This is a genomic window from Porphyromonas levii, assembly GCF_018206105.1.
In the GTDB taxonomy this organism is placed as follows: Bacteria; Bacteroidota; Bacteroidia; order Bacteroidales; family Porphyromonadaceae; genus Porphyromonas_A; species Porphyromonas_A levii.
The window spans coordinates 1-57,671 of record NZ_JADRGN010000006.1; the positions used below are offsets into that span (position 1 = coordinate 1).

Genomic DNA, 57,671 nt, shown 5'->3' on the forward strand with positions numbered 1-57,671 from the left:
TAAAAATATATCATTTTTTTTAGTAAACTCAAAATAAAAAGAGCTGGATTGCAATATAAGCAACCCAACTCTTTTTTCATTTTGAAGTCTCAGAGGCGTCTATCACTCTTCCGATGCCTCTTCGTAGAGGTCGTACAGGAAGTCGTTGTAGGGGAAGCGTGTGACATGGATGTTTCGCACACGCTGGTAGAGGAGTTGCTTCAGCTCTTCGATACCCTGACCGGTACGAGCCGATATAAATGCGACATCTAGATCGGCTTGCTTGCCCATCCAGGTCTGCTTCAGCTCGTCCAGAGAGATATTCTCCTTGGTGCGTGGAGTGAGGTCGTCCTCTTCCTTTTCCTCGAAAGTAAATGCATCCACCTTATTAAATACCAAAATTCGAGGCTTCTTCTCATCACCCAGAATCTCACTGAGTGTCTGGTCGACTACTCGAATCTGATCCTCAAAGTTATGGTGAGAGATGTCCACGACATGCACTAGTAGATCAGACTCCTTTACCTCGTCAAGTGTAGACTTGAAGGACTCTATCAGCTCGGTAGGTAGCTTGCGAATAAAGCCAACGGTATCGGAAAGGAGGAAGGGGAGGTTCTCTACTACGACCTTGCGGACAGTAGTATCAAGTGTAGCGAATAGCTTATTCTCGGCAAATACATCGCTCTTGGCGAGTAGATTGAGTAGCGTACTTTTGCCAACATTGGTATAACCAACGAGGGCGACACGCACCATCTTGCCACGGTTCTTACGCTGTACTTCCTTTTGCTTCGCTATGCTTTTGAGCTCCTCTTTCAGTTTGGAGATCTTATCGAGTACAATGCGTCGGTCGGTCTCCAGCTGAGTCTCACCAGGTCCACGCATAAGCCCGCCTCCACGCTGTCTATCCAAGTGACTCCAAAGACGGGTGAGGCGGGGCAGTAGATAGTTGTACTGCGCTAGCTCTACCTGCGTCTTGGCATGCGCGGTGCGCGCTCTAGAAGCGAAGATATCAAGGATGAGCGAGGTACGGTCTAGTATCCTCACCTTGAGTTCCTTCTCTATATTGCGAAGCTGATTGGGTGAGAGCACGTCGTCGAATATGACGGTGCCGATCTCGTCCTTCTCTATTTTCTCGGCTATCTCTTTGAGTTTGCCACTACCCACAAAGGTGGAGACATTGGGGTGGTCTAGCCTCTGGGTAAAGCTCTCCACGGCTTGTATCTGCGCTGTATGTGCTAAGAATGCCAGCTCGTCGAGGTACTCATTTACCTCTTGCTCGTTGGTATCAGGTGTGATAAGCCCAACAAGGTATGCGCGATCCGTAGCGGCATCTGTCTTTATAAACTCTCTCATATATGAGTACAAACTTACAAAATTGTGAGGAATGGGCGTAGAAGCCGACTGTACTCCTCGGTATAATCGTGACGACTATCGCTCTGAAGGATGGTGAGTTGGCTCTGCTTGGTCGAGACAACGGGGTCGGGGGCAAATCGTAGAATATGTCTTTGTGGTGCCTTCCCCCTTTTGGTGATGATGGCAACCTGTTCCACCAAGTGTAAACCTGCCTCCTCTGCTGCGTGCTGATATAGACTGGAGGCTGATTGTGCCACAATGATGACTACATTAGTGCCTTGGCAGTTACTGAAGAAGTGCTGAGGTGATAGCTCTACAGCGTGTTTGGCAATGGTCTCGCGGCGGTCACTATTGCTATGAGTTGGGGTGAAGTAGGGCAGATTACTCACGATAAGGTCGTAGGTCTGTGGAAAGTGGTATGCCCTGAAGTCGCCTTGGATGATCTCTACTCTACTAGCGAAGGGAGAGTGTTGCGCATTGTACTGCGCCTCTTGAGCAGAAAGGGGGTCTACCTCTATGCCCACTATCTTTGACCGCTGTAGCTCTTGCGCTAGCATGAGAGCGATGATGCCCGTGCCGGTACCGACATCGAGGATGCTGCTGGGTGGTGTCTCGTGGAACCGATCTGCTACCCAAGCTCCAAGGAGCATGCCATCGGTGCCTACTTTGAGTGCCGAGAGCTCTTGTTGGATAGTAAACTGCTTTAGTCTGAATAGACTCATCTGCCGAGGAGCTCCTTGAGTTTGTACCAACCCTTCATTACCTTGTTATTGGTGCGCATGTAGTAGTGCTGGAGGATGCTCAGAGCCTCTCGGCTTTCGCTAGTCGGCATATCATCGCCCGCATACAGCGGAAATGGACTTACAGGGGTCCAATACCTGCCACCACCACCAGAGTGAGTGCCACTCCCGTCGAAGCCCCCATTGGCAGACAGAGGAGGTGTACTATTGATGCTTAGTTTGCCTCGAAGCAATAGGGAGGCGTGCCAGCGGACAGCCCAAGAGTCGTTTGCGCCCTCAGTCTGTCGGCGCAGCATACGGGTGAACTTCATGAAGCCTCGGTAGTCGAAGCGCTTCCGCTCTTTTGGGCGCGCCTCTAGCTCCAGTAGGAGTTTCGTGCCGTCTGGTTCCCAGTACTGTTCCCAACGGTCGCGCCAAGTAGCCCAGCCCCAACTACCTACATAGCGGAGCGCATGATTGTGCTGCAGATGGGGGTGGGTGTAGAAGGTGCCAGCGTGTAGATGCGCTACCTCTTTGCTCTCTGCATAGCGCTCAAGGGCGTCATTCATCCAGCGAAGGAAGTAGGGCGAGAGGTACAGATCATCCTCCAGCACAATCACTCTATCGTATTGCTGAAGGAGTGTCGAAACGCCCTGAATCACATTTTTGGCGAGTCCTACATTGGTGGGTTGCTCTACAAGCGTTATTCCCTCATAGCTTTGGCATAGCGCTCTCACTGCTTGTACGTTGGCGCTATCGGCTGAGCTCTTTGCCCCATCGCTATAGACATAAATAGGCGTCTGCTCCACCTCGGGCTGTGACAGGATCTGCTCTAGTATCCTCTTCGTGTGATTAGGTCGGTTGTACACGAAAAGCAGTACTGGGGAAAACTCCTGTCTCTGTACCGCTCTTTTGAGTCCCTCAAGGTCGAAAGGCGGACGGTTATTCCACAACTGGACGACCTTTCTTTGGGCATAAAGCGAACGCACCATACGGAATAGTTCAGGGCGAGTGATGCTCTCACCAAGTGGAGCGACTATCCCTCGGAAAATCCGCTTCCATCGAGGCAGTAATGGATTGACCAACTGAGCTAGGTGGTAGGTTTGCTTGAGCCAAAGCTCTTTTTCATGGCTCGGTTTGTCTATTCTCCGAAAGTGGTAGGCGGTGACATGAGGCAGATACCCCACTTGTAGCCCTACCGCAAGCACCCGATGAGTGAAGTCTAGATCCTCCCCATAGTGATAAAAGAGGGGAGAGAAGCCTCCAGTACTCAGTAAGGTACGATAAGGAAGGTACCAGTGTGCCGCATTGATGAATGGTACTTGGGTAAAGCCAGTCGCCTCAATAGTTGGCAGGTAATGGGCAAATCCCTGCTCCACTTCTCCTGATTCATTGAGATGCTTGGGCGAGAGTATGCCAATCTCTTTATGGTAATCAGCGTAGTCGGCAAGCTCTCGTATCGCACTTGCCTCTATCGAGGCGTCCTGATTGAGGAGGTAGATACCACGGTATTCTTTGGTTAAGACTTTATCTATAAGTAGGTTATTGGCTGCGCCAAACCCTAGATTAGTACGTCTCCTGACTACCCGGACAAAAGGGTAGCGCTCGCTGATCGCATCGGGAGTGCCATCGGTAGAGGCATTGTCTACCACTACTATCTCTAGTCCGTCGTTATCAAGCACAAAGGGCTGGAGCAGACGATCTATCCACTCCAGCCCATTGTACGTAACTATGGCTACCAGCACCATATATTTATGATTTCCTATTTTCCCGCTTACGAGCTGTCTCGTCTAGGATTATCTTACGCATACGCATAGACTTAGGGGTTACCTCCACCAGCTCGTCCTCCTTGATATACTCGAGAGCGTCCTCAAGGGAGAAGCGGATAGGTGGCGCAAGCTGTACCTTATCGTCTGACCCAGAAGCACGCATATTGGTGAGCTTCTTGGATTTGCAGACATTCACCCCAAGGTCTTCGTCACGGGTATTCTCACCTACTACCTGCCCAGCATATACCTCCTCCTGTGGCTCAATGAAGAATCTACCACGGCTCTGGAGGTTATTGAGCGCATAGGCGTAGGCCGTACCGCTCTCTAGCGCAATGATTGAACCATTATTGCGGGTCTCTATCTCGCCTTTCCAAGGCTCGAAGTCGAGGAAACGGTGCGCCATAATCGCCTCACCGCTCGATGCTGTGAGCACCTGATTATTCAGCCCAATGATACCGCGAGAAGGTATGCGGAACTTAAGGAAGGTACGGTCGTTTTTCTGCTCCATCTCGATCATCTCGCCCCTCCTGCGGGTAACGAGGTCGATAATCTTACTAGCCGACTCCTCGGGAAGATTCACTGATAGCTCCTCTATAGGCTCATGCTTCACCCCATCGATCTCCTTGATGATAACCTGTGGTTGTCCTACCTGTAGCTCGTAGCCTTCACGGCGCATCGTCTCTATCAATATGGATAGGTGTAGCACACCGCGCCCGAAGACAATCCAGCTATCGGCGCTATCGGTCTCCTCTACACGCAGCGCAAGGTTCTTGTCTAGCTCTCTCTGTAGGCGGTCATAGATATGGCGAGAGGTGACAAACTTACCCTCCTTGCCGAAGAAAGGAGAGTTGTTGATCATAAATCTCATACTCATCGTAGGCTCATCTATAGCGATAGTAGGCAGAGCTTCCGGAGTATTGACGTCGCAGATCGTCTCCCCAATCTCGAAGTTCTCCAGCCCTACCACTGCGCAGATATCTCCACACTCTACCTGCTCTACCTTGCGGCGACCTAGTCCTTCGAATATATTAAGCTCCTTGATTTTGGAAGTCTGCTGTGAACCATCCCGCTTCATCAGCACGATATTCTGCCCCTCTCTTAGAGCCCCACGGTGAATACGCCCCACAGCGATACGCCCTAGGTAACTAGAGAAGTCTAGCGAGGTGATGAGCATCTGGCTATCACCCTCAAGCATAGGAGGTGCAGGGATGTACTCTATGATAGCATCAAGTAGGGCATGGATATCCTCGGTAGGTTTCTTCCAGTCGTCCGACATCCAGCCTTGTTTGGCTGAGCCGTAGAACGTAGGGAAGTCGAGCTGATCCTCTGAAGCATCGAGATTGTACATTAGGTCGAACACCATCTCTTGCACCTCATCGGGACGGCAGTTCTCCTTATCTACTTTATTGATAACGACTATTGGCTTTAGCCCCATCTCGATTGCCTTAGAGAGCACAAAACGAGTCTGAGGCATTGGCCCCTCAAAAGCATCTACGATGAGGAGACAACCATCTGCCATGTTGAGCACGCGCTCTACTTCGCCTCCGAAGTCGGCGTGCCCAGGGGTATCGATTATATTTATCTTGTAGTCCTTGTACTGAATGGAGACATTCTTGGAAAGGATCGTGATACCTCGCTCTCGCTCCAAGTCATTATTATCCAGTACTTGCGTGAGTGCTGCACTCTCCTCTCTAAATAGCTTCCCAGCCTGTAGCATACGATCCACGAGCGATGTCTTGCCGTGATCCACGTGCGCTATAATTGCGACATTCCTAATGTTTTGCATCTAATCTCCTTTGTTATCTTTTGTTCGGCAAAGATACCAAAAATGAATGGTGATTGGTGAACAAAGGGTTAGTAACGATATGTCCAACGCAAAAGCAACTGCCGAGGTCGTAGTAGGGTATTTGTTTCGTAATAATCCAGCCCTCTGTAGCTCGTATCGATATACTCCTTTTGGTTGGCAAGATTTGATAGGAGTAGCTCTAGTTCCCAGCCAGTACCTTGGTACTCTGCACCTATTGAGCTGTGATGGTAAGGCTTGTAGTTGTCTTGAGTGATACCTTTTTCCCACACTCCGTTGTATACTCCAAAGATGGAGAAGACCTTGGAAAAATATACTCTGACCTTGGCCGAGAGCTTACAGAGGTCTATTGAGGAGGTGCTGCTTAAGCCAGTATTTATCTGTTGGCTTGATGTCTGTCGGAAGTAAACAGCTTCAATATCTGAGGCCAATACATCCCTAAATAGGCTGGTTGAAATATTTGCTTTGGCGCTTATCAGGTGGTTTTTGATGTCGATAGGTTTGCCTGTCCTGTAGATTCGATTGTCCATATAAGTGTAATCTATATTTAGGCTGAAAGAAGTCCTAATCTGGAAAAACACCTTTCCTAGCTGTAGTGATTGATTGAGTCGATTAGTTTCTCTTTGGTGCGTGACCACCTCTGTCGTAGAGTGTTGTACCCCTATGTCTGTGTTATTCGAGGAGTTGTACCAGTGTTTCATGTAGTTGGTTAGGCTCGTAATGTAGTACCCATTGATAGGGTCATTGAACTTCGTAGAAAAGCTAGTACTATTAGTTTGGTTATGCCTGAATAATCCACTCCCTACAATAATAATTTCTCTGAAATCTCTTTGTATGGGGTGTAAAAGGTAGTCTCCTGCATTGCCAAAGCTATGCCCATGTCGGTTTTGTAGCGTAAAGGTCCAGTAAGCATTGGGTGTAAATCGAGCATATAGGGCGTATTCTGGGATGAATAGTTTTATGAACTTAGAGGAAGAGTCCTCTAAATCTCTCATATGAAATAGCTGCATGCTTAGTGGAAGTGTGGCTGATAGTATCCAGCTCTCTTTTTGGTACTTAATTCCTGGGTTTATTGATGCTTTCAGGTGGGTAGAGCGTATGGTATTTCGATGAGTACTCGTAGTGTTTGCTGTCCTTATACTATTGCTTTCTGCCGAAACTGCTACTCCAAGAGAGCTGTCGAGAAACCCAAATAGTTGCTTGTCTATATTGTAAGAAAGCCCTCCGAATAGCTGACTCCCCTCCGCTATTTGCCTTGTTGTCCCTTGCGATCTGTCGATGAGTGTCAAGTGGTGTGTAGGAGCATGATGCCAAGAAAGTAGTGCCTCCACGCGCCGAATGAGCGTGCTACGATGCATATAGCTAAAGTTATTTAGTAGCTGATACTCCCTAAGGCTATTTCTTTGCTCCGAAATATTCCCTCCCTTTAGCCCTATTTGAGATTGCCCCAACGTGGCAAAACCAATCGCAGTGTTATTGATATAGACGTTGTCTTTGTTGAGTTCATAATCAATAGATGATTGGAGCGTATGCTTGCTATTGGTTTGATTGCTTCCCTCCTCAATGGTAATAGGAGTGGCACCCAATCCAGATGTGATTGTCTTGCGCTGTATCGTATAGTTATCTGTGTCATAACTGTAGCTTAATTGTGGCGCTAGTCGACTGTCATCAGTGAGTTTGAAGAGAGAGTGAGCTGTCGCTCCCGCAGAGTAATTGTCCCGATAGTGCCCCATCGGGATGCTTGGAATGCCTACTGGCTGACTCTCAAGTAATCCAGATGGTATAAAGCTATTGGCTATAAATTGAGTATTACTTCGTACTTGTATGTTTTGCCTTGATGGATTGAGCTTCCCTATGGCATTGCTCTCTAAAGTAACGAGGTGTTGACGGCTTTGCCGTACGAGCAAGGTGAATAGGAGGGCATCATAAATTGGGCGACGATCATAACCCCCAGCTAAATATCCTTTACCCACAGGGCGTAACTTGCTTTTTTCTTTTAGTTTGATATTGATGGCGGAAGCATCAGATAACTCTATATCCTTCAGTAGTTTTATTGGCTGATGATCGGAGAGGATTTGGACAGACGCTATATCTTTGGGATGTACGTTTCGGGTGACCAGGTTATAATCACTTCCCAGCATGTCTAAGCCCTCAATATAGAACTTATTGATAGGCTTACCATGCACAGATATTTCCCCCATTGGTCCTACAGATACGCCTGGCAAGCGCCTAAGTACTTCTTCAAGAGTCTTGTCGCTTTGACGTTTCAGGAGATCTACGACATAAGTAATCGTGTCGTTGGATCTCCTTACAGGCTCTCCCATGACAGTTACCTCTTTGAGGAGGATAACATCCTCCTCAAGGGTTATAGCTATTTCTTGTCCCAGATGTACCCTTCTCTTTTGCGGACGAAATCCCATTAGACGTGCCTCTAGCCAGAACGTCTTATGTTTGGAGACAGTCTCGGTGGGTGCTGTGTAGTCGATCCTAAACGAGCCATCGCCTTTACTTATGGAGTAGCCTATCAGAAGTAACGAATCAGGGACTACTTCATGACTAAGTGTCAAGACTGCACCTTGTATGGGAGCACCTTTTTTGTCCGAAATCCTTCCATTTACTTGTCCATAGGAGAATAGAGGGATTGACAAGAACAATACAAACACAAATAGCACTTTCATCCGAGATAGATAGGGGCTAATTACTTTTTGAATTGCTTATTGTATTCGTCTATCCAATCAAGTTCCCTAGGGTTATAAAATAATCTCGCTCTGCTACTTCCTGAAGAGGTCACCGGTAACCCGCGAGCCACTATCGTCTCAGAGAATTGCCAAGCCCCACGAGCCATCTGGATATTGAATTGTTGTCTATTGGTTTTGAATGTGTTCTTGCTTTGTGGACTGACATACATGGGAACCCCCTTGGAGGTCCTAATGGTGACTGCTTCGTATTTATACTCTCCATCACTTGTTTCGGCCGCTAGGATAAATCCAGGAAGTCCTCTTAGTTTCCATGGACCACCGCTCCTATCCATGTCGCTTGCAAACCATACTTGCCACTCACGACCTCTAAAATCAGCAATGGCCTTGGTACACTTGTGCCCAAGTATTTCCTTCGTCTCTGTCGGGATCAGTCGCCAAGCAATCCTCGGAATCTTTTCTTCGTAATAGCACGAAGTACCTGCCCTAGAATCTCTCTCAGTGAGTTCCTCCTGCTCTTTGTCTATTATCAGCCAATAGACTCTTGACTGAATACCATATTCATCGTACATCTGGTTCCACTCCAATTTCGTTACCTTCCAGTCTTGCTTGGAGAGCTGGTGTTGTTCTTGATAGCACCCATAATCATAGTATAAATCTATTTTCGCACCTACTTGTACGATATCATGACCCTCTCGAGATTTTTCTAATACAGGGTCGTAAATAGTATACCGATACACTACCTCGAGTGTCGCGTCTCCGATTTTTTCGGACTTCAGGGTAAGCACTTTGGACAAATCTTGTGCATAGGAAGAGGTAAAAGTGGTAGCTATAAGGAGTGCAACCAATAAGCAAATACTTGATGATGCTTTCATGTGAAAATAATTAGTTAAAGTAACATGCTGGTATATAGTGAATAAATCCATTACAGACCAGCACAATTTAATAGCGAGGTTTAGTAAACATTCGGGCGATTCCGGTTACCACACTGCCACTCGTTTATATCCCTTAAATACTGGTCGTATTCTTTTTCGGACATATCCGAGTCCTCTTCGGAGACTGTCATTATAACTTTGCCACAAGAGGTAACTACATTGGCATCTTGTTTAGCGTGAGCTAGAGCATAAGCACTGAAGAACAGTACAACAGTAAGAAGAGGAGCGAGGAACCCCAGTTTAGCTTTTCTCTTTTCCATAATCTTCCATACTAATAAGTTAAAATGAGTAGTAATACCCTTGTTGCAAATGTATGTATATTTTTTTTATATGACAAAACTTTCTCTATCTAAATATCGTAACTAGTATAGGGCTATTATAACACTATTTCCTCTTTCTGAATGTTCCCGATTCGCCACAAAGGTGGGTAAGTGCGCTTCTTTTCTCATATTCACTTTACTTGTATGCGAGCTCCTGTGTGAGTTCAGCACCCTCCTCTCTAAATAACTTCCCAGCTTGTAGCATACGATCCACGAGCGAAGTCTTACCGTGGTCTACGTACGCTGTAATTGCGACATTCCTAATGTTTTGCATCTAATCTCTTTGTTATCTTTTGGTGTGCAAAGATCCCAAAAATGTAAGGAGTAGAGGGGAAATGTAAATTGTCATGTATAACTCAGGGACTATGAATAGGGGATAGGTAACGATTATTCTCCTTTTAGCTATCAAGCGTGATCCGTAACGGTATATCCCTTGACCGCTTTCTGTAGAAGGAATGATTGTTTAATATATACTAATTGTGGTGATTAGTATATATTAAATCGGGTGATTAGTATATATTAAATTGCTCAATTAGTATATATTAAATGGTCATGCCTGATAAGATTTGGGTGCAGGGTCTCTAGGTCTATCGTTTGACGCCTATACAGCAATGGGGTATGCAATCTATGTCTTAGCAGATTACGATAGGTCACCATTGTTAGTTTTTTATTGTATGTGCTAAACTATTGTTATATAGCATGGTTTTCTACATTTAGTACCAATATTGAACTAAAATGGCTACATTTGTGCGGTCGGAGCATTTTGCCATGCTTCAGCATAAAAATGGATATACAAACGGATTAATAATCTATAAATTACTATTTTATGAAGACAGCTGAGATTATCAAGAACTTGGAAGCTAAGCACCCAGGTGAATCAGAGTTCATTCAGGCAGTGCAGGAAGTGCTCGAGTCTATCGAGGAACTATACAACCAGCATCCTGAGTACGAGAAGAACAAGATCGTGGAGCGCATGGTAGAGCCTGATCGTATCTTTACTTTTCGTGTGAACTGGGTAGATGATAAGGGTGATGTACAGACCAACATTGGCTATCGCGTGCAGTTTAACTCTGCCATTGGCCCATACAAGGGTGGTTTGCGCTTCCACAAAGCAGTGACTCCTTCAATGCTTAAGTTCCTAGGTTTCGAGCAGACTTTCAAGAATGCACTTACTACATTGCCAATGGGTGGTGGTAAGGGAGGTTCAGACTTCGACCCAGTAGGTAAGTCTGAGGCCGAGATTATGCGTTTCTGCCAAGCGTTTATGCTTGAGCTTGTAAACTGTATTGGTCCAGATCAGGATATCCCTGCAGGTGACGTAGGTGTAGGTTCACGTGAGATTGGTTTTATGAATGGTATGTACCAGAAGCTTACTCGTCAGTATCACACTGGTGTCCTCACGGGTAAAGGTATGACTTGGGGTGGTTCTGAGTTCCGTCCAGAGGCTACTGGTTTCGGTGCACTTTACTTCACTGAGCACCTACTAGCTAAGGCTGGCAAGGATATCAAGGGTAAGAAGGTAGCTGTTTCAGGTTTCGGTAATGTAGCTTGGGGTGCTGCTATGAAGGCTACTGAGCTAGGTGGTAAGGTAGTTGCTATCTCTGGTCCTGATGGCGTGTGCGAAATTCCTAACGGTATCACCAAGGAGATGATCGACTATATGCCTGTAATGCGTAGCTCAAACCGCAATAAGGTACAGGATATGGCAGATAAGTTCCCAGAGGCTACTAAGTTTACTCCTGGTAAGAAGGCTTGGAGCGTACCTTGCGATATCGCTCTTCCATGTGCTTTCCAAAATGAGCTTAATGGCGATGATGCTAAGGAGCTAAAGGCTAATGGTTGCTGGTGCTGCTGCGAGGTATCTAACATGGGTTGTACTCCTGAGGCTATCCACTTCTTCCAGAATAGTGGTATGCTCTTCGCTCCTGGTAAGGCTGTGAATGCTGGTGGTGTAGCTACTTCTGGTCTCGAGATGACTCAGAATGCTGCTCACCTCAACTGGCCAGCTGAGGAGGTCAATGAGAAGCTCCACTGGATTATGGAGAAGATCCACGAGCAGTGCGTGAAGTATGGTACACAGCCTGATGGTAGTGTAGACTACGTAAAGGGTGCAAACATTGCAGGCTTCATGAAGGTAGCTCAGGCAATGCTAGAGCAAGGCGTGATCTAATTCACTTCATCGAATAAATTAAAATAGCCACGGTATCAGATGGATGCCGTGGCTATTTCTTTGGTGTATGTTGTAGAGCCTTAGTGTGATACTGGCATATAGTAGAAGAAGTCGAAGGTGATAGGTTTGCCCTTGTGTAGGGTGAAGCTCTCTATGCTCTTATTTGAAGGATCCATAAGTTGAATAGTGGTCTCTTCAAGAGGTGTATAAAGGGTTACCTGAGCAGGCATCCCTTCCTTCCAAGTGAGATCTACACAAGCTCCGCCACGCACCTTTAGTCCACGGAAGCTACCATTTTTCCAGGCCTTAGGTAGGGCAGGGAGTAGCTCTACATATCCATCTTGGCTCTGGATTAGCATTTCGGCTATTGCAGCTGTACCACCAAAGTTACCATCAATCTGGAACGGAGGGTGGGCACAGAAGAGATTGTCGTAGGTACCACCACCCTTTATGGCTGGTTCGAGTAGACTCTTGAGAAGCTTGAGCGAACGCTCGCCATCCTTTAGTCTTGCCCAAAAGTTGATTTTCCATGCTCTTGACCATCCAGTGCCAGCATCGCCACGTCGATTGAGGGTAGCCTTTGCCGCCTCCGCTAGTTCGGGAGTGGTGTGGGTAGAAATCTGATTGCCAGGATATAGCCCATAAAGATGCGACACATGTCGGTGCTGTGGCTCTATCTCTTCGTAATCCTCCAGCCATTCCTGCAAATAACCTTTAGGACTTACTTGATGTGGTGCTAACCGAGGAAGTACGGCACGCGCTTTGGAAGTCCATTCGTTTTCGATGTCAAGCACCTTTGCAGCAGAGAGGAGGTTCGTGAGCAATTCGCGCACGAGCTGATTGGCCATTGTTGGCCCCATACAGATATAAAGTGGTGTGTTATCCCCTTTCATCCTAAAGCCATTCTCTGGACTGGAGCTTGGTGCAGTGACCAGCCAGCCGTGCTTAGGCTCCTCAATAAGTGAACTGAGGAAAAACTTTGCTGACCCCTCGAGCATAGGATAACAGCTTTGGAGGAACGCAGTGTCTTGGGTAAAGGCGTAATGGTCCCACACATGTTGCATGAGCCAAGCACCACCAGTATTAGTTGCCCCCCATGATGCCTGTTCGCCTGGTGCGGTGAAGCCCCAAGGATTAGTCATCATGTGTGCTACCCAGCCCTCCGCACCATAGTAGGTCTTGGCTGTCTTAGTGCCACTATCTACGAGTGAGAGTGCAAGCTGAACTAAGGGGTCTACATATTCGTGTAGACCAGCTACTTCGGTAGCCCAATAGTTCATCTGAAGGTTGATATTGAGATGGTAGTCGCCATTCCAAGGAGCTTGTGTACTATTCGCCCAAAGACCTTGGAGATTGAGGGGTAAACTTCCTGGGCGAGAGCCTGCTATCATCAAGTAGCGTCCGAAGTTGTAGTATAGAGCAGCAAAGGAAGGATCATCTTCTTTCTGAAACTTCCTCAGACGCTCATCTGTTGGCATTACTGGGTCTTCTCCCAAATCGAGAGATACTCGGTCGAATTTCTCTTTATAAGCTTTCAAATGGTTTTCGAGAAGTTGATCCCAAGGCTTGAATGCTAACTTACTGGAGCCAGGGAGAAGTGTCGTTGAATTGCCAATCAGTATCAATACTTCATCAGCTCCTGAGATAACCATTCGACCATTTTGGTGGTACATGGAGCCACCGATAGGATAAAATCGGACATCGGTAGAGTATTTTACCCCCTTGTCTGTACCCCATCCGTCGGGGAGCTGGCCATTCATCACCATTCGATTGCCTCCGATGCCTACCTCATTGGTACCAGTCCTCCAAATCCTTGCGCTTAGCGAAATCATTCTTGGCTGACTGGATGACAAGCGTATCATCAGGACATCTTCCTCGCCATGGCTTGCGATATATTCGCGCTTCATCTCTACTCCACCTATTTTGAAAGTGGTAGTAGCAATGGCGGTGCTTAGATCCAGCTCTCGTCGGTAATCCTTTATCTCCATATTGGGCATATTGTAGAGTAGCTCAAGCCATCCCAGCATCTGGAAACTACCATAGGGTGCGCTATTGCCATTGCCAAGGGCACTTCCCTGTCCGCCACTTATAAAGTGCTCGTATACGAGTTCTTGAGCTCTTTTGTTATTGCCTTTGAGGAGCTCTTGGCGAATCTCGGGTAGATAGGTAGCTGCACCATCTCTCCATTGTGTAGAGTCGGGACTCCCGCTCCACATACTGATGTCGTTGAGAATAAGTCTTTCGCCCTTAATATCTCCGCCAGGCATCATCCCCAAACGACCATTTCCCAAGGGTAAGGTCTCCTCCCACTGCTCAGCTGGCTCATCGTACCAAAGCTTATTTTTCTGCGCCAAAGCTGGCAGAGTGCAAAGCAATACTGCGACGAGTATGAAGGTCTTTCGTATGGATAAATTCATATTATTATAGGTAAAAATAAAAAGGGAACATGGGAATACTACTTATGTACTCCGATGCTCCCTTTTATTGTTGTCTCTTAGTTACATTAATTACTCCTGCTCAAGTTGGAGTGTCTGTGTGGGTTGGTCACAAACTTCGCTTGGGCCAAAATATTGGATAGGACCTGGGTAAACGAAGCAGGTCTCACGCGCCCACTTGTCTCGATACTGGGCGAAGGTCTTGAATGGTTTGCCATCGAGCTCTACAAGAGCTTTGCGAATCACAGGCTTCATCTTGCCATGGCGGCGCTCCATATTCATCATCATGGTGATAGGGATACCACCAGCTACCCATTCCGCAGCTGGGCGAGTGGTATTGCGGATAGAGCTCATATAGCCAGTAACACCCGATGCGATGAGTTCGGCTGCGTTGTAGCCCAAGCTATAGCAGTAGTCGGCATCGAAGTTGGAAGGCGCTGCGCATCTGCCCTCATAGCCGAAGAAGTGACGCTGGAAGCCGAACTTGCCAGTGTACTTACCCTCCTTTTTCCATACGGCGAGCTTATTCTTTACCATCTCGGCAAGGAGTTTCTCTGTCTCGATAAGCGATACCTGTACATTGCCGTGTGGGTCGCGGTCGAGGGTGAGCTGACGAGCGACATCCTCTGGAAGCGACTCGAATACTTCGCTATTCTCCTTAGAGAGCTTCTCTATTACGAAGTTGAGTTGAGCGTCTTTGTCTAGTTTGCTAAATGTCTCTGCCTCGTGTGCTAGGAGGTCATTGAGTTCAGCTATTAGCTTATTCATAGCTGGAATAAACTCAATAAGTCCCTCAGGGATGAGTACGGTACCGAAGTTACTACCATCGGCAGCACGATCGGCTACTACCTGAGCGATGTAGGTGACAATGTCATCGAGGCTCTGCTCTTTAGCTTCAACCTCTTCCGAAATGATACATACGTTGGGCTGAGTCTGGAGCGCGCACTCTAGTGCGATGTGCGATGCTGATCGCCCCATTAGCTTGATGAAGTGCCAGTACTTGCGAGCGGAATTGGCATCGCGCTGGATATTACCTATCACCTCAGAGTAGACCTTAGTAGCGGTGTCAAAACCAAAAGAGGTCTCGATCTGCTCATTCTTGAGGTCTCCATCGATGGTCTTGGGGCAACCGATGACCTGAACGCCTGCATTGATAGACTTGTAGTACTCTGCAAGTACACAAGCATTGGTGTTGGAGTCGTCACCACCGATGATGACTACTGCTTTGATCCCTAGCTCGCGTAGGATGATTAAACCCTTGTCGAACTGCTCTTTATTCTCCAGCTTGTCGCGACCTGAACCGATGATATCGAAGCCTCCTGTGTTGCGGTACTCGTCCATAAGCTCAGGCGTAATCTCCATATACTTGTGATTGATCAGACCGGCAGGACCCATCAAGAAGCCAAATAGGCGGCTATCCTTGTGTATTCTCTTGATGCCGTCGAAGATACCAGCAATCACATTGTGTCCGCCAGGAGCCTGACCACCAGATAGGATTACACCTACATTGAATGCCTCTGAAGCCACTGGAGTATTGCTTTCCTCGAAACGAATCACGGGTAGACCGTAAGTATTTGGGAATAGTTTCTTGATATCTTCCTGATTATCGACAGACTGTGTCGCCTCGCCAGCGACTGCCTTCACGTGCCCACGAAGAGCTTGTGGGAGTTTAGGCTCGTACTTAGCGCGAGCCTGTTGCAATGGACTGATTGTTCTCATCTCTCTTTCTTACGTCTATATGTTTAGTTCGTTTACTTATCTATCTTTACGGAAATCAAATGCTTTCGACTCCCTCTTTCCTTTCGCACCAGGATGTTTCTTACTATTGGCATTGGTGAAGATGAACATTAACCCTAGATTGAGTACCAATATCAGTGTGCCAGTGCCTAGAAATAGACCTTTATTACCTGGTATAAATACAAAGAATACCACCGCCGCTACTATTCCAATCACCATGAGTAGTAGCAGTCCTTTCTTCATGCCTTTCCAAAAAACTTCAGATGGAGCCATAACTATATCAATCTTAATATCCTCCTTCCCACTGAGTACAAAGATACCAATTTATTTACTCAATAAAGCGAAGTGGCTATGCGGATTCCGAATGTCGGTTGTCCGCATAGCCACTTCCTTATCTGTCTATTTCAGAATTACCAGTCGAATAGAGGACGGTGTCCCATCATCTCATTTACCTCACCACGAACTGCCTTGATTACAGCCTCGTCGGTTGGGTTGGAGAGTACACGGTCTATCTTCCTTACTACTTCACGAGCCTCATCTTCCTTGAGACCACGAGTAGTGAGAGCTGGTGAACCTACACGGATACCGCTGGTCTGGAATGCAGAGCGGTCGTCGAATGGTACCATGTTCTTATTGATAGTGATATCTGCCTCACCTAGTACGGTCTCAGCTACACGACCAGTGAGCTCTGGGAACTTCTTGCGAAGGTCTACAAGCATCAGGTGGTTGTCGGTGCCATCGGAGATAACCTTGTAGCCTAGGTCTACGAATGTCTGAGCCATTGCGCTCGCATTCTTGAGTACCTGCTGCTGGTAGGTCTTGAACTCTGGCTGCTGTGCCTCACCAAAGGCAACTGCCTTAGCAGCGATGATATGCTCTAGCGGTCCACCCTGTAGTCCTGGGAATACCGCGGAGTCGAGTAGAGAGGTGAAAGTGCGGGTTACGCCCTTAGGTGTCTTCTTACCCCATGGGTTCTCGAAGTCCTTACCTACGAGGATAATACCTCCACGTGGACCACGGAGGGTCTTATGAGTGGTAGAGGTTACTACGTGTGCATACTTTACCGGGTTCTTGAGCAGACCAGCAGCGATAAGACCAGCAGGGTGCGCCATATCTACCCATAGGATAGCGCCAATCTCATCTGCAAGAGCACGCATGCGCTCATAGTCCCACTCACGAGAGTAAGCCGAACCACCAGCTACGATTAGCTTTGGTTTATGCTCACGAGCGAGCTTCTCCATCTCATCGTAATCTACTGTACCATCGCTCTCCTTTACATTGTAAGCAATAGGATTATAGATGATACCTGAGCTATTGACTAGTGAGCCATGGGTGAGGTGACCTCCGTGTGCAAGGTTGAGTCCCATAAAGGTATCGCCAGGCTTAAGACAAGTCAGGTAGATAGGGTTATTTGCCTGTGCTCCAGAGTGAGGCTGTACATTTGCCCACTCAGCACCATAAATATCCTTTAGTCTGTCGATAGCTAGTTGTTCAGACTTATCTACTACTTCGCAACCACCATAGTAGCGCTTACCAGGATAGCCCTCTGCGTACTTGTTGGTCATGATGCTTCCCATAGCCTCCATCACCTGATCACTCACAAAGTTCTCAGATGCAATCAGCTCTAGTCCCTTAGTCTGGCGTGCCCTCTCCTCGGCGATTAGGCTAAAAATCTTTTCGTCTCTCTTCATATTGTTATTTCCTTAAATATAGGTTGAAATATATTCTATGATTACTCCACAAAAGTAGTCTTTTTCCCCTACACAGCCAAATGCCTACGCCCTAAATCATCTCTACTGAGGATGATTGTGTGAGGGATAAAGGCGTAATCGCTAACTGGGGAGTTGGGATTTAGAGCTGGTTATCTGGAGGGCAACGGCTATTAGTATGATGCCAATGCCAATGGTAGTAGAAAAAGAAAGGCTCTCGCCTAGGATAAGTACGCCTACGAGTACAGCCGTGACAGGTTCTAGTACTCCCATGATAGAGGTGGCTGTAGAGCCTATCCGTGGGATGGCGCTAATCAGTAAGATATTAGAGATAATCGTCGGAACAATACCTAGCAGCGCGAGCAAGCCCCAAGCTGATGGTGTCTGTGGCAATTGTAGTTCTTGTTTGCCCAGTGCGACAAGCCCAAAAAATATGGTGGAGAAGACCATGAGGTAGAATGTGAGGCGCCACATAGGAATCTGGTCAGCTCTACTCCGATTAATCATAACGATATAAACCGCATAGCAGAAACCACTAAAGGCAACTAGTCCGATGTCCACTAAGGCAATCTGAAAACCACTTTCTCCCATAATTCCAGAGAGAAAAACCACACCGATAAATCCTAAGACTAGTGCTAACATACTCCCTCTATTGAGCTTTTGTCCAAAGAATATTAGCATAAGGAGTGCTACCATGATAGGGTAGAGGAAGTGAATCACCGTAGCTACTCCCGAGGGCATGGATCTATAGCCATTGAGGAGGAAGTAAGCGCATAGAAAGTTGAGGATACTCAGTGTAAAAATGAGCCTTAGGTGCTTCCCAGATTCCTTAAAGGAAATACCTCTGACCACCATGATTAGGGCAACGATGATTGCGGCTAAGGCAAAACGATAGACAAGGATACTTGCCGTACTCATCCCCTCTCGTATCAGGGGGACACTAAATAGTGGGATTAACCCAAAGGTATTGGCGGATAGCAGTGCGGCAATATAGCCTTTGACATGATTCGATGATTTCATTTTTTTAAATCAAATAAGGTAAGTTGGCAAGGAGCGAAGGAGCGACGGTGTAGAGGCGTGAGCCCAAGAGCGCGAATGCCCTCAAGGTGTTTGGGTGTGCCGTATCCCACATTGTGTTCCCAGTCGTAGCCAGGATACTCTAGTGCATATTGCTGCATCAGATGGTCACGATAGGTCTTGGCTAGGATAGACGCCGCAGCTATGCTCGCTACCATGTCGTCTCCCTTCACAATGGTATCGTAAGGGATAGCATGTTCGCCCTTAAATCTATTACCATCGATAAGTAAATGTTCGGGTACCACAGATAGGTTGGCTACGGCTTGGTTCATAGCTCTATAGGTGGCATGTAGGATATTGAGCCGATCAATTTCTGGGGCAGGTACTTCCGCAATAGCATAAGCTATGGCTTGCTCTTTTATCAATACCGACAGTGCTTCACGGCTCTTCGCACTTAGCTTCTTAGAGTCGTGTAGTCCTTCTATAGCGCAGTCTATAGGGAGGATTACCGCGGCCGCTACTACTGGTCCTGCTAGGCATCCTCTTCCTACTTCATCTATCCCTGCCTCTAATCGGTTAGCTATAATTCTATTGGGTAATACCACCGTCATTCTCCTTGTACCCTCCTATCTTGTGTATATAGGGTAACGTAGGTTCCACATGGATAATAATATGAGTGCCCTCTCCAAATCGTTCTGCTAGTTTCTCCTCCAGCAGTATGGAGAGGTCGTGCGCCTCGTAGAGAGAGCTATGTCCATCTACTCTTACATCTAGTTCTATAGCTACGGTGTCGCTCCCCGTCATACGTGTACGGAGGTTATGCGGGTCGGTAATGCCCTCTACACTCTTCGCTATTTCCAGAATTTCTGCTTCTGTCTCCTTGGGCAGGCTTGCTTCGGTTAGCTTTGCCAGCGATGGCAGTGTGACCTCCAAGCCCATACGCATTACAAACCCTGCCACCACGATAGCGGCAATAGGCTCCATCAGCTGCGCTACACCACCGAAGAGGATAGAGGAGCCAGCCCCGATAAGCACTGCAAGAGAGGTGAATACATCGCTCCTATGATCCATTGCCTCGGCATGGAGCACTTCACTACGGGTCTCCTTGGCTTTCTTTAGGGTATAGCGATAAGCCCATTCCTTGAGCACCATAGCAAAGATTGCTACCGCCAACACAATGTACGCTGGCTGCTTGGGGAGTATGCCCTCACTGAAGTAATCGCCAATAGTCTTACCCGAGTCTACAATGATGAGGATACCTGCCACAATCATCGCTGCCCCTAGGGCAAAGGATGCCACCGTCTCGTACTTGCCATGCCCATAGGCGTGGTTTTCGTCCTGAGGCTTCCCCGAAACCCTTAGTAGCAAATACACCACGAGGTTGGAAATAATATCGGTGAGCGAATTGATACCGTCAGCGATAAGGGCGGCACTATTGCCTAGAAATCCTACCACCAACTTGAGTGGTGGTAGGATTGTATTCACCCAAAGACTGACCTGATACGCCTGTACTTTTGCTTTGTGGTTAGTAGATGTTTCCACGGTTTACTTTATGGTTGTAATCTTAGTCGTATCGGACTTCAGACCGTGGCTGGTAGCCGTTAGCGTAATCGTCCCTGCCTTCTTAGACGAGCGCACTATGGCAGTCAGCTGACCGCTGAATGCTGGTTGCTTAGTACTCTGGAATGGTACAATACAAGTAGCATCGCCATTTGCTGCAGCATGAAACGCCCCAGCACCTGTAGCCTTGAAGGTAATTTCATTGGTAGCTGTAGGGACTACATTACCGTCTTTATCTACCACTTGTACACGTACGTAAGCGATATCCTCACCATCGGCATGTAGGTTGTCATTCTCCAAAGTCAGCTTCACTGCATAGGGTTTCCCCGTTGTCTTCACTACCCTAGTGGCAGCGATATTACCTTCGTTGTCATAGGCAACTACCTTTACTTCGCCTGGTTCGTAGGTAGTATCCATCCACATCAGGCGATAGCGCGGTTGGCGTTCTAGTCCTTCCCTACCAGTCTTGGTAGAGATAGAAAGATCCTTCGTGCGCTTGCCTTGGCTCTTACCATTGATAAATAGTTCGGCAGATGGGTAGTTGGTGTAGACGAATATAGGGGTTACCTTGCCTTCTCTCCCTTGCCAGTTCCAGTGGGGTAGGACATGCAGCGTCTCTTCGCCCTTATTCCAGTGCGAGCGATAGAGGAAGAAGCGATCTTTCTCGATACCCGCTAGGTCTACCGCTCCGAAGTAAGACGAATGGCTTGGCCACTCGGTATAGTAAGGCGTAGGTTCACCTAAGTAGTCAATACCCGTCCATACAAATTCACCTATATTATAGTGGAAGTCCTCGTGGTTCATAAAGTCGTCCTCGGGGAGGTTGCTCCAACCACAGTGCTCTACATCGTAGCTACTGCACTGCTGATCGTCATAGGTTGCCATAGCTTTGCGCTCCACTGGGAACTTGTATACCCCACGGCTCGATACTGTAGAGGTTGTCTCCGCACCCATGATCAAGCGCTGAGGAAGCTTCTTATACGCCTCTTCGTACTGCCAATTGTGGTAGTTGAAGCCTGCGACATCCATTATGGAGGCGAAGTTATTCGCCACTGCGTTATTGGGGTCGTTCATACCTACGGTTACCGGACGAGTAGGATCCTCTCTATGGAAGATATTCTGGAGGTAGTAAGCTACCTTATTGCCACCCTCTTCCCCTTGCTCATAGATTTCATTACCAATACTCCACATCACGATAGATGGGGCGTTGCGGAACTGTCGGGTAAGGTTGGTGAGGTCTCTATCTGCCCAGTCGTCGAAGTAGAGATGGTACCCATTCTCTACCTTCGGGATACGCCACTCGTCGAAGCTCTCCGCCATTACCATAATACCCATTTCATTGGCAGCCTCTATGAACTCTGGCGCCGGCATATTGTGGGAGGTCCGGATTGCGTTCACTCCCATATCCTGCATCTTCATTATCTGTCGCTCATATCCACGCTTATTGGTGGCACCTCCGAGAGGACCTAGGTCGTGGTGCAGACATACGCCCTGAAACTTCACCATTCTGCCATTGAGGAAGAAGCCTTTGTCGGGGATGAGTTCGATAGTACGCACGCCAAAGGTAGTACTATAGCTATCTACTTGCTCACCATTCACATATACATCTGTTCGGGCGGTGTATAGGTTCGGCTGCTTTAGGTCCCATAGCTTAGGGTGATTGAGCTTTATATTCTGCTCCAAGGTGTTGTCGAAAAGAGCACTGCCATTACTCTCCGTCACCGCTACCTCTTGCACTCCATCTAGGATGGCTGTGCGTAGGGAGATTTGCTTAGGAGATACCCCCAGGGTGTTCTCTATTGTTGTCTTGATATTTACCTGTGCCCAGTCCTTATGAACCTTGGGAGTCGTAATCTGATGCCCCCATTCAGCTACCTTTACGCCTGAGGCAAAGGTGACCCATACATTACGGTATAGACCTGCTCCTGGATACCAGCGCGAAGTCTCGGCGGGATTCTCAAGGCGCACTGCCAATGTCTGCTCTGGTTTTGAGATATCGATTAGGTCTGTGACATCGACATAGAAAGAGCTGTAGCCGTATGGCCAGAAGATGGCTTCCTTACCATTGACATAGACACGGGCATTACTCATAGCCCCGTCGAACTTAACTTCCACTCTATCGCCCGCCTTGTGCGTAGTAGGCAGACGGAAACTATTGCGGTACCAACCAGTACCTACGTGAGGAAGCCCACCGGTACGCGCGGTGTGGTAGATAGGGGTCTTCTGTCCGTCCTGAGAAATAGCAAGAAACTGCTTGTCTATTTCGGGGTCGAAAGGACCGTATATTGCCCAGTCATGAGGCACTACTACACTCTGCCACTTCGTAGCATCGTAGTTTACTTCTTTAAATGATGGGTTGTCCTCCCTTGTAAACTTCCACCCCTCTCTCAGGCGGAGTACTTCGCGCTCTTCCGCCCACGCAGGTAGCGCCATCATTACTATAGCGCATACCAGCATCACTTTAGTCCATCTTTGTCTCATCCTAATCAGTAAGTCTTTTTTCTGCTTTGTATCTCTACAAAGGTACTACTTTCTTCCTAATCTATTGGGTGCCCGTTATTTCTCAGTAAGGTGTTTACCGATAGCCTCTCCTATAGGTGTCCGAAGCGATACTAGGTAAAAGAGTACCATAGCTACCACATGGGCAATGACCCATCCTACATTGGGAAGATGTGGCAGATAAATAGGGTTGTAAACTATTCCTAAAGCAGCCATCAATGCCATCAAGAGGGTCACCGACTTCTTGAGCTTGTACTGATGCACCACATAGTAAATGGCTCCACCGCATACTACTACATGCCCAATGATATCTACGAACCGGATTTCTCTCCGCTCCAGTATCAATAACACCAGCGCAACAAAGGCGCAAATCATATATAGTGACCTATTATTCATTCCTCTACTCTCAAGTCGTTGTAAAATAGTTGTAGTAGTTTATTCGCTGCGGCAAATGAACTCATCTTATCCTCAAGTATAGCCTGCTCCACTTTCGGTAGTTCTTTGATAATCTCTGGGTTGTTGTAGAAAGTATTCCTAAGAGTCTCATTGATACTCTCGTACATCCAGTACTTAGATTGCTGGTTGCGGTGGCGATAGAAGTACCCATTGTCCTTGACAAATGCGATGAAGCGGTCAATCATATCCCATACCTCATCTATCCTTAGGTCGTAAAAGCCCGAGTAAGTCCTGACCTCAGGTGTCCAACCACTCTCGGCAGGTGGAAAGAGGTGCAGCGCATTCTTGAAGTGCGAAGCTGCAAGGTCTGCTGCCTTGATATTGTCTCCATCTGCCTTATTAATAACGATGCCATCCGCCATCTCCATAATACCACGCTTAATGCCCTGAAGCTCATCTCCGGTGCCTGCCAATTGGATGAGGAGGAAGAAGTCTACCATAGAGTGTACCGCTGTTTCGGACTGCCCTACACCCACGGTCTCTACTATAATGGTATCGAAGCCTGCTGCCTCACAGAGGATAATACTCTCACGTGTCTTCCGAGCCACACCTCCGAGGGATCCAGCCGATGGGCTAGGGCGAATAAATGCATCCTCCTCTTTTGCCAATCGCTCCATACGGGTCTTATCCCCAAGGATACTGCCTTTGGAACGTTCGCTAGAAGGGTCTATGGCGAGCACTGCTAGTTTGTGCCCACTCTTTACCACGTGCATGCCGAAGGCATCTATCGAGGTACTCTTCCCGGCACCAGGTACTCCCGTAATACCTACACGTACTGAACGCCCAGAGTAGGGTAAGCAACGCTCAATCACCTCTTGGGCTTTCTCCCTGTGCTCAGGCAGACGGCTCTCTACCAATGTAACCGCCTGAGAGAGCATAGCCCTATTGCCAGCAAGGATGCCCTCTACATATTCATCGGCAGAGAGGAGCCTCCGCTTCCTAGGTTTGAGGTAAGGGTTTACTATCGGGACATCGCTTACGCCACTATTCACCTTAAGACCCAAGTAATCGCTATTATTCTCTGGATGTTCGTGTGTCATATCTCTGTTTTATACGTTGTTGTCACTTTCTACAAAGGTACCCAAAATAATGATTAGCAACAGAGGTCTCCCACCGTAGCGGCAGTGTAGTTGATAAGGTCGGCGGAAGCTATCTTGATCTGCAAACCACGCACCCCTGCACTCACATAGATATGGTCAAATAGCTGGCATGTCTCATGGATATAGGTGGGATATGCCTTCTTCATACCTATGGGTGAGCACCCACCTCGGATATAACCCGTAAGAGGGAGTAATTCCTTTTGGTGGATCATCTCCACGCTCTTATTGCCTGAGATATGTGCTGCTTTCTTGAGGTCTACTTCGGCATCGCCAGGGATGACACAGATAAGGATGCCTGTCTTGTTGCCTCTCAGCACAAGGGTCTTGAATACCTGATCTATATCTTCTCCCAATTGATTGGCTACGTGTATAGCAGATAGATCCTCCTCATCTACCTTGTATGGTACGAGTTCGTATCCTATGTTAGCGGCATCCATTAGCCGTGCCACGTTGGTTTTGTTGCTCTTCTTTGCCATCTCGTTCTGTCTTATTGGAAAGTCTCTAAGTACTTGCAAAGTTAGTGATATCTTTCTACAGATGACAGCGATTACCACTACCGTTGAACCTCGTATGCCATTGTTTTGACACTCGTTTACTCCTGGATTGCCCCGACTACGTATATTAAATGGTCATGCGCTCTATAGAGAAAGGGAAGGCAGGGTAGGGTAGAGCGAAGGTGCAGGGGAGAAAGCGTAGGGCGGTTATGCGCCTAGTATGGTGCAAAGAAAGAGATTGGAAATCAATTGCGACGCTTGTTGTGGGTGAGGACGGCTACTGTGCTGAAGAGGGCGATAAAGCCGATGAGGACAATCAGGTCGGGATAGATATCCATAAAGCCTGCCCCACGGAGGTACATCATGCGATTGATACGAATGAAGTAGGTAAGAGGGTTGGCGTAAGCTATCGCTTGCCCCCAAAGAGGCATGGCATTCACTGGGGTAAATAGTCCGCTAACGAGGAAGAAGATAAGGATAAAGAAGAGGGTAAGGAACATAGCCTGCTGTATGGTCTCGGAGAGATTGGAGAGAATTACGCCCATAAAGGAGAGCCCGATACAGAAGAGTAGGGTAGAAAATAGGTAGAGGAGGAAGCTCCCTTGGAAGCCTAGCCCATATACCCAATAAATGATAGGCACACTGATGGCTACCGCAAGTACTGAGATGACCCAGAAGGGGATAATCTTGCCAAGGATAAAGAGGGTACGCTTCACTGGTGTAACATTGATTTGCTGTAGTGTGCCACGCTCTTTTTCCACCACGATACTCATAGCGGGGAATATGCTGCTATAGAGGGTTATCATTATGACTAGGAGTGCTGGGAGCATGAAGAACTGATAGTCGAGCGTACCATTGTACTTGTAGACCGGTTTTATTTCTATCGTCTGAGGGTCTGACACACGTAGTTCTGAAGAGTACTCTTGAATCAGTCGAGTGAGGTAGCTCTGACCGAGACCCGCTTGGCTGCCATCTACTGAATTGATGAGTACTTGCACCTCTGTCTCCTTGTCTCTCTCTAGGCTTTGGCTGAAGTCTTCTGGAAGTACTATAATCGCCAAGGACTCTTGGCGCTCAATATCTTTTAGCGCAGTGGGATAATCGGGGTAGATGTTTTGGATTTGTATAGTGGGGGTGCCTTGGAGCTTCCCTATAAATCTCTGTGCATACTGCCCTTGATCGGTATTGACGATGCTTACCTTGAGCTCTTTTAGTTCTTGATTGATGGTCCAAGGAAAGAAAAAGAGTACAATAAGGGTATAAAACACCAGCATACCCCTGAGGATAGGATTGCGGAAGAGTTGCTTTACTTCTTTCTCTAGTAGAAAACGTAGTACCATAGGCTATCTAAGTCGGGGTTTGATTTTGACTATTGCTATAGTAATCATGACTGTAGCAATGATTACCAGCGCTAGCACTTGTGGCCATACTACGCCAATACCGACTCCCTGAATCATCACTTTCCGGGTGGCATCTATATAATACCGCGCCGGTACTATGGCTGTAATCCATTGCAAGATGAGCGGCATATTGGCAATGGGGAATAGCATGCCGGAGAGAAGGATGGTAGGCATCATCATGCCGAACCCTGAGACGATGACGGCACCTTGCTGATTCTCGACCATACTAGAGATAGCCAAGCCTATGGCAAGCGCGACAAAGACGTAGAGCATAGTAATGAATACCAATAGGAGAAGCGAGCCTCGGATGGGTACCCCTAGCACGAAGTAGGAGAGCAGAAGTATGGAGGTGATATTCACGAGGGATACCATGAAATAGGGCACTGCCTTGGAGAGCACCATAATAGTGGCATGAGCGGGAGAGGCAAGCAGCAGTTCCATATTGCCCCGCTCTTTTTCTCGGGCGATACTCACGCTGGTCATAATCGTACATAGCACGATGAGCACTAGTCCCATAATGCCAGGGACAAAGTTGTAGCTCGAGCGCATCATAGGATTATACAGCATACGGTTATTGACATTGATGGTATACGGGAGGCTCTTTACTCCTAGCTCTTCCTCCATAATAGAGCCAAATAGGGCTGAGGCATAGCCTACCCGCATCTCCCCAGCATTCGGATCCGACGCATCTACTACCATCTGGAGCTCGGTGGGCTGTTGGCTATAGAGATCTTTATCAAACCCCTCGGGAATCACGAGGTACATATCTAGCTTATTGGCTCTGAGTAGCGCCTCTGCTTCGTAGGTCGTAATCATGCTGTCGTGGAGGATAAAGTCGGGGTTACTCCTGAGTTTTTCCTGTAGCTTCTGTGTGTACCTACTCTCTCCTAGGCTTATAACCGCGGTGCGGATATTGGTGACCTCCATATTGAGTGCGAAGCCGAATAGGAGAATCTCCACTATAGGCATCATGATCAATATCAATAGAGTGTAGGGATCGCGTAAGATATGGATGAACTCCTTCCCTACGAATGCCCAAAACTGGTTGATTAGATTCCCTTTCATTCGGTTCGCCTCCCTTCTTTTGCCACTTGCTTAAATACGGAATCCATATCTTGGGCACCTGTCTCCGCCTTGAGTTGTGCGGGGCTTCCCATTGCTTTGATTTTACCATCGACCATGATAGAGACCCGATCACAATACTCTGCCTCGTCCATGTAGTGCGTGGTAACAAAGACGGTAATCCCTTGCCCATATGCAGCTTCGTAGATGAGTTCCCAAAATTTACGGCGAGTAATAGGGTCTACTCCTCCTGTAGGTTCGTCGAGAAAGACAATCTCGGGCTGGTGGAAGATGGAAATAGAAAAGGCGAGCTTTTGTTTCCACCCTAAGGGCAACTTACTTACTAAGGTATTGCGGTAGTCGTAGAACTCAAGGCGGTGTAGCATCTCATAGGTCTTGGTGCGAATCTCGGAGAGTGGCATACGGTAGATGCCTGCGAAGAGACGGATATTCTCCTTTACCGTGAGGTCGTCATAGAGTGCAAACTTTTGGCTCATATAGCCTATGTGCTTTTTTATTTCCTCATTCTCCTTCAGGATATCGCATCCCGCTACTTGACCCTCCCCGCTTGTGGGTTTGGAGAGCCCACATAGCATTTTCATAGCAGTGGTCTTACCTGCACCGTTGGCGCCAAGGAAGCCGAATATCTCGCCCTTCTTCACATTGAAGGAGATATTATCCACGGCATAGAAGTCGCCAAATACCTTGGTGAGACCCTCTACCTCTATCACATACTGACTATTCATACGTTCTTGGACATTGAGAGTAGGAGAAAGGCATCCTCTAGTCCGGCTTTAATGCGTCTTACTTTATTGCTCCCTATATGTGCCGCAATCTCGACTTCCGATACACCTTCTTCCGTTGTGATATGAAAAACCTCTCCGAAGGCGAAGCTATTAATCGCCTTGGGGAAGGTGGAAAGTAGTCCGAGTAGCTCTAGGCGATTGTCGCCCCGCACTTCGAATATAGGGTGTGGGTAGTTGTGCTCAAGAGCTTGTGGCGTATCGACAGTGAGGAATTGCCCTTCCTGCATAAAAGCGATGCGATCGCACTGCTTGGCTTCGTCCATATAAGGTGTAGAGACTACGATAGTCACTCCTCGCTTGGCTAGTTTTCGCAGCATATTCCATAGATCTACACGGCTGATAGGATCGATACCAGTAGTAGGCTCGTCAAGGAAAAGCACCTCGGGGCTATGGATAAGCGCACAGGAGAGTGCTAGCTTTTGCTTCATGCCTCCAGAGAGAGAGCGAGCTTTGCGGGTCTTGAAGGGTTCTATCTGACTGTAAATATCCTCTATCAAATGATAGTTCGCCTCAATCGTGGTTCCGAATATCGTGGCAAAGAATTGTAGGTTCTCCTCCACCGAAAGGTCGGGATAGAGAGAAAAGGTGCCAGGCATGTAGCCTATGACTTTGCGGAGTGCCTTGTAATCTTTGTTCGTATCGTACCCTGCTACTATAGCCTTGCCGCTATCGGGAAGCATAAGAGAGCAAAGGATGCGAAACAGGGTACTCTTGCCGGCTCCATCGGGACCAATCACACCGAAGATTTCTCCCCTCTTTACCAGAAAGGAAAGCCCACCAGGAGCTGTCCCAACACCCACGCGCCCTTCGTCGGGAGAGGGAAAAGTGAGGCTGAGTTCCTCTGCTCGTATCATCTCCTCTCGTAACACGTTATCTTACCTCGCCATACATTCCGATACGGAGGTAGCCATCATTGGGCACCTTTACCTTGATTGCGTAGACCAGATTGGAGCGCTCGTCCTCCGTCTGAACCGTCTTTGGCGTAAACTCTGCTACACTGGATATCCAGGTAATCACGCCTTCATACTGACGTTGTTTGCCCTCCTCGCTATCGACATATACCTTCACTGTATCCCCAAGTTTAAGCTTAGTCAAGCGCTCTCCTTGGACATAAGCACGGAGATACATATCGGAGAGGTTCGCTACTCTGAATAGGGGGCGCCCCTGCCCTGCCAATTCCCCTTTGTGGATATACGTAGCCGTTACTGTGCCATCAATAGGTGTCCTAATCACGGAGCGTGCAATGAGATCCTCTACTTGTGCTACTTGTACATCGATAGCTGAGCTCTGGGCAGATATCTGAGCGTTGCTATTGGAGAGCGTGCTACGGCTTGCTGCCAATTGGCTTTGGAGGGCCGCAATGCCCGTCTCGATATCATCGAGCTGCTTCTGCGTAGCTGCGCCAGCCTCTAATAGCCGAGCAGTCCTCTCACGTTGCGTTCTCAAGTCATCGAGCTGTACCTCGAGGGCTTTGGTCTGAGTGGTCACATTGGGGCTTGCAGCACGTACTCCCCTGCCCGAGCGCAGTAGAGCCTCCTTTTGTAGGTATAGTTGTATGGTATCTATGAGTCCCACCTGCTGACCTTCTCTTAGCACACTACCCTCTTCTACATCCCAAGCAAGCACTTTGCCATTTGCCTCACTAGAGACCAGTACCTCCGTAGCCTCGAAGCTGCCAGAGCCTATCAACGCATCATCGCTGCCCTTACAGCTCACGACGAGCATCACTAGGGCAATCAACGCCAACCCCTTTTTCATAATCCTTTGTTATTCTTTAGGCGGTAGAGCGAGCGTAGGTACTGCAATTGATGTACCTGAGCCGTCTGTTCTGCCGCATGGTAATTACTAATCTGCTGTAGGTAGTCAGTGGTAGAGAGTGTCCCCTCGCTCTTTTGGAGCTTTCCACGCTCCGCAATCCTTTTGTGCAGAGCCAAAATCTCGTTATCCTTATCTACCAACGCTTGGTATTGCTTAGCCTCGGCGCTATATTGTGCCTCTTTGCTTGCTATCTCACGCTCCAATGCCTGTCTCTTTAGCTCAATCAAAAGATTAGTCCCCTCTAGCTTCTTTCGCTGAGTGCTATAGTCGTAGAGCTTCCCAAAGTTCCAACTAAGCGTTACCCCACCTATGGCGAAGGTCTTAGGGTCGGGATCAAGCATATTGAGCCCAGGTCTGCCATATCCTCCTCTGGCAAATAGGGCAATTGTAGGCATACCTTCTGCCTTGTAACTTCGCCAAATGGCATCCGCATTCTTTAGCTGAGCATCGAGCATCCTATGCTCAGCGCGCTGAGGTGCCAAGCGACTCTCCTCTGCCAAGGAAAGTATTGGTGCAGCCGGTACTGTAGCTCGTGTATCTGCCGAAAGCTCCATACCCGTGTAGATGCCCAATGTCTCTAGCACAGCTTGGTGGCTCAGCTGCAGTTGCTCACTAGCTTGTTCGGCTTTCAGTTGTTCTACTTTCACGAAGTCAAGGTCGCTCTCCGTCGCTACCCCATTAGCGAGTGCCGAGGAGACCCTCTGCTCTTGTCGGGCTAGCTCATCTATCAATATCTGTTGCAGCTCCTGCTGTTTCTCCAGCATCAATAGGGAGAAGTAAAGCTCTGTTACGCCCTCCTCTACCTTCTGGAGCTGGACATCTACGTCTGCTTGCTGTACTTTCGTCTCTGCCTTTATCCGATGAGTGCCAGCCTTAACCCTGCCACCATCCCATAGTAATTGCGTTGCCTGAATATACGCTTGGTATTGCAGCTTGGGTATTTCTGGTAAGTCCAGCAGCATTGGGGGCATTCCTGGTATCTGGGGCATTGGCACATCTAGTTCTGTAACATGGCTCTGAAAGGTTGCCCGTCCCTCTAGTGAAAGCTGTGGAATATAGGCGTACCAAAGGGCTTTGCTAAGATTCTCCCCTATCCTTTGCTGAACCTTCTTCTGCTGCAATAGGGGGAAGTTCTTGCGGGTTTGCTCTAAGCACTCCTCCAGAGTAATACTCTGGGCAACAGCCCCTAGTGGTAAGAGCAATGCAAGCAAAATCAAAAGTAAGCGTTTCATTTCCTCTCTATGTATAAATAGCTGTAGACTAGCCCAACGAATATCGAACCTCCCACTATATTGCCAAGGGTAGCAGGGATAAGATTATTCCAAAACAATTGAACAATACTAACGTCGGCTCCACACATCATCCCCATAGGGATATAAAACATATTGGCTACACTATGCTCGTAGCCAAGTGTTACAAAAACCATCACCGGTAGCCATAGCCCCACAAGCCTTCCTAGCATCTCTTGCGAACTAAGCCCAAGCCAAACGGCAAGGCATACGAGCCAATTGGCTCCTATTCCCTTGAAGAAAATAGTAGACCATGGAAGAGATACTTTGCTCTTGGCGGTACTGACGATTGCACTCACCCATGGTTCGGATGCCAGCATCCCTGTTTGCTGTACAAGTAGGTAGCATAGGAGTAATGCCCCCACAAGATTGGTCAGCCACACGATTCCCCAATTCTTCGCAAGATATCCCCATGGGATTATCCTCTTTCTTGCCCCTGTTACTAGGTAAGCAGTATTACCAGTAAAGAGCTCACCACCCACCAATATGATTAGTATTAATCCCACGGGAAAGAGTACACCCTGAATCAGTTTTACCAACGCTGGATTACCCTCCGTAATATATGGCATTCCGTGGGAAACATAAAAGGAGAGCCATCCTCCGAGTGCAATATAGGCGCCACCCAATACGCCCAAGAGAGCCAACTTTACGGCTGGGGTATTGTACTTTTTGAGCGCCATCCCCTCGGTGAGCTTTAGTACTTCGTTTGGCGTATTATACATTATCATTGAATCCTTTATGTTATAGGACAAAGATACTAAAGATATCCCCAATAGCAAGCCATACCAAGAGAGGTGTCCCGAAATCATATTTCAGGTACACCTCTCTCACTAATTAGTAATAGACGAAAAGAGATTAGAAAAAGACCTCCTTAAGCCTATCTACAAGGGTTAATTCCTCCCAAGGGAATAGCTCTACTTCCATATCGATTGGTTCGCCATAAGGGTTCTCGAAGTGCTTCTGTGTCTTGCGAGGGGTGCGACCCATGTGCCCGTAAGCAGCGCTTTCCTGATAGATAGGTTGCTTGAGGCGGAGCGACTCCACGATACTATACGGACGGAGGTCGTATACCTCCTTGAGCTTTTCAGCAATCTCCTCGTCGCTGAGGTCTACATGACTCCTTCCATAGGTGTCTACAAATAGGCTCACCGGCTCCGCAATCCCAATGGCGTAAGCCACCTGTATCTTCACTTCGTCGGCTACACCCGCTGCTACTAAGTTCTTCGCAAGGTACCGAGCTGCATAAGCAGCCGAACGGTCTACTTTCGAACTGTCTTTTCCGCTAAAGGCACCACCACCATGAGACGCCTTACCACCATAGGTGTCAACAATGATCTTACGACCCGTCAGCCCTGTGTCTCCTGCTGGACCCCCTATAACGAACTTCCCAGTAGGATTGACATGAAGAATCACCTTACTATCGAATAGCTTCTGCACCTCGGAACTATACTTCTCCACCACTCTTGGGAGTAGTATGGAGTGGATGTCCTTCTTGATACGATCCTGCATCATTCGGTCTGCTTCAGCTTGGGATAGACCTGCATGAGACCTCACGAACTCATCGTGCTGTGTGCTCACCACGATAGTATGCACACGCTTAGGTGTACGATCGAGGTTGTACTCAAGCGTCACCTGGCTCTTAGCATCGGGACGAAGGTAAGGCATCAGCTCTGGTTCCTCTTTGCGTATCTTGGTCAGCTCTTGGAGTATCGTGTGTGAAAGCTCTATTGGCAAGGGCATGTAGGTGTCGCTCTCATTATTGGCGTAGCCAAACATCATGCCCTGATCGCCAGCGCCCTGATCCCTTACATCCTCACGCACTACACCACGGTGGATATCTGGGCTTTGCTCACTGATCGCAGTGAGGATGCCGCACGAATTACCATCGAAGAGGTACTCTCCTTTATTGTAACCAATCTGGTTGATTACCCCACGTACTACCGAAGGGATATCGACATACGCATTAGACGAAATTTCACCCGAAATCACCACCTGACCTGTGGTCACTAGTGTTTCGCATGCTACCTTACTATCGGGATCTAGTGCCAAGAAATGATCCAAGATAGCATCGGATATCTGATCCGCTACTTTGTCTGGATGTCCTTCGCTTACCGATTCGGAAGTAAATAAATAACTCATAACTCCTCCTTTTATTTCATTATACGCCAGCACAACCGAGAGAGAAGTAAAGAAAGCCAAAAGAGATACTCAGACCCTGTATATCGTATATATTAATGGTGCGCTGAGCCACTCATTTAGCATTTTTTACCGTGGTTGCAAGCAAGCCCAAATCTCTCCACGACCACCACTGACGATGGTTATTAAAACAAATACGCCACAAAGGTACTAAAAACTCCAATATGGAGATACTTCTCCTTAGCCAAAATGCTATCGGCGAAGGGCATATCGTCTTCGGTACTTTAGCGAGGGGCTATGGTTACTCCCTAGAGTAGCGTCAGTCCCTCAGGCGAGGAACTCTAGTTCCTCCCGCGAGAGACTCTAGTTCCTCCCCATAATAAACTCTAGTTCCTTCCGCTAGGGACTTTCTTCGCTCCCTAGAGTAGCTTCAGGCACTTACGGTAGAGGAAGTGGTGGGACTAGCAACTAATACAAAGACGAAGCGCACTGCCTACTTTTATGTAGGATAGTGCGCTTCGTCTAAATCCTTACGCAGAAATGTCGCTGTTGTAAATAGAGGCTTTGATCTCACTCAGAAAGCTCCGCTACGAAGCCCTCAGCATCGTGGTAGGCACCGCTCATCACTTCTTCTACTACGCCACCTATCATCCCTGCCATAGCTCCATTATTCATGCGCGATACGTAGGTGCGACCATCGGACTTCTCATAGATAGAAATGCGGCAGGGCATCAGACTGGAGTAGATGCGCAGACTGTCTTCGGAGAGCATCCGACTCGCATACACAGGGTTGCAGAGCTCCACCACCTTGATGGGCAACACGGAGTAGCCATTCTTGGTCATGGTCTCTTGCATATCGTGAGTATGAGTAATGCGCCACCCTTTGGCAGAGATAATCTCGCCTAACTTCTCCACCGTTTCATCGAAACCGTACTTGCTACGGCTCTCTTGGAACATATCCTTTATCATATCTTATTATCCTTTATCATTAATACAACTGTATAGGTATAACGGATAAGCTCAAAGGATTGTTCGGCAGGAGTCTTTTATTACTTTAGCTTTTCAATCGCCTCAGCCATTGCAGCTTTCACCTCTGGATCGGTCTCTTTTTCGTGTGCAATCTCTAGGTCGGGCAGATACATACGGTAGAGCGACCAGCCGAGCCAGTTAGCTACTGCAAGGCGCATCTCGGGGCGTTTGTCGAAGATTAGCCCTTGTATCCATCGCTTGGCATCCCATGAATTATGCTGCATCAGCCAGTCGAGTGCCTTGAGCTGTGCTTCGGTAGCGCCATAGAGGAAGGTCTGGAAACTCTCGCTCTCCTTTTGCCTACGCTCTTCGGTCATCAGTATCTCTTGCCCGAACTTAGAGGGATCCACAAACTTACTATTGAGCTGTGGCTCTACTTGCCGAGGTGCAACCCCGTGTACCATCTTGGAGATCATCCACTGCATGCCAGGGGTGGCCTCTGGATGCCCTACCACAGAAGCGGTCTTGCCCTTGCCATATTGGGCAATGTAGAGGAAGCTCTTGCCATTGGTCATATCCACAGGTGCATTGCCCTCCACGTGCACATCGCTCTCCATAGTAGCAAAGCTTGTGTACTTGGTCTTGCTCTCAGGGTTAGGCAATACCACAGGTCCTTCATAGTACATTATATATAAGGTGTCTTGGCCTGCTACCTCGGGAAATAGTCCCTTGCCCTCTTCTGTGAGAGTAACCTTGGCAATCCCGCGTCCGCGGTTGTCATGCTCTATATCATGTGCTTGAGCCCCGCTCATAGCTAGAGAAGCATACTCAGGGGTGTCGGTGATGAGATAAGCGCCAGCGCAAATGCCGACATATCCTCCGCCATCACGAACAAATTGCTGTACTGCTTCACGTCCGGTTGAGCCTATGTTGAGGTACTGACGGCTACCCCCTCCACCTGGAACGATGAGGACATCGACTTCGGAGAGTTGTCCATCGGCAATATCTTTCGTGGTGAGTAGGCGCGCCTCCAGAGAGCTATCCATTCCCACCGCTGCCATAGTCTCCCATACGCAGGTCTCAGAACCTCCATGACCTTGGAATACTGCTACCTGTAGCTTGTCGCCCTTTTGTGTAGTTGTCTCTTGCTCTTGACTTTCACCACCGCATGCTACTAGTAGTAGAGCTACTACTGATGCAAGAAACATCATTGTTCTTTTCATAAGTCTGTATTATCGTATTAAGTTAAGTATAGCTTTGGCTGTTGCTACAGATGGAGTGGTCTCTGTCTGTAGCTTTTGGCGGACTTCTCGATATCCGCTCATCATCTGTGCGCGCTCATAACCACCAGATAGTAGAGGGCTGAGGGCACTCCATATTTTCTCCTCTCGGAATAACCCGCCATAAAGTTCGCTTACGACCTCTCTCCCTGCTACAAGATTCACTAATGAGATAAAGGGCGTAGAAAAGAAACGTTCGAAGACAAAATTGGCTAGCCTCCCCGCCTTGTGCGCATAGCATACGACTTGAGGTGTGCCTACGAGGGCAGTCTCGAGTGTAGCGGTGCCGCTCGTAACAAGGGCGGCTCTAGCACCATGCAGTATGCCGTAGGTATTGCCTATGACCAGTTCTGCTCTATCGCCAAGGGTGCCGTATACTTCTTTGGGGAGGTCTGAAGTGCCTGCAACCTTGATGCGCATGTCGGGAAAGCTACTCGCAACCTGTAGCATAGTGGGGAGGTTTAGTTCTACTTCTGACCGACGGCTGCCAGGAAGCAACGCTATATAGGGAGATTCCTCTTTGGTAACTGCCTGGGAGAGGTATTCGTCTATCTCCTCCATGGATGGATTGCCTACATACTGCACCTGTGGTAGTTGATGCTCCTGAAAGAAGGAAACTTCGAAGGGGAAGATAGAAAGGACTAGGTCTGTATGGCTTCGGAGAGTCTTGATACGCCCTTTTTTCCAAGCCCATACCTTGGGTGGGATATAGTAGGCAATCTTGGTGTTAGGCAGATGTTCCCTCACGAAAGGCAGAATGTAGCGAAAGCAAAACCCTGCGTAATCGACACACACTACCACATCAGGACGGTGGCGTAATAGTCCTTCCTGCACTTGGCGCGCAGCCTGCCGAATCTTATTGATATTCTTCAGCACATCTAGTACCCCCATATAAGCAAGGCTCTCGGAGGCAACTATACAGTCGCCGCCAAGAGCCCTCATTTTTGCTCCACCCATATAGGCGAAGTGCGCTTCGGTGTCGAGCGAAGAAAGTGCTCCCATTACCGTGGAGGTATGGAGGTCACCGCTCGCTTCACCAGCCACGAAGAAGTACTTCATATCACTCGTCCCAGTGCTTTATATTCTGTATAAACTCGTAGTCCGTAACATCGATATTACAGGGCACCAGAGTAGCATACCCCTTATCGATTAGGGGGACATCCCAGTTCTGATTTACTGGCTCGGAGAGCTGAATCTCCCCAGATAGCCAATAGACATCGCGTCCGGTGGGAGTTGTCTGCCGTACATATTCCCCTACATAGCGCCCCTCGGCCTGACTACAGACACGTAACCCGCGTACCTCTGGTACACAAGGGACATTGACATTGAGATAAACCCCCTTGGGGAGCCCCTCCTTGAGTATCTTGCGGGCTATGCTACGAGCAAAGCGGCAGCTATCTAGGTAGTCACTCTCCTGTTTGCCATCGATGAGCGATACAGCAAAGGAAGGGATGCCAAAGATAGTCCCCTCGATAGCGGCACCTAGTGTGCCAGAGTAGTTGACAGCAATACCCTCATTCCCGCCGTGGTTGATGCCAGCAACCACAAGATTAGGGAGTACAGGTACGATCTCATTGAGCGCTAGCTTGACACAGTCAGCAGGTGTGCCGCTACAGCTATATATGGTAAGTCCGGGCTCTGTAAGTACGAGGTTGTAATGGATAGGTACAGAGGTGGTAATCGCACTTGATGCTCCACTGCGAGGCCCATCGGGTGCTATCACGACAATATCTCCCAAGTCTCTAAGCGCAGTATATAGCTCCACGAGTCCCTTAGCAAATACCCCATCGTCATTGCTAACGAGTATCAGCGGTCTCTTTGCTATCATGGCTTTACGATCTCAAGTAGTTCGATGGTGAATATCAGGGTAGAGAAGGCAGGTATTGTATAGCCTCTAGAGTAAGCTCCATAGCCTAGTTGCTGAGGAACGACTATCTCCCACTTATCACCTACATTCATAGATTGGAGCGCATATTGTACGCCAGGGATAAGCGCATTGACCTGAGAGACGAGTTCGCCATCAGCTTGGAAGACCTCTCCAGAGATCAGTCTACCACTCAGCTGAGTCCTCACGGTACTCTCTTGGTATGGGTATGCCTTGCTTGTTCCAGGGGCAAGCACCTTGTAGTAAATAGGGTGTTCAGCATTGAGGAAGACGAGTTTTTTATACTCCGTTCCCTTATCTACCTTCTCAATGAAGGCATCATTATCCTTTTTGTACTGCGTCTCCTCTCTTGGTTGTAGAGCATTGTCACAACTCGCAAGTAGTAGCATCGCTACTACTGAGGCTAGGACTAAAAACAACTTATTTCTCATATCTTCTTTAGTAGCGATTGCATACTCACTCTATCCTCTATCATGCTGCGTAGTTCGCCGATAGGCACGCGTTCCTGCTCCATACTATCACGGTGACGAATAGTAACGCTGCCATCCTCTAGGCTATCGTGGTCTACAGTGATACAGAAAGGTGTGCCGAGCGCATCCTGACGGCGATAGCGCTTACCGATAGAGTCTTTCTCATCGTAGTCACATGGGAAGTAGAACTTCAGATCATCCACAATCTGCCTTGCTAGTTCTGGTAGACCATCCTTGCGTACCAGTGGAAGCACAGCTACCTTTTTAGGCGCCAATGCAGGTGGTAGGTGGAGTACTACACGGCTCTCGCCACCCTCCAACTGCTCCTCCTCATAACTACCGAAGAGCACGCTTAGGAATAGACGGTCCACACCGATAGAGGTCTCCACAACATAAGGTACGTAGCTCTCCCCACGTTCTGGGTCGAAGTAGCGCAGCTTCTTGCCTGAGAACTCCTCGTGCCTACTGAGGTCGAAGTCGGTGCGAGAGTGAATGCCCTCTACCTCCTTAAAGCCAAAGGACATCTCAAACTCTATATCTGTAGCGGCATTGGCATAGTGCGCAAGCTTGTCGTGGTCGTGGAAACGGTACTTGTTATCGCCAAGCCCCAAAGCCTTGTGCCAGCGAAGACGGCGCTCCTTCCAGGTTTGGAACCAATCTAGTTCTGTACCAGGCGCTACGAAGAACTGCATCTCCATCTGCTCAAACTCCCTCATTCGGAAGATGAATTGGCGTGCCACAATCTCATTACGGAAGGCTTTACCAATCTGTGCTATACCAAATGGTATCTTCATGCGACCGCTCTTCTGCACGTTTAGGTAGTTGACAAAGATACCCTGAGCGGTCTCTGGACGAAGGTACACCTTCATGGCGCCGTCGGCAGTAGAGCCCATCTCGGTGGCGAACATCAGGTTGAACTGACGGACATCTGTCCACTCCTTACTGCCGCTGATAGGATCCACGATCTCGCAGTCATCTATCAACTGCTTGAGCCCAGCAAGATCGTTTTCCTCTAGGGCCTTCACAAAGCGACTGTGGATAGCATCATAATCTGCCTGATATTGCAGTACACGTGCATTGGTTGCACGGAACTGAGCTTCGTCGAAGGCATCGCCAAATCGCTTAGCTGCCTTCTCCACCTCCTTTGTTATCTTACCCTGAATCTTCTCAAGGTGCTCCTCCATCAGGACATCAGCACGGTAACGCTTCTTGGATACCTTGTTATCAATCAATGGATCATTGAAAGCATCTACGTGGCCAGAGGCTTTCCAGATAGTGGGGTGCATAAATATCGCAGAGTCGATACCCACTACATTGTCATTGAGTAGCGTCATAGACTCCCACCAGTAGCGCTTGATATTATTTTTTAGCTCTACACCATTCTGACCATAGTCATACACCGCCCCCAGTCCGTCGTAAATCTCCGAAGAAGGGAATACGAATCCATACTCCTTACAGTGTGCTATTATCTTCTTAAATAGATTGTCGTCACTTTGCTGTGCCATTTTCTTTCTCTATGTCCTTGTCTATATTATACTATATGCCACAAAGATACCCATTTCTCGCCTAATCACCTACTCCCTTGCAGCGCATCCTAGACGTTAACTTATTTCAGTACATGACATTATTTGGTATCTTTGTGTAAAAGAATAAATAGGAGTAATATGGAGAGTAGGCAGATTCATATCATTAATGGTCCGAACCTTAACCTTTTGGGTGGAAGGGAGCCGGATATTTACGGTTCTACTCCCTTTGAGGAGTATTTAGAGCGCCTAAGAGACCTGTACCCAGCATGGGAATTGGTCTACTATCAAAGCAATCACGAAGGCGATTTGATCGATTACATGCAAAGCCAAGCACCCTATTCGCATGGGATGATTATCAATGCTGGCGCCCTGTCGCACTACTCTTATGCCCTCCAAGATACCATTAGGGCGATAGACTGCCCAGTGGTAGAGGTGCACATCAGTAATATAGCTACGCGTGAAGCGCACCGACATATTACCCTCCTAAGTGAGGTCTGTGTGGGGATGATGATGGGATTCGGACTGGACGGATACCGCCTCGCCGTGGCACACTTGATATCAAGGAGATAAATTTAATCAATGACACTTATGGACAAAAGGACAAAGATTGTAGCAACGATTTCGGATAAGAGGTGTGAGCCCTCCTTTATCCGCCGACTGGTAGAAGAGGGTATCAATGTGGTGCGTCTCAATTCTGCACATATTGACAAGGAAGGTTTCGACCGACTAGTGGATAACATCCGTTCCGTGGCTCCCGATATTCCTATCCTTATCGATACCAAGGGGGCAGAGATACGTACCACTCGATTTGAGCAAGATGTGCATCTATGCACGGGGTGCAAGGTTACTATCGTTGCAGACCCCAACGATATCTCTACTGCCAATCGTATATGTGTCAATTACGAAAACTTCGTCAGAGATGTGCCTGTAGGCGCTCGTGTACTTATTGATGACGGAGAGGTGGAGCTGCGCGTACTGGATAAGGATGAGCACCAGCTCTATTGTGAGGTAGAGAACGATGGTGAACTAGGGTCTAGAAAAAGCGTAAATGTCCCAGATGTACATATCGATTTGCCCTCGGTGAGTCAGCGTGACCACGACTTCATCCTCTATGCCATAGAGCGTGAGATTGCCTTTATCGCTCACTCCTTTGTGCGTAATCGTGCCGATGTAGAAGCGGTTCAGAAGGTGCTCGATGAGCATGGAGGTCAAGGTATAAAGGTTATTTCGAAGATCGAAAACCAAGAGGGCGTTGATAATATAGAGGAGATTTTGGATGCCAGTTATGGTATTATGGTTGCTCGTGGAGACCTCGGTATTGAGATTGATTTCGAGAAGATTCCAGCGCTCCAATCGGATCTAATCCATCGTGCTATCCTAAAAAAGAAGCCTGTGATAGTTGCCACCCAGATGCTCCATACTATGATTCATTACCCTCGTCCTACAAGAGCAGAGGTGTCCGATGTGTCGGGTGCTATCATGATGAATACAGATGCGGTGATGCTCAGTGGTGAGACGGCTTACGGTAAGTACCCAGCTGAGGCCGTTAGGACTATGGCAAGAATCATCAAGGAGGCAGAGCGGCACCAAAAAGATAGGGGAGGAGTGAAGCTGAAGAAAGGTGAGGATGATGTGGTAGACGTCACTAGCTATCTGGCTAAGTACACTGTGAAGTCTACGTCGAAGCTAGGGGTAAAGGCGATTGTTACCGATGTGGTTTCGGGTAGGTGCGCTCGTAATCTTAGCGCTTACCGTGGTGAGGCTCCGATATATGCGATATGCCAAGATGCAAGAGTCGCTAGACAACTCAACCTTTCCTATGGTATCTATCCTATATATCAAAGTCACGAGGGTTACACCCGCCGACAGTATTATGCCAAGGCACTAGAAATACTTCTGAATAAGGGACTTTTGGAGCTAGACGATATGATTGCCTACATCGGTGGTACGCTGAAAGATGAAGTCGGTACCACTAGTTTGGATATCAGCAGGGTGCGAGACGTATTGGAGTATTTCGCTTCTACCCAAGACCAAAGATGATAGAGCGACTAGAGGAGCTGGCGAGGGAGGAGTACATAAGAGCGCACTCCTCTGCCGAGCTTGCCGTGCTACATGAGATAGCGAGGGAAGCTAATTTCTCTCTTACGCATCCTCGCATGGTCTCAGGTCACATACAAGGTCTATTCTTGAGCATGATGGTAGAGCTCCTTCAGCCTGCTAGGGTGCTGGAGATAGGGACATTTATCGGGTACGCTACGATATGTCTTGCTAAGGGATTGCCCGAGGGTGGGCTACTCACCACGATCGAAGTGAATGACGAACTACGCCAACGCATCGAGAAGAATCTTGAGAGAGCGGGGGTGAGGGATAAAGTAGAGCTGAGGATAGACGATGCTCTCAAAGCTCTTGAGAGCCTCCGGATAGAGGAGTTCTCCCTCGTGTATCTCGATGCCAATAAAGCTCAATACCCCGAGTATTACGAGATACTTTCCCGAAGATTACCCAAGGGAGCGCTTATTCTGGCGGATAATACACTGTGGGGAGGTAAGCTGTGGCAGGAGGAGCACCACGATCCTCAGACAGTGGGCATAAGGCGGTTCAATCAAATGGTAGTCGAGGATCCACGCGTGGATAAGGTACTGATGCCCGTAAGGGATGGTCTAACAATGATAAGGATAAAGTAATGGATGCACTTAGGACAAAGAAAGTAGCACGAGAGATACAGAAGCAATTGGGGATATTATTTCACGAGGAGACTCGTAAGACTAAGGGGGTAATGATTTCAGTAACTGAGGTCAGACTAAGTCCCGACCTCAGTAGCGCACGAGTATTCCTCAGTATCTTCCCAGATGCCCGTGCAGAGGAGATGATGCAGTCAATCAAGGAAAATACGCCTACTGTGCGCTATGATCTAGGGAGGAAGATGGCGTCTCAATTGAGGCATATCCCTGAGCTTATCTTCGAACTAGATACCAGCGAAGCCTACGCCCAAAGGATTGATGAGCTATTGGGTATCTCCAATAACCCTGCTGACAAAGAGTAGCGCTCCTATTATGAAGGTACATGACCTGAGCAATGCTTGGCGAATTGCTTGGCGGTATTTCTTCTCTCCGAAGAGTGTCAACGCCGTCAATATCATTGCTATTGTAGCGGTGGCGGGCATAGCGCTCGTCACTACGGCTATGGTAGTGGTGCTCTCTGTCTTTAATGGGTTCGAGGTTTTCACTACCAGCCAGTTATCGGTGCTATCGCCATCGTACAAGCTGCAGAGGATAGATAGACAAGTCTTTTCTCCATCGGAGTTCGGTATTAAAGGGGGGGCTGGCGTGCTGGAAACACAGGCAGTGGCTACTTTCGAGGGCAATAGCCAATCGGTAAGAGTCATAGGGCTAGGGCAGGGATATACCCAGCATGCACCGATAGATCGGTACATGCATATGGGGGATTTCGACCTCGGCATCCGAGAGGCGCCTACCGCTGTGATAGGGCTAGGGGTAGCTATGAACCTTGGTGCAGGTGTGGGCTACTCTTCCCCTCTAGAAGTTACGCTGCCCAAACGTATAGGGCGTATCTCTTCAGTCAATCCTGCCCGTGGTTTTATGACTGAGGCGTATCATGTGACTGGGGTATTCCAAGTAGATCAGGCCGAGGATACCGAGGTCGTGTTCCTCTCTCTGGACGAGGTTAGAGCCCTATTGCAGTACAATGGAGACGAAGTCAGCTATTTGGCTTTGAGTCATCCGGTAAAGGTGCCTACCCAGTTTGAGCTTCTCGATCGCTATCAGCAACACCCCGAGATCTATAAGGTAGTAAAGATGGAGAAGTGGTTTTCGCTATTGCTTCTCTTATTTGTGCTCATTCTCTTGCTCTTTAGTGTTATCAGTACGCTAGGTATGCTCATTATCGAGAAGCACCACGATGCTGATACACTCCGTTTCTTAGGAGCTAGGAAGGTTATGATTGATCTCATCCCCTTTCTCGAAGGGTGGTTACTTTCTATTACTGGTCTGGTTATTGGGTTAGTTATCGGTACTACTCTCGTATTGCTACAGGCGAAGTATGGTTTTGCTAAGCTAGGTATGGCAGATAACTCCGCCTTCTTGTTAGATAGCTATCCTGTGGACTTTCGACCGCTAGACTTACTCCTAGTAGGAGGTATAATCCTCGTTATCGGAGCGCTCAGCAGTCTTCTTGCCTTCCGTATTTTCCGTTGGAATAGAGCGATAAAAGCATAATAAAAGCGGTGACTTCCCAGAGGAGGTCACCGCTTCTTTCTTTTTCATTCCAGTATACTACTCGTAGCGCATACGCTGTTGCTCTGTCAGTCGTTTCTTATCCGCCTCAGTTGGTTGGAAGTGTTTACTCTGCTGGAGCTGATCTATCAGTTTCTTGTCGTTGCTATCCAACTTCTCTGGGATAAATAAGTGTACCACAATCAGCTGGTCGCCACGCCCTATGCCTCGTACACTTGGCAAGCCCTTATTCCTCAGTCGAAGAATCTTGCCCGACTGGGTGCCTGGCTCTATTGTAATCTTCACCTTCCCATCGAGTGTAGGCACTACAATCTTGTCGCCCAGAAGCGCCGTAGTCACAGGGATAAGTAGATTGTAGACAACATCATTACCACTGCGGATAAATTCAGCATCGTCAATCTCTTCAAACTGAACTAGAAGATCTCCTGCTGGACCTCCGTTGGGTCCTGCATTGCCCTTCCCTCTCAGGGTCATCTGCATGCCCGAAGCTACTCCTGCTGGTACATTGATTTCGATGGTCTCCTCACCTCTCTCGAGCCCAGAGCCACCACAGTGTTTGCACTTATTCTTGATAACCTTTCCTGTACCGCTACAAGTAGGACAAGTAGTTTGTGTCTGCATTCTGCCAAAGACACTCTCTTGCATCCTGATGACCCTACCTGAACCACCGCAGGTAGAGCACGTCTCCGTACCCGAACCCGCCTCGGCTCCTGTGCCAGCACAGTGCGAACAAGCGACATTCTTCTTGACCTTGATCCTCTTAGTAGTACCCTTCATCACCTCTTGGAGGGTTACGTGGATACGAACTCTTAAGTCCGAGCCATAGTTTTGGGGTGCACTGCCCCCGCCGCCAAAGCCACTAAAACCGCCAAATCCTCCAAAGCTGCCGAAAATATCTCCGAAGTGCCTGAATATATCATCCATACTCATGCCACCAGAACCACCGAATCCACCAGCACCCTCCATGCCAGCGTGCCCGAATTGGTCATAACGAGCCTTCTTGTTCGGATCGCTTAGCACATCGTATGCTTCGGCAGCTTCCTTAAACTTCTCCTCCGCCTCCTTGTCATTAGGATTGCGATCGGGATGGTATTTAAGGGCAGTCTTGCGGTACGCTTTCTTTATTTCTTCGTCCGTGGCACCTTTGCTGACACCTAGGACTTCGTAATAATCTCTCTTCTCAGCCATATTCCCATCTATAAGTTAGTTGCCTACAACGACCTTTGGATGACGTATCACCTTATCGTTGAGAGTATAGCCAGTCTGTATGCAGTCTATGATCTTGCCCTTCTTCTCTGCATCATCGGTAGCTACCATAGCTACAGCCTCGTGCTTGTCGGCATCGAAATCCTCTCCAATCACTTCCATAGCATTCACCCCTTGGGCTTTAAGCGCCCCGATAAACTTATTCTGTATTATCTGAACGCCTTCTACGAGCCCATCTATCGACTCAGCACTACCCATATTCTTGATAGCAAGATCAATATCATCCATAATATCGAGGAATCCAGTGACAATCTTCTCTCCACCATACTTGATGAGGTCACTTTTCTCCTTTATGGTGCGTTTGCGGTAGTTGTCGTACTCCGCCATTAGTCGGAGATAACTGTCTTTCAGTTCCGCAAGCTCCTTGCGAATAGTCTCAGTCTCATCTATTTCTTGCTCCACCTCCGAGGTAACTTCTCCTTCAGTGGCTTCGTTTTGGGGAGCAGAGTCTTGTGCTACTTGCTCTTCCTCCTGCTCCTTATCGTATTGCTCTTTCTTCATATTCTTATGCCATATAATATTATTCTACCCTTGTCCTGCAATAACCTTGCCAATAACTACTTGCTGGCAACTTTGTCACGGATAGCTAGAGTGGTATGCCATAGTGTACTGCAGATAAAAAGTCAACCACTTAGTGCGCATAGTCAAGTAAATAAGTAAATGAGAGTCAACAGACCAGTGAAACCTCAGGCAAATAGGGTCAACTGGATAGTTAAATTGCCCCGAAAATAGTCTACTAAATCTAGGAGAAGACCGCATTTAGTATAGGCGAAAAACCATATACCCCTGTCCGTTGACCGCCCTAGGTATATCCCATGACCATTTAGTATATATTAATTGACCAAATTAGTATATACTAAATGGGTGATTTAATATATACTAATTGTAGTGATTAGTATATATTAAATGGTCATAGGATATGCCTAGGGCGGTCAAGGAGGATGGCTATGGGGTTAAAGCTTGTTATATCTGTCGGTTGGCTATTGTGTAGGATAGTGGAATGGGGTATCTTTGTTGCATTATAATGATATTTCAATTGTATTATGAAGGTAGCAAAGACTAGGGCAGAGCTAGTGGCTCTGCTCCACGAGATAAGGGGAGAGAAGTTGGTAGGTTTTGTGCCTACGATGGGTGGCTTGCATGAGGGGCATATTAGTCTCGTAGAGCGTAGCCTCAGAGAGTGTGAGATAACTGTGGTGAGCGTGTTCCTCAACCCTACGCAATTCAATGACCCTAATGATCTCAAGACCTATCCGCACAATACGGAAGAGGACTTGAAGCTTCTGGAGGATGTTGGGGTACATGTCGTTTTTTTGCCAACCCCAGAGGATATGTACGACGAAGGGGAGGTGGCACCAGATTATGACCTAGGTAGGGTAGCAGAGGTAATGGAGGGTGCATACCGTCCTGGGCACTTCAAAGGCGTTGTGTGGGTGGTAAGCAAGCTCTTTAGACTGGTACGCCCCAATAAGGCCTACTTCGGGCTTAAGGACTTCCAGCAGATTGCGGTGATTCGCCGCATGGTAGAGCTATCACCCGATATGGAGGGTATCGAGGTGATTTCATGCCCCGTAGTACGTGAGAGTGACGGCCTTGCTATGAGTAGTCGTAATCGTAAGCTTTCTCCTGAGCAGAGAGAAGCTGCACCCAAGATTTATGAGGCGCTCCGCAATGGGCTCGAGCTTAAAGCTGCAGGCAAGAGAGTAGCAGAGGTGCATCAGGCAGTAGTGGAGGAGATCAATGCCCATCCTATGCTCGAGGTAGAGTACTTCAGTATTGTGGATACCAACACTCTGGAAAATGTAGAGGAATGGGGCGAGGATACCACTGGCTGTATCACTGTATACTGTGGTGGGGTACGCCTAATCGACCATATCTCATTTAGCTAATGTTATTTTGGTGAGAGATAGGGTAAGAAGAGTACTCGTGGCTCTTGTCTTGGCGCTTCTGGTATGGCCGGTAAGTGCAGTAGACTTGCGTCCAAAGCATGATATGAAGGCGGTATGGCTAACGACTATTTATGGGTTAGACTGGCCTCGTAGATCGACCACGAGTAGAGCGGGAGAAGAGCAGCAGAAGCGCGAACTGGTACGAATGCTGGACGAATTGAAAGCGATTGGTACCAATACTGTTTTTCTACAAGTACGCGGCAGAGGTCGGCTTATCTACCCTTCCAAGGTAGAGCCTATGAGCACCGACTTTGTGCCTGCGAATAGCGGTTACACTTTGGGCTATGATCCTCTTGCTTTTGCGATAGAGGAATGTCATAAGCGGGGCATGACGCTCCATGCGTGGCTGGTAGTGACCCCTATTGGTAATAATCGGAATGTCCAGGATATGCCTTCATGGGCTTATCCCAAGCAACACCGCTCCGATGTGGTTCGTTATAAAGGGCATTGGTATATGGATCCTTCCAAACCCGCCACAAGTAAGCACATGCGGGCGATTGTAAAGGAGTTGTTGGCTAACTATGATGTTGCTGGGGTACATCTCGACTATATTCGCTATCCTGATAGGGCAAAGGACTTCCCCGATAAGAGTAGGTTCAACGCTCATAATGGGTGCCGAACTCTTGAGGATTGGCGACGAGAAAATATCAATAAGATAGTGGCGGAAGTCTACGAAGAGGTGAAGGCGCATAGCCCTTTCACACTCCTGAGTGCCTCGGTACTGGGAACATACGATAATGTACCCGGTCTCCGTGAGAGCGGGTGGACTGCGTACAATGAGGTATGGCAGGATCCGGTGGCGTGGTCCAAGGCTGGGACGATAGATTTTGTAGTGCCTATGATGTACCAGAGAGGAGATCGCTTCTATCCTTATGTAAAGGAGTGGCAGAAGGTACTCGCCGTACCTCTTGTGGTGGGTATGGGTCCTTATATGGTGATGCGTAGTGAGGGGGATTGGCCTCTGCAGGAGGTGAAGAGCCAGCTCCAGTATCTCGATACTATACCTGACCTAGCAGGCACAGCCATGTTTAGGGCTGAGCACGCCCTTTCTAATAGTTTGGGTACACGTAAGCTCATTGCTGAAGATTGGCTAAAAAGCGCATCTCTATCTATAGATAGAGGTGTGGCACTCGAGTGGATGGAGGAGCAGGAGCTGCTACTTGAGGGGGTGGAAGAGGGGCTTCATATATCTTGGAAGCGTACGAAACCACATCAGCTTTTCGCACTTTACCTAAGGACGGATGGCGAAGTGCCTTCGGGGGAAGAAGCCCCCTATCTTACGACAATGGATAACCAGGTAGTCCTCCCTTGGAGTGCGTTCACGGCGGAGAGCCTGATAGGGATTAAGGTCGGTGAATACGACCTCGTGACGAATCGTGAACGGCAACCTGTAACGGGCTCGGTCTATTATTATAGAGCACTGGAGGATGGAGCGGAGTAGGATGACTTTCTTTCAGGGCGTGAGGAGTGGCTTCGGTGGGTTATTCCGCTTTAGCGGCAGGGCTAGGCGTATGGAGCTATTTAGCTTCGGTTTGGTAGTGACTATCCCTTGGATGGCGGTGATGATATGGTTGCTCACCTTGGGTGAGGCAGTCCCTCAAGCGGTAATGGCTGGGCTGCTCGGGCTTTATGCCTTTTTGATGCTAGCTGTATTGTGGCGGAGGTGTCAGGATGTAGGGCAAGAGGGTTACATTGTCTTTGTCCTCTATGCAGCACTCTACGGAATAGCGCAAGACTTCGGATTTGAAGGCGCTAAGCTACTGCAATTGATGCTTACAGGCATTGCCGGGCTAGCCCTCTTCAAACTCATGCAGGATAGTCACCCCGCAGCCAACGCCTATGGTCCATCCCCAAAGTATCAGGGGTAATGGATTCTGAAGGGAAAAAGGTATCTTTGTAGGAGGTAATATATAGTATTAAGAGCATAAGTAGATGAGGATAAGTTTGCAAGATAAGGTGTCGGACGTGACGAAAAACCTAATCATTATTAATGTCATTGCCTTCTTGGCACAGATGGCTTTGCCGAGGGGTGGGGTTGACTTCACGGATATGATGGGGTTGCACTACTTTCGGTCGGCTCAGTTTGGGCTATGGCAATTGGTCACCTATATGTTTATGCACGGAGGTGTGAGCCATATCTTCTTCAATATGTTTGCCCTCTGGATGTTTGGAGGCACGCTAGAACGGATCTGGGGTAGTTGGCGTTTTCTTGTCTTTTATCTTGTAACAGGGGTCGGTGCTGCGCTCATGCAAGAGCTGGTATGGACACTCTCATTTAGTCCCGAGCAATTGGCGTACTTCTCCGATGCTCTACTAACGATTGGTGCAAGTGGTGCTGTCTACGGCATCCTACTAGGTTTCGGTATGATGTTTCCCAATGCGCCTATTTACTTTCTCTTTATCCCTATTCCTATCAAGGCAAAGTGGTTCGTACTGGGTTATGGACTTCTAGAGCTCTTCTATGGTGTGACAGGTAGCGCCGATGGTGTAGCGCACTTTGCTCACTTGGGCGGTATGCTCTTTGGATTTATACTCATCAAGGTGTGGGAGAATCGAGCACGCACCAATAGTAATGATGATTGGCAAGACTTTTATTAATAGCAAGGTAGCTCTTCCGCTCCTCGTGTCGCTCCTCTTTGGGCTGGCATTGGTGGGTGGAGATGGGAGCGTGGCTGCACTTACCCTTTCTAGTGAGTGGGGCGAGTGGTGGTTACGTCCGTGGAGTTTACTGAGCTATGGTGTTGTCCATACGGGATGGCTACATGTAGGTGTCAATGTACTACTTCTGTCTTGGTTCGCTAATTCTCGCTGTATAAGGGAGAAGGAGTATTGGCTACTATTTCTCTCGGGTGTGGTGCTAGGTGGTATTATCTTCCTTATTGGAGGTAATGGTATTTTGATGGGGGCTTCATCAGGTATTGCTGCAATAGTACCGATAGAGGCATTCCGTAGACTAGGGAAGAGGTGGGGGCTCGTGTCGCTTGTCCTATGGATAGTCGTCTTGGAAATAGGAGTGAGGAGCGCTATCGGTGGTGTGGTGCAATCCATTCATATCGTGGGCTATGTAGTTGGTTTGCTCTATCTACTCGCTTCATGGGGTAGGCTTTCTGTGGTGAGGGCGGAGGATAGTGCGCTGATAGAAAAGGTCAATCTGTCGGGCTACCAATCTCTGAATAGGGCTGAGCGCGAACAGATAAAGCAGATGGGGGTATGAAAACGTACCAAAAGGGTCATAGTATTAAGCGAAAAGCCAAACAGTTCTCTATCCTTCGCACAACGATGGGGGTGGTAGAACTTATACCCAACTTGCTCTTTTGGGTTATCTATGCTGGTGCTATGCTCTCTCCTTTTATCTCACCCACAAAGACACAGATCCCTGCCTTCTTAAACCTCGGGTTTGTCTTGATTCTAGCTGTATTGGCATTTCTGTGGCTATTCTATCTGATTAGGCACAAGTGGGGTTACTTCTTGGTTTATACTGGAGTAGTGCTCCTTAGTTGGGGGTATATCTTCAGTTATTTCCCTATCAATTTAGGGCATAATCTGAATAAGGTACATGACTTGAGGGTGATGACCTATAATGTGGAGGGATTTATCGAACGAGGAATGGGGGATAAGCCTTTGGTTCCTGCACTGATAAGGGAGTATGGTGCGGATATTGTGGCACTACAGGAGGCAAACTACTACCCAGATAATGCCCCACAGACCCAGAAGATAAAGCGCTTGCTTAAGGATTACCCGTATGTGCATGTGTATAGGAGTCAGGCTTTTGCTTCGAAGTTCCCCATTAAGGCGAAGGAGAAGATAAGGTACGAATCGTATGGTAATGGCTCGCATGCTTATCTATTGGAAGCTCCTAATGGGAAGAAGATATTGGTAGTCAATAACCATATGGAGTCTTATAGCCTAGTAGAGAGCGAACGAGAGGAGTACAAGGGTTACCTAAGAGATTTAAGGCTAAAGGACTTGCCGAAGCAGTTTATGGCGGTCAAGAGGAGACTAGGGCCGAACCTCAATCAGCGTGCTTTTGCGGCAGAGTGTGTGCATGCCGAGCTAAAGGATTTGCAGGAGAAGTATCAGCCGGATCTTACGATCGTATTGGGCGACCTCAATGATACCCCTAAGAGCTATACTTACCACCAACTACGTTCGGGTATGAGAGATGCCTATGCGGAAACGGGGTTGGGACTAGGCGTATCGTTTAACGATAGGTGGATGCCCTTTAGGATAGACCACCTTTTCTATGAGGGGGAGGCGAAAGCAATAGGAAGTAAAATACCGAAGTATAAGGAATATAGCGACCACAATCCTTTGATTGTGGACTTTAATTGGAAATAGCATAATATGGGAAAGCTAAAGTCTCTTGCGACTAGGAGTATTACTGGAGCAGTATACGTGGGAGTGATATTGGGTAGCCTATTCTGGGGCAAGGTGGAGGTCTTGGCTTGGATACTGGCACTCTTTGCTATGCTGGGTGTGTATGAGTACCAGACGATGATGAAGAGCAACCAATATGCCCTCTTCCTGAAGATATGGCACTCCCTGATGGCGGGGTTGCCTATCTATATCGCTTATGAATGGAGGTGCGGCGGTGAAGTGTATATGGCTGCTTTGCCCTTGGTGGTGTATTACCTTTTCTACTTGATAGGGGAGATATATCGCATCAAGCGACAGCCGGGTGTGGAGCTGGGACATGCTTTTTTCTCGCACTTCTATGTCACTGTTCCGATGATATTCTTGCTATTAGCGGCAACGGAGGAGCACTTCCGTTGGGGGACGCTAATATTGCTGCCTATTTTCATCACTATCTGGCTCAATGATACTGGGGCATATCTGGTGGGTTCGCTTATAGGAAAGCATAAGATGATACAGAGAGTCTCGCCGAATAAGACTTGGGAAGGGACTATAGGGGGTGCCGTGGTTGCGCTTATAGGTACTACGGCTTTTGTCCACTTACTCGGTGTTGGTAGGTTTGGCTTAGAGCTAGTAGGCTTTGTGCTTATCGTGGTGTTTTTCTCTACCTTTGGGGATCTCTTTGAGAGCTTTCTCAAGCGTTCTTGTGGTGTGAAAGACTCAGGAAAGATCCTACCAGGGCATGGTGGGATTCTCGATAGAATAGACAGTCTGCTCTTTGTAGCAGTGCCTGCCTACTTCTATCTGAGTTTTCTAAGAATGTAAGAAGTGAAGTCTATTCGGTGAGTGGACGTTGGAAGACTTCCTGAAAGGCAGTCCATAAGTCCTGCATGGCCTGCTCCATACTTATCTCTTGACCGGATTCGATAGATAAATTGGTTACCCCCTTGTCGGTAAACCCGCAAGGGTTGATGATGCTATACGCATTGGGTGGTGTCGTGACATTAAACGCGATACCGTGCATGGTGATGAAGCGACTTGCCTGTATGCCTACAGCGCATAGCTTTCGTGGATGATTATTGATGTCTATCCATACTCCTGAAGCACCATGTATGCGACCACCTACGACACCATACTTAGCGGCAACACGGATGGCTACTTCCTCGAGGTTGTCGACATACTGCCTTAGCCCTATCCCTATCTCTTCAAGATCGAAGATAGGGTAGACCGTCCACTGGCCTGGTCCGTGGTAAGTGACATCTCCGCCCCTCTGGATGCTGAATAGGTCTATTCCTTTCGTCTCCAGAAGCTCTGGGCTAAAGAGGATATTGTGCGGATCGGCATGTTTGCCCAAGGTAATGACAGGATAGTGCTCATTGAAGATGATATGGTGCTGTACTTCCACACCTTGTCGTTTGTCTGAGAGTGCCTTCTTATATAGTGCTTGTTGCTGCGCCAATGAGTCCTTGTACTTTATCTCCCTATTGATAAGTACCTTGATATTCCTACTCATATCTTCTAAAAGTTATTGATTTTGACATCACTACAAATACTAGCTCCGCCGCAGAACTTGCAGTTGGACTTTTTATTGTTGGTATGAAAAGGACAGTCGGGAGCCATCATTTGGATGACGGTCTCCTTTAGTTTTTCCTCGAATAGCTCTTGTAGCTCTTTGTAGTTCGATACTTCTTGCTTGGCATTCTTGAAGAGGTCTTGGAGCTGTTCCCTAGGCTTCATCATCAGTGGTAGTAGATGGCTTGCATTGACGCCCTTTACAATCTCTTTGCCATCCTGAGGGTGCAGAACCATATAGCAGTAGGTAAGCAGCTGAAGGAGCACTTTGAATGTCTTGGAATTGCCAGAGCTAAAACTTGTCTTAATATCCCCATCAAACTTGTCTCCTCCTGTCTTGTAGTCGATGATGCGCACCATATCGCCAAGCTTATCTACCCTATCAAGTTTTCCGAATAGCGATATTATCTTTCCTGGCTGATACTCCAACTGGGCATAAACAGGGACTTCCCCGCCGATGTACTCGAAGGAGGCATTCTGCAGAATGTCCATCTCTATCTGCTTACATACAATCTTTGCAGCCGCAGAAATATGAGCGACGAACGACTTCTCCATATTGTTCGGATTCAGACCTAAGGTATTGCAGAAGTTAGTTGTTAGCACCTCTTTAACCTTCTCTTCGGTGATGGCTTTGAGTGTATCGGTCTTCACCACCTTGCCCTCGAAGTCTTTGTAAAGCTGATTGATAGTGTCGTGAATGGACGTTCCGAACTCATTCCTCTGCGGTATCTCGGATATCTCCTCCTCTCGCTTTAGCCCTAGGATATTTTCGAAATAGAACTGCCGAGGACAGCAGATATACTTTATTAAGCTGCTAGGCGATAGGCTCTTGGTGCCACCTAGCTTCAGTTCCTCTTGGTAAGCGTGTATTTTTGCTCTGTCCAAGGTGAATTCAGCGGTGCTATTATCTACAGGGTTGATGGGGAGATTTGCTTCGATGTGAGTTGCTTCCCTGCCATAGATATGTGTGAGAAGGGTGAGGTAGCGCGATGGTTCGCCACTTGACCTATCGCTCTTCCTAGAGTCGTACAGAGCATGTACCTCCTTCGCTCTACTGATGAGGCGGAAGAAGTTATAGGCGCGGATATTGTCCTGCCATTGATAGGTCGGTAGTCCAAAGCCTGCTCTTAGACTCTGCGGGAGCAACCCTATCCTTCTACTCTTTGACGGAAGGATACCCTCTCCTGCATCCATGATGATTACCGTCTCAAAGTCTATAGACCTTGCTTCCAGCATTCCCATTATCTGTATTCCTCTGAGAGGTTCGCCCTCGAAAGGGATACGTAAGCGCTTAATGGTCGTAGTGATTAGGTCGTATTGCGTAGCGAAGCTATTGATTTCTGTGCGCTCTTCATCGCCCTGTACGAACCTGTCTAGTGACTCTCTCTGTTGTATGAGTTTGTCTCGAACCAGAGCAAGCACGTCTCTGTCGGTAGCGCTATCGGTCGGTATTTGGAACAAAAGCGCTAGAGTGTTATCTAGTAAAGTCTTACCCTCGAGCCCCAATAGGAGTCTTACCGAATTGGTATCGACATTGAGTCTCGTTAGTATCTCAGAGACCTCGAAGTAGTGCTTATATTCCTTAGGGTTACTCAAGAGCTCTGCTGTTGAGATCTCTTCTTCTGTCAGTTCCAGGCCAACAATTACTTTTAGTTCATCTCCTCTCCAGCGGTTCTTACGATTGTATACTCGCTTTTGGAGCGATAGAAGTTGTAATATTCTATTGATTAGAGGGAGCTCCTTTATAGGGAAGCCCATAGTTATATTTACTTGCTCTGGCTCGAGAGATAGATTCGAGAGTAGCGGGATAAGCTGTCCTTCATCGGGTAGAATAATAGCTACTTGAGGATCCTCTAGCTGTGCTCTATGCGTTTCTTCCTGCCAATCTATCGTCCCAAGAATCTCCTGATCGATGTATATCGATTGCGCAACACGAGAAGGGATAGAGATAAAGCGAAAGTTCGCGTTACTATTATCAAGGGTGCGCTGATATTCCAGTTCGCCAGTAGGCTCAGGGAACTTATGTAGTAGCTCTCGCGACTTCTCTGTGAAGCTCTTCTGCAAGAGGTCACTATCATAATCCCAATAAAAGAGCGTCCCCTCTGGGAAAAGCCTGAGCACCTTCTGCTCGCTCATCGAAAGCCCATTGAGTCCTACGAATACATTGACTTTGTCCTCGCCAAGAGGGTTCTTCTGCTCTACGACCTCCCGCATCAGCCTGCCTGTGTAGGTCAGACCTTCCTGGCTTAGCCGTAGGTTCAGTTCAGAATATATGTAGCCTACCTTTGCCCAAAACCCAGAGTACTCCCTATCAAATTGCTTCGCCCCATCCTTCATTATTTTGACAAAGCGAGTTAGTGCCTCTATCTGCTCCTCACTGAGGTAGTCCGAAGGGTTACTCGTAAGCTCTCCCAGCTCATCCATATTCCTGAAGATCTGGTGGGTCGGAGCCAAATGAAGGTCTATGTCATTGAAGTCCGCAAGGAGTTGCTTGCCGAGTTCATAGAATTGTTCAAACCTGTATTCCCCTTGCTCTTCCGTCCTCGGGTAGTAGGTCTTATAGATCTGATAGAGGTGGAATATCACCAGTAAATCGTTGTTGACATCCTCCTCAGGCAGATTTCTACACCTCCTCAGATAGTTGTATAGGGTAGTTGTCTCGGGGAGCAAGAGTTGCTCCTTGCCATTCTTTCGCGCTGCCTTTAATAGGTAGTGGCTGAAGAATGTGCCCGCACGTTTATTCTGAAAAAAGAAACGATACTTGTAGAGCTCTTCTCCCTTAGTGCGGTAGAAGAGCTCTGCAAGTCCCTCAAGATAGGATCGACTCATTGGTATCCCCCTTTCTATATCATCTTATAATTAAAATGGAGCGCCACTCTTATTCTCTATAATCGTAGCCTCAAGTGTGGTGTTCTTATCGTCAATAACGAAACTCATAGCCGACGGTAGTACAAGGTGCGATAGGCTCACGGTTACATTGCCCTGGTCAAGAGGCGTAGAAATACGCTCCACAGGGATGATAAGTACCTCTAAGTCCTTGCCTGGATGCTTCTTGATATGGTCTAGAATCACCGAGCCAATGTTGCCAAAGTAGTAGGCATTAGACCCCTGAACCGTAATCTCTCCTAGGAAAGAGGTGTAGAGCTCCGAACGAGTGCCTTCGGTGCGCTCCTTCTCGAAGAACTCCTTGGCTCGCTCCTTAGGTAGCATCAAAAGGGTTTGTGGGGTGAGTAGCTTATTGGCATTGTTCTTCGATGCCGCCTCAGTCTGCACACCTTGTAGTGTGTACGTAGCCGCATTCAGTCGGCGTGTAAAGCCCTTAGGCGCCTCCTTCAGCGTCTTCTCTATCTCTGTTGTAGGTATAGTCATCTCTATCCAAGAGCCAGCTGGAGCCTTGATATGTACGTGGGTCGTTGAGGCTAGCAACTTATCTAGGTTGTAGTTAACAAACATAGATAGCTGAGGTACCTCCGAAGTGTGGATCAGAGACTGAGAGAAAGCCTCCTTTACCATCTTCTTCTCCTTGGTCTTTGGATCTACCTTCTCTACCTCTTTAGTGTAGTAAAAGGAGAGTTCTGTATTGCTTATCCTGATGACGCTACCTTGCCCTGAAGTAATTTGCAAATATACCCCCGAGAACCATTGGTCAAATGCAGTCTGGTTTGCAAAGACTGGGTCATTGGCCTTGGACTTATTGAAGAACTCCTGCCCTAACTCTGTCGGTACAGGAATCGATATCCGATATCCCTTTTGCTTACCAGTGGCATCGAAAACCTTGCTTGAGCCTCTGCCTGCCCAGTAAGAAGCAGTACCTAGCTCATTCCCAACATAACCCGTGATGTCGCTTATCGTATACTTGTTGTGCTCCAATGGCTTTGCGAGCCTATAGGCTGTTGCTGCCATATTGGAGATGGTATCACCTACAAAGCCGTCATAGTAGAGATGCAGACGCACAGAGTCTATCTTTTGGATTACCTCCTCGTCTCTAAACTTAAAGCCCTGAGGAATGTAGAACTGTGTGAGATACTCGCTCTTTATTGCCCCAAACTCCTTATTAGGGATACTCCCAAGGTAGCCCCTAGAGCTACTCACGTATATATTATTGCTATGACCCTCGGTACTCGCCTCTACAGAGCGGATCTTTACCTTGAAGTCTTTGCTGATGGGCTTACTTTTGAGGTAATCCGGAAGCACCTCTGATCCGATTGAGTTTTTGCTGCTATCACACCCTACCAAGAGGAGAGCTACTGTGACTGCTGCCCATATTATACCTTTCTTATTCATCATCTATCCAAATAATCGTCCAATACATATCGGGCTAGGGTAGGATCAGCCACACTCTATAGTTGTCCCAATCCTATCTCACCTGTAATACTTACACGTCCTCGTCTATATCTTCTTCCTCGTCACGCCCAATCACATCGGTGTAAAAGTCCGCCACGGTCTCTATCAGTTTATCGTCGCTCTCAAAGTTAAGAGCCTTTATCCCCGAGTTCTTGATGACATTCTTGAGCTCATCACTTGCGTTGGCTTCAGAATAGATAATGCCGTCTACATACTCTAGAATAAGCTTAACCAAGGCCTCTCTATCCAGTTTGTTGCCATCAAGCAGAGGGTGCTTGATGTTATCATAGCCTAATACTCCTGTGAGCTGGTCATCAAAAGGAAACTCTGGAGCCGTATCGTAAGCCGAATAGACTATCTTGGCTCTAGAGAGCGCAGGGTCATCCTTAAGCATAGTACGCAGATACAATGGCGCTAGCCCAGTAAACCAACCTTGGCAATGGATGATATCTGGTATCCAGCGTAGCTTCTTGACCGTCTCAAATACACCACGGATAAAGAATACAGCACGCTCCACATTGTCCTGGTAGTAAGTGCCATCGCT

At 47.9% G+C, this 57,671-nt stretch carries 49 protein-coding genes and 2 pseudogenes (1 of these 51 running past the window's edge); 13 read left to right on the forward strand and 38 right to left on the reverse strand.

Annotation, left to right across the window (positions count from 1 at the left end):
- Positions 1 to 102 precede the first annotated feature (102 nt).
- From hflX to IX315_RS02225, 8 genes and pseudogenes are all read right to left on the reverse strand, one after another.
- Complete coding sequence (hflX, locus tag IX315_RS02190) at positions 103 to 1,329, reverse strand: GTPase HflX (RefSeq protein WP_211635145.1); 1,227 nt, start codon at positions 1,327 to 1,329, stop codon at positions 103 to 105.
- A 14-nt stretch (positions 1,330 to 1,343) separates the two neighbouring features.
- Entirely contained in the window at positions 1,344 to 2,051 is a 708-nt protein-coding gene (locus IX315_RS02195; protein WP_211635144.1) for a tRNA1(Val) (adenine(37)-N6)-methyltransferase, read from the reverse strand.
- The gene (locus IX315_RS02200; protein ID WP_211639538.1) at positions 2,048 to 3,796 is read right to left on the reverse strand and encodes a glycosyltransferase; all 1,749 of its coding nucleotides are present in this window, start codon (positions 3,794 to 3,796) and stop codon (positions 2,048 to 2,050) included. Before IX315_RS02200 ends, IX315_RS02195 begins: the two co-directional genes overlap by 4 nt.
- Positions 3,797 to 3,800: 4 nt before the next feature.
- Entirely contained in the window at positions 3,801 to 5,603 is a 1,803-nt protein-coding gene (typA, locus tag IX315_RS02205; RefSeq protein WP_018358528.1) for a translational GTPase TypA, read from the reverse strand.
- A gap of 68 nt (positions 5,604 to 5,671) precedes the next feature.
- Entirely contained in the window at positions 5,672 to 8,299 is a 2,628-nt protein-coding gene (locus IX315_RS02210; RefSeq protein ID WP_211639537.1) for a carboxypeptidase-like regulatory domain-containing protein, read from the reverse strand.
- 20 nt (positions 8,300 to 8,319) lie between these two features.
- On the reverse strand, positions 8,320 to 9,192 hold the full coding sequence (locus IX315_RS02215) for a GLPGLI family protein (RefSeq protein WP_018358526.1): 873 nt from the start codon (positions 9,190 to 9,192) through the stop codon (positions 8,320 to 8,322).
- Positions 9,193 to 9,272: 80 nt separating this feature from the next.
- Positions 9,273 to 9,512 carry a hypothetical protein gene (locus IX315_RS02220; protein WP_018358525.1) on the reverse strand — a complete coding sequence of 80 codons (240 nt, stop codon included), beginning with the start codon at positions 9,510 to 9,512 and terminating at the stop codon, positions 9,273 to 9,275.
- A gap of 208 nt (positions 9,513 to 9,720) precedes the next feature.
- Positions 9,721 to 9,846 (reverse strand): annotated as a pseudogene (locus tag IX315_RS02225) (GTP-binding protein); the annotation flags it as partial.
- Positions 9,847 to 10,398: 552 nt separating this feature from the next.
- Here IX315_RS02225 and gdhA point away from each other — a divergent pair.
- On the forward strand, positions 10,399 to 11,742 hold the full coding sequence (gene gdhA / locus IX315_RS02230) for an NADP-specific glutamate dehydrogenase (RefSeq protein ID WP_018358523.1): 1,344 nt from the start codon (positions 10,399 to 10,401) through the stop codon (positions 11,740 to 11,742).
- Between the two features lie 80 nt (positions 11,743 to 11,822).
- On the opposite strand, the gene IX315_RS02240 is transcribed toward gdhA, so the two are convergent.
- The 24 genes and pseudogenes from IX315_RS02240 to IX315_RS02360 form a co-directional block, all read right to left on the reverse strand.
- On the reverse strand, positions 11,823 to 14,159 hold the full coding sequence (locus IX315_RS02240) for a glycoside hydrolase family 95 protein (protein ID WP_018358522.1): 2,337 nt from the start codon (positions 14,157 to 14,159) through the stop codon (positions 11,823 to 11,825).
- A 90-nt stretch (positions 14,160 to 14,249) separates the two neighbouring features.
- The gene (locus IX315_RS02245) at positions 14,250 to 15,896 is read right to left on the reverse strand and encodes a diphosphate--fructose-6-phosphate 1-phosphotransferase (protein WP_018358521.1); all 1,647 of its coding nucleotides are present in this window, start codon (positions 15,894 to 15,896) and stop codon (positions 14,250 to 14,252) included.
- 36 nt (positions 15,897 to 15,932) lie between these two features.
- Entirely contained in the window at positions 15,933 to 16,157 is a 225-nt protein-coding gene (locus IX315_RS02250; RefSeq protein ID WP_018358520.1) for a hypothetical protein, read from the reverse strand.
- A 167-nt stretch (positions 16,158 to 16,324) separates the two neighbouring features.
- Positions 16,325 to 17,605 (reverse strand): serine hydroxymethyltransferase, encoded by a 1,281-nt coding sequence (gene glyA / locus IX315_RS02255; RefSeq protein WP_018358519.1) that lies wholly within the window; start codon positions 17,603 to 17,605, stop codon positions 16,325 to 16,327.
- 141 nt (positions 17,606 to 17,746) lie between these two features.
- Positions 17,747 to 18,643: a DMT family transporter gene (locus tag IX315_RS02260; protein WP_211641884.1), complete on the reverse strand. Its 897-nt coding sequence runs from the start codon at positions 18,641 to 18,643 to the stop codon at positions 17,747 to 17,749.
- A complete protein-coding gene (locus IX315_RS02265) occupies positions 18,640 to 19,251 on the reverse strand; it encodes a ribonuclease HII (protein ID WP_244973056.1) in 612 nt (203 codons plus the stop codon). Before IX315_RS02265 ends, IX315_RS02260 begins: the two co-directional genes overlap by 4 nt.
- Entirely contained in the window at positions 19,229 to 20,182 is a 954-nt protein-coding gene (locus tag IX315_RS02270; RefSeq protein ID WP_211641883.1) for a cation diffusion facilitator family transporter, read from the reverse strand. The genes IX315_RS02265 and IX315_RS02270 overlap by 23 nt, the downstream gene beginning before the upstream one ends.
- 3 nt (positions 20,183 to 20,185) lie before the next feature.
- On the reverse strand, positions 20,186 to 22,636 hold the full coding sequence (locus tag IX315_RS02275) for a glycoside hydrolase family 2 TIM barrel-domain containing protein (RefSeq protein WP_211640585.1): 2,451 nt from the start codon (positions 22,634 to 22,636) through the stop codon (positions 20,186 to 20,188).
- Between the two features lie 120 nt (positions 22,637 to 22,756).
- Positions 22,757 to 23,095, reverse strand: coding sequence for a DUF6804 family protein (locus IX315_RS02280; RefSeq protein WP_211641881.1), 339 nt, complete (start codon positions 23,093 to 23,095; stop codon positions 22,757 to 22,759).
- On the reverse strand, positions 23,092 to 24,195 hold the full coding sequence (gene meaB, locus IX315_RS02285; protein ID WP_018358513.1) for a methylmalonyl Co-A mutase-associated GTPase MeaB: 1,104 nt from the start codon (positions 24,193 to 24,195) through the stop codon (positions 23,092 to 23,094). Before meaB ends, IX315_RS02280 begins: the two co-directional genes overlap by 4 nt.
- A 53-nt stretch (positions 24,196 to 24,248) precedes the next feature.
- Positions 24,249 to 24,731, reverse strand: coding sequence for a Cys-tRNA(Pro) deacylase (gene ybaK, locus IX315_RS02290; RefSeq protein WP_211641880.1), 483 nt, complete (start codon positions 24,729 to 24,731; stop codon positions 24,249 to 24,251).
- Between the two features lie 263 nt (positions 24,732 to 24,994).
- Entirely contained in the window at positions 24,995 to 26,089 is a 1,095-nt protein-coding gene (locus IX315_RS02295) for an ABC transporter permease (protein WP_211635143.1), read from the reverse strand.
- Positions 26,090 to 26,092: 3 nt separating this feature from the next.
- Positions 26,093 to 27,214, reverse strand: coding sequence for an ABC transporter permease (locus IX315_RS02300; protein ID WP_134848890.1), 1,122 nt, complete (start codon positions 27,212 to 27,214; stop codon positions 26,093 to 26,095).
- Positions 27,211 to 28,871 (reverse strand): annotated as a pseudogene (locus tag IX315_RS09890) (ATP-binding cassette domain-containing protein). Before IX315_RS09890 ends, IX315_RS02300 begins: the two are co-directional and overlap by 4 nt.
- A 16-nt stretch (positions 28,872 to 28,887) precedes the next feature.
- A complete protein-coding gene (locus IX315_RS02315) occupies positions 28,888 to 29,775 on the reverse strand; it encodes an HlyD family secretion protein (RefSeq protein WP_018358306.1) in 888 nt (295 codons plus the stop codon).
- Positions 29,772 to 31,067 (reverse strand): TolC family protein, encoded by a 1,296-nt coding sequence (locus tag IX315_RS02320; RefSeq protein ID WP_211641879.1) that lies wholly within the window; start codon positions 31,065 to 31,067, stop codon positions 29,772 to 29,774. Before IX315_RS02320 ends, IX315_RS02315 begins: the two co-directional genes overlap by 4 nt.
- Positions 31,064 to 31,846, reverse strand: a complete 783-nt coding sequence (locus tag IX315_RS02325) for a formate/nitrite transporter family protein (RefSeq protein WP_018358304.1) — start codon at positions 31,844 to 31,846, stop codon at positions 31,064 to 31,066. The genes IX315_RS02320 and IX315_RS02325 overlap by 4 nt, the downstream gene beginning before the upstream one ends.
- A gap of 133 nt (positions 31,847 to 31,979) precedes the next feature.
- Positions 31,980 to 33,263, reverse strand: a complete 1,284-nt coding sequence (gene metK / locus IX315_RS02330) for a methionine adenosyltransferase (RefSeq protein ID WP_018358303.1) — start codon at positions 33,261 to 33,263, stop codon at positions 31,980 to 31,982.
- A gap of 567 nt (positions 33,264 to 33,830) precedes the next feature.
- Positions 33,831 to 34,229 (reverse strand): DUF302 domain-containing protein, encoded by a 399-nt coding sequence (locus tag IX315_RS02335; protein ID WP_018358301.1) that lies wholly within the window; start codon positions 34,227 to 34,229, stop codon positions 33,831 to 33,833.
- Positions 34,230 to 34,309: 80 nt separating this feature from the next.
- Positions 34,310 to 35,452: a BPL-N domain-containing protein gene (locus IX315_RS02340; RefSeq protein WP_244973057.1), complete on the reverse strand. Its 1,143-nt coding sequence runs from the start codon at positions 35,450 to 35,452 to the stop codon at positions 34,310 to 34,312.
- Positions 35,453 to 35,461: 9 nt separating this feature from the next.
- A complete protein-coding gene (lpxB, locus tag IX315_RS02345) occupies positions 35,462 to 36,568 on the reverse strand; it encodes a lipid-A-disaccharide synthase (protein ID WP_134848886.1) in 1,107 nt (368 codons plus the stop codon).
- A 1-nt stretch (position 36,569) separates the two neighbouring features.
- Positions 36,570 to 37,337 carry a 5'/3'-nucleotidase SurE gene (surE, locus tag IX315_RS02350; RefSeq protein ID WP_018358298.1) on the reverse strand — a complete coding sequence of 256 codons (768 nt, stop codon included), beginning with the start codon at positions 37,335 to 37,337 and terminating at the stop codon, positions 36,570 to 36,572.
- Complete coding sequence (gene bamJ, locus IX315_RS02355; protein WP_018358297.1) at positions 37,334 to 37,825, reverse strand: BamJ family beta-barrel-assembly machinery protein; 492 nt, start codon at positions 37,823 to 37,825, stop codon at positions 37,334 to 37,336. The genes surE and bamJ overlap by 4 nt, the downstream gene beginning before the upstream one ends.
- Positions 37,822 to 39,369, reverse strand: coding sequence for a glycine--tRNA ligase (locus IX315_RS02360; protein WP_018358296.1), 1,548 nt, complete (start codon positions 39,367 to 39,369; stop codon positions 37,822 to 37,824). Before IX315_RS02360 ends, bamJ begins: the two co-directional genes overlap by 4 nt.
- 159 nt (positions 39,370 to 39,528) lie before the next feature.
- On the opposite strand from IX315_RS02360, the gene IX315_RS02365 reads away from it, so the two are divergent.
- Genes IX315_RS02365 through IX315_RS02385 form a run of 5 tightly spaced genes read left to right on the forward strand, consistent with a single transcriptional unit; the run spans position 39,529 to position 43,625 of the window.
- On the forward strand, positions 39,529 to 39,960 hold the full coding sequence (locus IX315_RS02365; RefSeq protein ID WP_018358295.1) for a type II 3-dehydroquinate dehydratase: 432 nt from the start codon (positions 39,529 to 39,531) through the stop codon (positions 39,958 to 39,960).
- Between the two features lie 18 nt (positions 39,961 to 39,978).
- Positions 39,979 to 41,430 (forward strand): pyruvate kinase, encoded by a 1,452-nt coding sequence (pyk, locus tag IX315_RS02370; RefSeq protein ID WP_211635138.1) that lies wholly within the window; start codon positions 39,979 to 39,981, stop codon positions 41,428 to 41,430.
- Positions 41,427 to 42,074 carry an O-methyltransferase gene (locus tag IX315_RS02375; RefSeq protein WP_134848884.1) on the forward strand — a complete coding sequence of 216 codons (648 nt, stop codon included), beginning with the start codon at positions 41,427 to 41,429 and terminating at the stop codon, positions 42,072 to 42,074. The genes pyk and IX315_RS02375 overlap by 4 nt, the downstream gene beginning before the upstream one ends.
- Positions 42,074 to 42,433: a 30S ribosome-binding factor RbfA gene (gene rbfA, locus IX315_RS02380; protein WP_134848883.1), complete on the forward strand. Its 360-nt coding sequence runs from the start codon at positions 42,074 to 42,076 to the stop codon at positions 42,431 to 42,433. The genes IX315_RS02375 and rbfA overlap by 1 nt, the downstream gene beginning before the upstream one ends.
- A gap of 10 nt (positions 42,434 to 42,443) precedes the next feature.
- On the forward strand, positions 42,444 to 43,625 hold the full coding sequence (locus IX315_RS02385; protein WP_211641878.1) for an FtsX-like permease family protein: 1,182 nt from the start codon (positions 42,444 to 42,446) through the stop codon (positions 43,623 to 43,625).
- A gap of 57 nt (positions 43,626 to 43,682) precedes the next feature.
- Here IX315_RS02385 and dnaJ read toward each other — a convergent pair whose 3' ends face one another.
- Positions 43,683 to 44,831, reverse strand: a complete 1,149-nt coding sequence (dnaJ, locus tag IX315_RS02390; protein ID WP_134848881.1) for a molecular chaperone DnaJ — start codon at positions 44,829 to 44,831, stop codon at positions 43,683 to 43,685.
- A 15-nt stretch (positions 44,832 to 44,846) separates the two neighbouring features.
- Complete coding sequence (locus IX315_RS02395; RefSeq protein WP_018358289.1) at positions 44,847 to 45,410, reverse strand: nucleotide exchange factor GrpE; 564 nt, start codon at positions 45,408 to 45,410, stop codon at positions 44,847 to 44,849.
- Positions 45,411 to 45,952: 542 nt separating this feature from the next.
- Here IX315_RS02395 and panC point away from each other — a divergent pair.
- From panC to IX315_RS02430, 7 genes are all read left to right on the forward strand, one after another.
- Positions 45,953 to 46,798 (forward strand): pantoate--beta-alanine ligase, encoded by an 846-nt coding sequence (gene panC / locus IX315_RS02400; protein WP_018358288.1) that lies wholly within the window; start codon positions 45,953 to 45,955, stop codon positions 46,796 to 46,798.
- Positions 46,799 to 46,808: 10 nt separating this feature from the next.
- On the forward strand, positions 46,809 to 48,299 hold the full coding sequence (locus IX315_RS02405; RefSeq protein WP_248637656.1) for a glycoside hydrolase family 10-like protein: 1,491 nt from the start codon (positions 46,809 to 46,811) through the stop codon (positions 48,297 to 48,299).
- A 1-nt stretch (position 48,300) separates the two neighbouring features.
- A complete protein-coding gene (locus IX315_RS02410; RefSeq protein WP_211837124.1) occupies positions 48,301 to 48,726 on the forward strand; it encodes a DUF805 domain-containing protein in 426 nt (141 codons plus the stop codon).
- A 64-nt stretch (positions 48,727 to 48,790) separates the two neighbouring features.
- Entirely contained in the window at positions 48,791 to 49,456 is a 666-nt protein-coding gene (locus IX315_RS02415; protein WP_211837125.1) for a rhomboid family intramembrane serine protease, read from the forward strand.
- Complete coding sequence (locus tag IX315_RS02420; RefSeq protein ID WP_018358284.1) at positions 49,431 to 50,072, forward strand: rhomboid family intramembrane serine protease; 642 nt, start codon at positions 49,431 to 49,433, stop codon at positions 50,070 to 50,072. Before IX315_RS02415 ends, IX315_RS02420 begins: the two co-directional genes overlap by 26 nt.
- A complete protein-coding gene (locus tag IX315_RS02425; RefSeq protein WP_211635134.1) occupies positions 50,069 to 51,196 on the forward strand; it encodes an endonuclease/exonuclease/phosphatase family protein in 1,128 nt (375 codons plus the stop codon). Before IX315_RS02420 ends, IX315_RS02425 begins: the two co-directional genes overlap by 4 nt.
- A gap of 6 nt (positions 51,197 to 51,202) precedes the next feature.
- Positions 51,203 to 52,036, forward strand: coding sequence for a phosphatidate cytidylyltransferase (locus IX315_RS02430; RefSeq protein ID WP_018358282.1), 834 nt, complete (start codon positions 51,203 to 51,205; stop codon positions 52,034 to 52,036).
- Positions 52,037 to 52,046: 10 nt separating this feature from the next.
- On the opposite strand, the gene lipB is transcribed toward IX315_RS02430, so the two are convergent.
- The 4 genes from lipB to IX315_RS02450 all read right to left on the reverse strand — a co-directional run.
- A complete protein-coding gene (lipB, locus tag IX315_RS02435) occupies positions 52,047 to 52,724 on the reverse strand; it encodes a lipoyl(octanoyl) transferase LipB (protein WP_018358281.1) in 678 nt (225 codons plus the stop codon).
- Positions 52,725 to 52,729: 5 nt separating this feature from the next.
- A complete protein-coding gene (locus IX315_RS02440) occupies positions 52,730 to 55,612 on the reverse strand; it encodes a PD-(D/E)XK nuclease family protein (RefSeq protein ID WP_211837126.1) in 2,883 nt (960 codons plus the stop codon).
- Between the two features lie 30 nt (positions 55,613 to 55,642).
- Positions 55,643 to 57,070, reverse strand: a complete 1,428-nt coding sequence (locus IX315_RS02445) for a DUF4270 domain-containing protein (RefSeq protein WP_240703963.1) — start codon at positions 57,068 to 57,070, stop codon at positions 55,643 to 55,645.
- Between the two features lie 88 nt (positions 57,071 to 57,158).
- A protein-coding gene (locus tag IX315_RS02450; RefSeq protein ID WP_134848876.1) for a glycogen/starch synthase crosses the window boundary here: on the reverse strand, positions 57,159 to 57,671 show its 3' portion. It continues 348 nt past the right edge of the window; the window shows 513 of its 861 coding nt (coding positions 349-861); the start codon falls outside the window, past its right edge; its stop codon occupies positions 57,159 to 57,161.

Excerpts from the sequence above, each read along its gene's own strand:
- hflX (WP_211635145.1), bottom strand. The coding sequence starts at position 1,329 with ATGAGAGAGTTTATAAAGACAGATGCCGCTACGGATCGCGCATACCTT.
- IX315_RS02195 (WP_211635144.1), bottom strand. The coding sequence starts at position 2,051 with ATGAGTCTATTCAGACTAAAGCAGTTTACTATCCAACAAGAGCTCTCG.
- IX315_RS02200 (WP_211639538.1), bottom strand. The coding sequence starts at position 3,796 with ATGGTGCTGGTAGCCATAGTTACGTACAATGGGCTGGAGTGGATAGAT.
- typA (WP_018358528.1), bottom strand. The coding sequence starts at position 5,603 with ATGCAAAACATTAGGAATGTCGCAATTATAGCGCACGTGGATCACGGC.
- IX315_RS02210 (WP_211639537.1), bottom strand. The coding sequence starts at position 8,299 with ATGAAAGTGCTATTTGTGTTTGTATTGTTCTTGTCAATCCCTCTATTC.
- IX315_RS02215 (WP_018358526.1), bottom strand. The coding sequence starts at position 9,192 with ATGAAAGCATCATCAAGTATTTGCTTATTGGTTGCACTCCTTATAGCT.
- IX315_RS02220 (WP_018358525.1), bottom strand. The coding sequence starts at position 9,512 with ATGGAAAAGAGAAAAGCTAAACTGGGGTTCCTCGCTCCTCTTCTTACT.
- gdhA (WP_018358523.1), top strand. The coding sequence starts at position 10,399 with ATGAAGACAGCTGAGATTATCAAGAACTTGGAAGCTAAGCACCCAGGT.
- IX315_RS02240 (WP_018358522.1), bottom strand. The coding sequence starts at position 14,159 with ATGAATTTATCCATACGAAAGACCTTCATACTCGTCGCAGTATTGCTT.
- IX315_RS02245 (WP_018358521.1), bottom strand. The coding sequence starts at position 15,896 with ATGAGAACAATCAGTCCATTGCAACAGGCTCGCGCTAAGTACGAGCCT.
- IX315_RS02250 (WP_018358520.1), bottom strand. The coding sequence starts at position 16,157 with ATGAAGAAAGGACTGCTACTACTCATGGTGATTGGAATAGTAGCGGCG.
- glyA (WP_018358519.1), bottom strand. The coding sequence starts at position 17,605 with ATGAAGAGAGACGAAAAGATTTTTAGCCTAATCGCCGAGGAGAGGGCA.
- IX315_RS02260 (WP_211641884.1), bottom strand. The coding sequence starts at position 18,643 with ATGAAATCATCGAATCATGTCAAAGGCTATATTGCCGCACTGCTATCC.
- IX315_RS02265 (WP_244973056.1), bottom strand. The coding sequence starts at position 19,251 with ATGACGGTGGTATTACCCAATAGAATTATAGCTAACCGATTAGAGGCA.
- IX315_RS02275 (WP_211640585.1), bottom strand. The coding sequence starts at position 22,636 with ATGATGGCGCTACCTGCGTGGGCGGAAGAGCGCGAAGTACTCCGCCTG.
- IX315_RS02280 (WP_211641881.1), bottom strand. The coding sequence starts at position 23,095 with ATGAATAATAGGTCACTATATATGATTTGCGCCTTTGTTGCGCTGGTG.
- meaB (WP_018358513.1), bottom strand. The coding sequence starts at position 24,195 with ATGACACACGAACATCCAGAGAATAATAGCGATTACTTGGGTCTTAAG.
- ybaK (WP_211641880.1), bottom strand. The coding sequence starts at position 24,731 with ATGGCAAAGAAGAGCAACAAAACCAACGTGGCACGGCTAATGGATGCC.
- IX315_RS02295 (WP_211635143.1), bottom strand. The coding sequence starts at position 26,089 with ATGGTACTACGTTTTCTACTAGAGAAAGAAGTAAAGCAACTCTTCCGC.
- IX315_RS02300 (WP_134848890.1), bottom strand. The coding sequence starts at position 27,214 with ATGAAAGGGAATCTAATCAACCAGTTTTGGGCATTCGTAGGGAAGGAG.
- IX315_RS02315 (WP_018358306.1), bottom strand. The coding sequence starts at position 29,775 with ATGAAAAAGGGGTTGGCGTTGATTGCCCTAGTGATGCTCGTCGTGAGC.
- IX315_RS02320 (WP_211641879.1), bottom strand. The coding sequence starts at position 31,067 with ATGAAACGCTTACTTTTGATTTTGCTTGCATTGCTCTTACCACTAGGG.
- IX315_RS02325 (WP_018358304.1), bottom strand. The coding sequence starts at position 31,846 with ATGTATAATACGCCAAACGAAGTACTAAAGCTCACCGAGGGGATGGCG.
- metK (WP_018358303.1), bottom strand. The coding sequence starts at position 33,263 with ATGAGTTATTTATTTACTTCCGAATCGGTAAGCGAAGGACATCCAGAC.
- IX315_RS02335 (WP_018358301.1), bottom strand. The coding sequence starts at position 34,229 with ATGATAAAGGATATGTTCCAAGAGAGCCGTAGCAAGTACGGTTTCGAT.
- IX315_RS02340 (WP_244973057.1), bottom strand. The coding sequence starts at position 35,452 with ATGAAAAGAACAATGATGTTTCTTGCATCAGTAGTAGCTCTACTACTA.
- lpxB (WP_134848886.1), bottom strand. The coding sequence starts at position 36,568 with ATGAAGTACTTCTTCGTGGCTGGTGAAGCGAGCGGTGACCTCCATACC.
- surE (WP_018358298.1), bottom strand. The coding sequence starts at position 37,337 with ATGATAGCAAAGAGACCGCTGATACTCGTTAGCAATGACGATGGGGTA.
- bamJ (WP_018358297.1), bottom strand. The coding sequence starts at position 37,825 with ATGAGAAATAAGTTGTTTTTAGTCCTAGCCTCAGTAGTAGCGATGCTA.
- IX315_RS02360 (WP_018358296.1), bottom strand. The coding sequence starts at position 39,369 with ATGGCACAGCAAAGTGACGACAATCTATTTAAGAAGATAATAGCACAC.
- IX315_RS02365 (WP_018358295.1), top strand. The coding sequence starts at position 39,529 with ATGGAGAGTAGGCAGATTCATATCATTAATGGTCCGAACCTTAACCTT.
- pyk (WP_211635138.1), top strand. The coding sequence starts at position 39,979 with ATGGACAAAAGGACAAAGATTGTAGCAACGATTTCGGATAAGAGGTGT.
- IX315_RS02375 (WP_134848884.1), top strand. The coding sequence starts at position 41,427 with ATGATAGAGCGACTAGAGGAGCTGGCGAGGGAGGAGTACATAAGAGCG.
- rbfA (WP_134848883.1), top strand. The coding sequence starts at position 42,074 with ATGGATGCACTTAGGACAAAGAAAGTAGCACGAGAGATACAGAAGCAA.
- IX315_RS02385 (WP_211641878.1), top strand. The coding sequence starts at position 42,444 with ATGAAGGTACATGACCTGAGCAATGCTTGGCGAATTGCTTGGCGGTAT.
- dnaJ (WP_134848881.1), bottom strand. The coding sequence starts at position 44,831 with ATGGCTGAGAAGAGAGATTATTACGAAGTCCTAGGTGTCAGCAAAGGT.
- IX315_RS02395 (WP_018358289.1), bottom strand. The coding sequence starts at position 45,410 with ATGAAGAAAGAGCAATACGATAAGGAGCAGGAGGAAGAGCAAGTAGCA.
- panC (WP_018358288.1), top strand. The coding sequence starts at position 45,953 with ATGAAGGTAGCAAAGACTAGGGCAGAGCTAGTGGCTCTGCTCCACGAG.
- IX315_RS02410 (WP_211837124.1), top strand. The coding sequence starts at position 48,301 with ATGACTTTCTTTCAGGGCGTGAGGAGTGGCTTCGGTGGGTTATTCCGC.
- IX315_RS02415 (WP_211837125.1), top strand. The coding sequence starts at position 48,791 with ATGAGGATAAGTTTGCAAGATAAGGTGTCGGACGTGACGAAAAACCTA.
- IX315_RS02420 (WP_018358284.1), top strand. The coding sequence starts at position 49,431 with ATGATGATTGGCAAGACTTTTATTAATAGCAAGGTAGCTCTTCCGCTC.
- IX315_RS02425 (WP_211635134.1), top strand. The coding sequence starts at position 50,069 with ATGAAAACGTACCAAAAGGGTCATAGTATTAAGCGAAAAGCCAAACAG.
- IX315_RS02430 (WP_018358282.1), top strand. The coding sequence starts at position 51,203 with ATGGGAAAGCTAAAGTCTCTTGCGACTAGGAGTATTACTGGAGCAGTA.
- lipB (WP_018358281.1), bottom strand. The coding sequence starts at position 52,724 with ATGAGTAGGAATATCAAGGTACTTATCAATAGGGAGATAAAGTACAAG.
- IX315_RS02440 (WP_211837126.1), bottom strand. The coding sequence starts at position 55,612 with ATGAGTCGATCCTATCTTGAGGGACTTGCAGAGCTCTTCTACCGCACT.
- IX315_RS02445 (WP_240703963.1), bottom strand. The coding sequence starts at position 57,070 with ATGATGAATAAGAAAGGTATAATATGGGCAGCAGTCACAGTAGCTCTC.